56 protein-coding genes (2 of these 56 cut by a window edge) are annotated in these 56,533 nt (G+C 56.7%); 13 read left to right on the forward strand and 43 right to left on the reverse strand.

Annotation, left to right across the window (positions count from 1 at the left end):
* From AC0TN7_RS01600 to dnaB, 6 genes are all read right to left on the reverse strand, one after another.
* Positions 1-188, reverse strand: partial view of an MmcQ/YjbR family DNA-binding protein gene (locus tag AC0TN7_RS01600; RefSeq protein WP_023310053.1) — the 5' portion only. The gene continues 166 nt to the left of window position 1, outside the view; 188 of the gene's 354 nt are visible here — the first part of the coding sequence; its start codon is at positions 186-188; the stop codon falls past the left edge of the window.
* Between the two features lie 2 nt (positions 189-190).
* Positions 191-607 carry a secondary thiamine-phosphate synthase enzyme YjbQ gene (locus tag AC0TN7_RS01605; RefSeq protein WP_157188483.1) on the reverse strand — a complete coding sequence of 139 codons (417 nt, stop codon included), beginning with the start codon at positions 605-607 and terminating at the stop codon, positions 191-193.
* Positions 608-720: 113 nt separating this feature from the next.
* Positions 721-1,434, reverse strand: coding sequence for an acid phosphatase AphA (aphA, locus tag AC0TN7_RS01610; protein ID WP_024906720.1), 714 nt, complete (start codon positions 1,432-1,434; stop codon positions 721-723).
* A 216-nt stretch (positions 1,435-1,650) separates the two neighbouring features.
* Entirely contained in the window at positions 1,651-2,844 is a 1,194-nt protein-coding gene (gene tyrB / locus AC0TN7_RS01615) for an aromatic amino acid transaminase (protein WP_024906719.1), read from the reverse strand.
* Positions 2,845-2,963: 119 nt separating this feature from the next.
* On the reverse strand, positions 2,964-4,043 hold the full coding sequence (alr, locus tag AC0TN7_RS01620) for an alanine racemase (protein ID WP_290094302.1): 1,080 nt from the start codon (positions 4,041-4,043) through the stop codon (positions 2,964-2,966).
* Positions 4,044-4,059: 16 nt separating this feature from the next.
* Positions 4,060-5,472: a replicative DNA helicase gene (gene dnaB / locus AC0TN7_RS01625; RefSeq protein WP_023310046.1), complete on the reverse strand. Its 1,413-nt coding sequence runs from the start codon at positions 5,470-5,472 to the stop codon at positions 4,060-4,062.
* A 66-nt stretch (positions 5,473-5,538) separates the two neighbouring features.
* Here dnaB and AC0TN7_RS01630 point away from each other — a divergent pair, with 66 nt between their 5' ends.
* Positions 5,539-6,522 carry a quinone oxidoreductase gene (locus AC0TN7_RS01630; protein WP_121932734.1) on the forward strand — a complete coding sequence of 328 codons (984 nt, stop codon included), beginning with the start codon at positions 5,539-5,541 and terminating at the stop codon, positions 6,520-6,522.
* A 184-nt stretch (positions 6,523-6,706) separates the two neighbouring features.
* Here AC0TN7_RS01630 and pspG read toward each other — a convergent pair whose 3' ends face one another.
* From pspG to AC0TN7_RS01650, 4 genes are all read right to left on the reverse strand, one after another.
* Positions 6,707-6,949, reverse strand: a complete 243-nt coding sequence (pspG, locus tag AC0TN7_RS01635) for an envelope stress response protein PspG (RefSeq protein WP_024906716.1) — start codon at positions 6,947-6,949, stop codon at positions 6,707-6,709.
* Positions 6,950-7,085: 136 nt separating this feature from the next.
* On the reverse strand, positions 7,086-8,081 hold the full coding sequence (dusA, locus tag AC0TN7_RS01640) for a tRNA dihydrouridine(20/20a) synthase DusA (RefSeq protein WP_024906715.1): 996 nt from the start codon (positions 8,079-8,081) through the stop codon (positions 7,086-7,088).
* Between the two features lie 82 nt (positions 8,082-8,163).
* The gene (locus AC0TN7_RS01645; RefSeq protein WP_024906714.1) at positions 8,164-9,474 is read right to left on the reverse strand and encodes a conjugal transfer protein TraF; all 1,311 of its coding nucleotides are present in this window, start codon (positions 9,472-9,474) and stop codon (positions 8,164-8,166) included.
* A 172-nt stretch (positions 9,475-9,646) separates the two neighbouring features.
* Entirely contained in the window at positions 9,647-10,135 is a 489-nt protein-coding gene (locus AC0TN7_RS01650) for a cupin domain-containing protein (protein WP_024906713.1), read from the reverse strand.
* A gap of 115 nt (positions 10,136-10,250) precedes the next feature.
* On the opposite strand from AC0TN7_RS01650, the gene zur reads away from it, so the two are divergent.
* Positions 10,251-10,763, forward strand: a complete 513-nt coding sequence (zur, locus tag AC0TN7_RS01655; protein WP_008503369.1) for a zinc uptake transcriptional repressor Zur — start codon at positions 10,251-10,253, stop codon at positions 10,761-10,763.
* A 47-nt stretch (positions 10,764-10,810) separates the two neighbouring features.
* On the opposite strand, the gene AC0TN7_RS01660 is transcribed toward zur, so the two are convergent.
* The 4 genes from AC0TN7_RS01660 to AC0TN7_RS01675 form a co-directional block, all read right to left on the reverse strand.
* Positions 10,811-11,020 carry a CsbD family protein gene (locus AC0TN7_RS01660; RefSeq protein WP_024906712.1) on the reverse strand — a complete coding sequence of 70 codons (210 nt, stop codon included), beginning with the start codon at positions 11,018-11,020 and terminating at the stop codon, positions 10,811-10,813.
* Between the two features lie 121 nt (positions 11,021-11,141).
* Positions 11,142-12,479, reverse strand: a complete 1,338-nt coding sequence (gene dinF / locus AC0TN7_RS01665; RefSeq protein WP_024906711.1) for an MATE family efflux transporter DinF — start codon at positions 12,477-12,479, stop codon at positions 11,142-11,144.
* Positions 12,480-12,542: 63 nt separating this feature from the next.
* Complete coding sequence (gene lexA / locus AC0TN7_RS01670) at positions 12,543-13,151, reverse strand: transcriptional repressor LexA (RefSeq protein ID WP_024906710.1); 609 nt, start codon at positions 13,149-13,151, stop codon at positions 12,543-12,545.
* A 108-nt stretch (positions 13,152-13,259) separates the two neighbouring features.
* Complete coding sequence (locus tag AC0TN7_RS01675) at positions 13,260-13,628, reverse strand: diacylglycerol kinase (RefSeq protein WP_032650593.1); 369 nt, start codon at positions 13,626-13,628, stop codon at positions 13,260-13,262.
* Positions 13,629-13,782: 154 nt separating this feature from the next.
* Here AC0TN7_RS01675 and plsB point away from each other — a divergent pair, with 154 nt between their 5' ends.
* Positions 13,783-16,203 (forward strand): glycerol-3-phosphate 1-O-acyltransferase PlsB, encoded by a 2,421-nt coding sequence (gene plsB, locus AC0TN7_RS01680; RefSeq protein WP_024906708.1) that lies wholly within the window; start codon positions 13,783-13,785, stop codon positions 16,201-16,203.
* A gap of 104 nt (positions 16,204-16,307) precedes the next feature.
* On the opposite strand, the gene gntU is transcribed toward plsB, so the two are convergent.
* The 5 genes from gntU to AC0TN7_RS01705 all read right to left on the reverse strand — a co-directional run bounded on the left by gntU (position 16,308) and on the right by AC0TN7_RS01705 (position 21,259).
* The gene (gene gntU / locus AC0TN7_RS01685; RefSeq protein ID WP_010436459.1) at positions 16,308-17,648 is read right to left on the reverse strand and encodes a gluconate transporter; all 1,341 of its coding nucleotides are present in this window, start codon (positions 17,646-17,648) and stop codon (positions 16,308-16,310) included.
* Positions 17,649-17,651: 3 nt separating this feature from the next.
* On the reverse strand, positions 17,652-18,179 hold the full coding sequence (gene gntK, locus AC0TN7_RS01690) for a gluconokinase (protein ID WP_008503362.1): 528 nt from the start codon (positions 18,177-18,179) through the stop codon (positions 17,652-17,654).
* A gap of 126 nt (positions 18,180-18,305) precedes the next feature.
* The gene (gntR, locus tag AC0TN7_RS01695) at positions 18,306-19,301 is read right to left on the reverse strand and encodes a gluconate operon transcriptional repressor GntR (protein WP_024906706.1); all 996 of its coding nucleotides are present in this window, start codon (positions 19,299-19,301) and stop codon (positions 18,306-18,308) included.
* A gap of 101 nt (positions 19,302-19,402) precedes the next feature.
* The gene (locus AC0TN7_RS01700) at positions 19,403-20,098 is read right to left on the reverse strand and encodes a pirin family protein (protein WP_000639796.1); all 696 of its coding nucleotides are present in this window, start codon (positions 20,096-20,098) and stop codon (positions 19,403-19,405) included.
* Between the two features lie 123 nt (positions 20,099-20,221).
* A complete protein-coding gene (locus tag AC0TN7_RS01705) occupies positions 20,222-21,259 on the reverse strand; it encodes an oxidoreductase (RefSeq protein ID WP_463727395.1) in 1,038 nt (345 codons plus the stop codon).
* 256 nt (positions 21,260-21,515) lie between these two features.
* Here AC0TN7_RS01705 and yhhY point away from each other — a divergent pair, with 256 nt between their 5' ends.
* Positions 21,516-22,004, forward strand: a complete 489-nt coding sequence (gene yhhY, locus AC0TN7_RS01710) for an N-acetyltransferase (protein ID WP_417928063.1) — start codon at positions 21,516-21,518, stop codon at positions 22,002-22,004.
* A gap of 93 nt (positions 22,005-22,097) precedes the next feature.
* Here the strand turns inward: yhhY and ggt are convergent, their stop codons facing one another.
* The gene (ggt, locus tag AC0TN7_RS01715; protein WP_473701788.1) at positions 22,098-23,843 is read right to left on the reverse strand and encodes a gamma-glutamyltransferase; all 1,746 of its coding nucleotides are present in this window, start codon (positions 23,841-23,843) and stop codon (positions 22,098-22,100) included.
* A gap of 123 nt (positions 23,844-23,966) precedes the next feature.
* Between ggt and AC0TN7_RS01720 the strand changes: the two genes are divergently transcribed.
* Positions 23,967-24,344 (forward strand): DUF2756 family protein, encoded by a 378-nt coding sequence (locus tag AC0TN7_RS01720; protein ID WP_061716143.1) that lies wholly within the window; start codon positions 23,967-23,969, stop codon positions 24,342-24,344.
* Here AC0TN7_RS01720 and ugpQ read toward each other — a convergent pair.
* The 10 genes from ugpQ to livK all read right to left on the reverse strand — a co-directional run bounded on the left by ugpQ (position 24,328) and on the right by livK (position 34,390).
* A complete protein-coding gene (ugpQ, locus tag AC0TN7_RS01725) occupies positions 24,328-25,074 on the reverse strand; it encodes a glycerophosphodiester phosphodiesterase (RefSeq protein ID WP_045888354.1) in 747 nt (248 codons plus the stop codon). The two genes, AC0TN7_RS01720 and ugpQ, sit on opposite strands and share 17 nt — an antisense overlap.
* Complete coding sequence (locus AC0TN7_RS01730) at positions 25,071-26,141, reverse strand: sn-glycerol-3-phosphate import ATP-binding protein UgpC (protein ID WP_149367215.1); 1,071 nt, start codon at positions 26,139-26,141, stop codon at positions 25,071-25,073. The genes ugpQ and AC0TN7_RS01730 overlap by 4 nt, the downstream gene beginning before the upstream one ends.
* Position 26,142: 1 nt before the next feature.
* Positions 26,143-26,988, reverse strand: coding sequence for a sn-glycerol-3-phosphate ABC transporter permease UgpE (gene ugpE, locus AC0TN7_RS01735; RefSeq protein WP_013099125.1), 846 nt, complete (start codon positions 26,986-26,988; stop codon positions 26,143-26,145).
* Positions 26,985-27,872, reverse strand: coding sequence for a sn-glycerol-3-phosphate ABC transporter permease UgpA (ugpA, locus tag AC0TN7_RS01740; protein WP_267215735.1), 888 nt, complete (start codon positions 27,870-27,872; stop codon positions 26,985-26,987). Before ugpA ends, ugpE begins: the two co-directional genes overlap by 4 nt.
* 118 nt (positions 27,873-27,990) lie before the next feature.
* Positions 27,991-29,307, reverse strand: a complete 1,317-nt coding sequence (gene ugpB, locus AC0TN7_RS01745; RefSeq protein ID WP_473701789.1) for a sn-glycerol-3-phosphate ABC transporter substrate-binding protein UgpB — start codon at positions 29,305-29,307, stop codon at positions 27,991-27,993.
* A gap of 247 nt (positions 29,308-29,554) precedes the next feature.
* Positions 29,555-30,268 (reverse strand): high-affinity branched-chain amino acid ABC transporter ATP-binding protein LivF, encoded by a 714-nt coding sequence (livF, locus tag AC0TN7_RS01750; protein WP_008500102.1) that lies wholly within the window; start codon positions 30,266-30,268, stop codon positions 29,555-29,557.
* A 1-nt stretch (position 30,269) separates the two neighbouring features.
* The gene (gene livG / locus AC0TN7_RS01755) at positions 30,270-31,037 is read right to left on the reverse strand and encodes a high-affinity branched-chain amino acid ABC transporter ATP-binding protein LivG (RefSeq protein WP_024906698.1); all 768 of its coding nucleotides are present in this window, start codon (positions 31,035-31,037) and stop codon (positions 30,270-30,272) included.
* Complete coding sequence (locus AC0TN7_RS01760) at positions 31,034-32,311, reverse strand: high-affinity branched-chain amino acid ABC transporter permease LivM (protein ID WP_024906697.1); 1,278 nt, start codon at positions 32,309-32,311, stop codon at positions 31,034-31,036. Before AC0TN7_RS01760 ends, livG begins: the two co-directional genes overlap by 4 nt.
* Positions 32,308-33,234: a high-affinity branched-chain amino acid ABC transporter permease LivH gene (livH, locus tag AC0TN7_RS01765; protein ID WP_008500099.1), complete on the reverse strand. Its 927-nt coding sequence runs from the start codon at positions 33,232-33,234 to the stop codon at positions 32,308-32,310. Before livH ends, AC0TN7_RS01760 begins: the two co-directional genes overlap by 4 nt.
* Positions 33,235-33,280: 46 nt before the next feature.
* Positions 33,281-34,390, reverse strand: a complete 1,110-nt coding sequence (gene livK, locus AC0TN7_RS01770) for a high-affinity branched-chain amino acid ABC transporter substrate-binding protein LivK (protein ID WP_463727393.1) — start codon at positions 34,388-34,390, stop codon at positions 33,281-33,283.
* A 424-nt stretch (positions 34,391-34,814) separates the two neighbouring features.
* Here livK and panM point away from each other — a divergent pair, with 424 nt between their 5' ends.
* Positions 34,815-35,198, forward strand: a complete 384-nt coding sequence (panM, locus tag AC0TN7_RS01775; RefSeq protein ID WP_023334145.1) for an aspartate 1-decarboxylase autocleavage activator PanM — start codon at positions 34,815-34,817, stop codon at positions 35,196-35,198.
* 177 nt (positions 35,199-35,375) lie between these two features.
* Here panM and livJ read toward each other — a convergent pair whose 3' ends face one another.
* The 6 genes from livJ to ftsY all read right to left on the reverse strand — a co-directional run bounded on the left by livJ (position 35,376) and on the right by ftsY (position 42,361).
* On the reverse strand, positions 35,376-36,476 hold the full coding sequence (gene livJ, locus AC0TN7_RS01780; protein ID WP_024906694.1) for a branched chain amino acid ABC transporter substrate-binding protein LivJ: 1,101 nt from the start codon (positions 36,474-36,476) through the stop codon (positions 35,376-35,378).
* A 197-nt stretch (positions 36,477-36,673) separates the two neighbouring features.
* Positions 36,674-37,939 (reverse strand): 4-aminobutyrate--2-oxoglutarate transaminase, encoded by a 1,266-nt coding sequence (locus AC0TN7_RS01785; protein WP_267217719.1) that lies wholly within the window; start codon positions 37,937-37,939, stop codon positions 36,674-36,676.
* A gap of 136 nt (positions 37,940-38,075) precedes the next feature.
* A complete protein-coding gene (gene rpoH, locus AC0TN7_RS01790) occupies positions 38,076-38,933 on the reverse strand; it encodes an RNA polymerase sigma factor RpoH (RefSeq protein WP_024906692.1) in 858 nt (285 codons plus the stop codon).
* Between the two features lie 251 nt (positions 38,934-39,184).
* Positions 39,185-40,240 (reverse strand): permease-like cell division protein FtsX, encoded by a 1,056-nt coding sequence (gene ftsX, locus AC0TN7_RS01795; protein WP_024906691.1) that lies wholly within the window; start codon positions 40,238-40,240, stop codon positions 39,185-39,187.
* Positions 40,227-40,898: a cell division ATP-binding protein FtsE gene (gene ftsE, locus AC0TN7_RS01800; protein WP_023310016.1), complete on the reverse strand. Its 672-nt coding sequence runs from the start codon at positions 40,896-40,898 to the stop codon at positions 40,227-40,229. Before ftsE ends, ftsX begins: the two co-directional genes overlap by 14 nt.
* A 2-nt stretch (positions 40,899-40,900) precedes the next feature.
* Positions 40,901-42,361: a signal recognition particle-docking protein FtsY gene (gene ftsY, locus AC0TN7_RS01805; protein WP_157188476.1), complete on the reverse strand. Its 1,461-nt coding sequence runs from the start codon at positions 42,359-42,361 to the stop codon at positions 40,901-40,903.
* 127 nt (positions 42,362-42,488) lie between these two features.
* Between ftsY and rsmD the strand changes: the two genes are divergently transcribed.
* Positions 42,489-43,091 carry a 16S rRNA (guanine(966)-N(2))-methyltransferase gene (gene rsmD, locus AC0TN7_RS01810; RefSeq protein ID WP_024906689.1) on the forward strand — a complete coding sequence of 201 codons (603 nt, stop codon included), beginning with the start codon at positions 42,489-42,491 and terminating at the stop codon, positions 43,089-43,091.
* Positions 43,075-43,356, forward strand: a complete 282-nt coding sequence (locus tag AC0TN7_RS01815) for a DUF1145 family protein (protein ID WP_090420791.1) — start codon at positions 43,075-43,077, stop codon at positions 43,354-43,356. Before rsmD ends, AC0TN7_RS01815 begins: the two co-directional genes overlap by 17 nt.
* Before the next feature lie 60 nt (positions 43,357-43,416).
* Here AC0TN7_RS01815 and AC0TN7_RS01820 read toward each other — a convergent pair whose 3' ends face one another.
* Entirely contained in the window at positions 43,417-43,773 is a 357-nt protein-coding gene (locus tag AC0TN7_RS01820; RefSeq protein WP_473701790.1) for a DUF2500 domain-containing protein, read from the reverse strand.
* 129 nt (positions 43,774-43,902) lie between these two features.
* Here AC0TN7_RS01820 and AC0TN7_RS01825 point away from each other — a divergent pair, with 129 nt between their 5' ends.
* Together AC0TN7_RS01825 and zntA are read left to right on the forward strand one after the other, a co-directional pair.
* Positions 43,903-44,529: a lysoplasmalogenase gene (locus AC0TN7_RS01825; RefSeq protein WP_024906687.1), complete on the forward strand. Its 627-nt coding sequence runs from the start codon at positions 43,903-43,905 to the stop codon at positions 44,527-44,529.
* Between the two features lie 76 nt (positions 44,530-44,605).
* The gene (gene zntA, locus AC0TN7_RS01830; protein WP_463727391.1) at positions 44,606-46,777 is read left to right on the forward strand and encodes a Zn(II)/Cd(II)/Pb(II) translocating P-type ATPase ZntA; all 2,172 of its coding nucleotides are present in this window, start codon (positions 44,606-44,608) and stop codon (positions 46,775-46,777) included.
* Positions 46,778-46,866: 89 nt separating this feature from the next.
* On the opposite strand, the gene ubiA is transcribed toward zntA, so the two are convergent.
* The 5 genes from ubiA to malK all read right to left on the reverse strand — a co-directional run bounded on the left by ubiA (position 46,867) and on the right by malK (position 52,017).
* A complete protein-coding gene (gene ubiA, locus AC0TN7_RS01835) occupies positions 46,867-47,736 on the reverse strand; it encodes a 4-hydroxybenzoate octaprenyltransferase (protein ID WP_024906685.1) in 870 nt (289 codons plus the stop codon).
* Positions 47,737-47,748: 12 nt separating this feature from the next.
* A complete protein-coding gene (ubiC, locus tag AC0TN7_RS01840; protein ID WP_024906684.1) occupies positions 47,749-48,246 on the reverse strand; it encodes a chorismate lyase in 498 nt (165 codons plus the stop codon).
* A gap of 180 nt (positions 48,247-48,426) precedes the next feature.
* Positions 48,427-49,380, reverse strand: coding sequence for a maltose operon protein MalM (gene malM, locus AC0TN7_RS01845; protein ID WP_024906683.1), 954 nt, complete (start codon positions 49,378-49,380; stop codon positions 48,427-48,429).
* Between the two features lie 112 nt (positions 49,381-49,492).
* Positions 49,493-50,836, reverse strand: a complete 1,344-nt coding sequence (locus AC0TN7_RS01850) for a maltoporin (RefSeq protein ID WP_208763405.1) — start codon at positions 50,834-50,836, stop codon at positions 49,493-49,495.
* A 71-nt stretch (positions 50,837-50,907) separates the two neighbouring features.
* Positions 50,908-52,017 (reverse strand): maltose/maltodextrin ABC transporter ATP-binding protein MalK, encoded by a 1,110-nt coding sequence (gene malK, locus AC0TN7_RS01855; RefSeq protein WP_023310005.1) that lies wholly within the window; start codon positions 52,015-52,017, stop codon positions 50,908-50,910.
* 370 nt (positions 52,018-52,387) lie between these two features.
* Between malK and malE the strand changes: the two genes are divergently transcribed.
* From malE to malG, 3 genes are all read left to right on the forward strand, one after another.
* Positions 52,388-53,578: a maltose/maltodextrin ABC transporter substrate-binding protein MalE gene (gene malE / locus AC0TN7_RS01860; protein WP_032645104.1), complete on the forward strand. Its 1,191-nt coding sequence runs from the start codon at positions 52,388-52,390 to the stop codon at positions 53,576-53,578.
* Between the two features lie 120 nt (positions 53,579-53,698).
* On the forward strand, positions 53,699-55,243 hold the full coding sequence (gene malF / locus AC0TN7_RS01865) for a maltose ABC transporter permease MalF (RefSeq protein ID WP_463727390.1): 1,545 nt from the start codon (positions 53,699-53,701) through the stop codon (positions 55,241-55,243).
* A 14-nt stretch (positions 55,244-55,257) separates the two neighbouring features.
* Positions 55,258-56,148 carry a maltose ABC transporter permease MalG gene (gene malG, locus AC0TN7_RS01870; RefSeq protein ID WP_008500077.1) on the forward strand — a complete coding sequence of 297 codons (891 nt, stop codon included), beginning with the start codon at positions 55,258-55,260 and terminating at the stop codon, positions 56,146-56,148.
* Between the two features lie 98 nt (positions 56,149-56,246).
* Here malG and psiE read toward each other — a convergent pair whose 3' ends face one another.
* Positions 56,247-56,533 carry the 3' portion of a phosphate-starvation-inducible protein PsiE gene (psiE, locus tag AC0TN7_RS01875; RefSeq protein ID WP_000202963.1) on the reverse strand. Its footprint extends 124 nt past the window's final position, so the window shows 287 of its 411 coding nt (coding positions 125-411); its start codon lies off the right edge, out of view; its stop codon occupies positions 56,247-56,249.

Here is a 56,533-nt window from a genome sequence, read left to right on the forward strand (position 1 = left end):
TGCTGACGCAGCAAATCCGCCAGTTCAGGGCTGGTTTTCAGCGACGCCGCCGGACGGCCTTCTACCTCTTTCACCATCGCAAACAGCACATCACCCACCTTAATCTGCGTGGCTTTCCAGTCGCTGTGGACGCTCTGCTCCGCGCCGGGCTTGCTCATGCAGTACTGAAGTATCTCCGAAATTGTCATCTTTATTCCCCTTGTAGCGTGGCGATAATTTTACGCGAACCACCGTGAATACGATGCTCACCCAGCCAGATCCCCTGCCACGTTCCCAACAGCAACCGCCCGTTGTGGACCGGCAGCATCAGCGATACGCCCAGCAAAGAGGATTTAATATGCGAAGGCATATCGTCCGCCCCCTCATAGTCATGCTCATAAGGCGCGTTGTCCGGGACGCTCTTCAGAAAATGGTGCTCCATGTCGGACCGGACGGTGGGATCGCAATTTTCATTCAGCGTCAGAGAGGCGGACGTGTGCTGAAGCAGCAGATGCAGCAAACCCGTTCTGACGTGCGACAGGTCGCGGAGTTGCCCGATGACTTCATCCGTCACCAGGTGAAATCCGCGTGGCTTCGCGCTTAAGGTCAGGGTCTGTTGGTACCACATAGGCTGCTCCGTGATGAAAGATGAATCTTTCTAAGTGTGCAGCAAGAAGACGAAAGGTAAAACCCGCAGCAGCGAGATTTGATTAAAAAAGAGTCAAACTCGCTGCCAGGGGCTCAATACTCCGAGTTGACGATCACCTCTTCGCCAAACTTTCCGGCCATCGGCAGCGGGCGATAGGTTGAGTTAGAAGCGCGTAACACCCTGATCCCTCTGGCACCCACATCCTGTGCGGCGGTAATGTCGTTATCCGAATCGCCATAAAACACTTTGATGTTTTTCTTTTCCAGCCACTGGGTTTTGGTGTTTTGCCCCTCTTTGTCACCCGCAAAAATGACCGGGTTCATGCTGGTCGCCGGGATCTGGAAATCATCCTGCAGCGTTTTAGAGACGGTTTCCGTTTTGGTCTGACTGCGGCCGGTTACAAAATAAATGCTGTCACCGCGCTTCACGTGCATGGCAATAAGCGCACGGGCAACCTCTTTCGGGATGCTGAATTCGTCCCAGCCGTTGTTCATTTTTTCCCAGAATTCCGGGTTCTTCAGATACGCTTCGCTGTCGGGTGAATACGTTTTCTTACCGCGCCAGAAGCCGGGGCTTGAGAACAGCACGGTATCGTCAATGTCAAAACCCACGGCCATTGGCGCACGGCCCATTAGGCTGTTTTCGATTTGGGCCACGGAAACCCAGTGAATGGGTGCCTGCTCGGCAAGAATGGCGGCGGTGGTGCCGGTATAAAGCGGCGTCGGGGCAGAAGCTCGCGCGACGACGGCGCTATTAAGCGAGAACAATAAGCAGGCGGCGCTGAGCGCCAGTGTGATCTTGCGCATATTTTCCCCTGAATATTCAGTTTGTTATCGTTTTAATTTGAGCGGATGGTCAAAAAACTATCCGACCATAACCCCAGCGGGAGGTGAAGGGAAGGAGTTTTTGCTTATGAAGGGGAATAAAAAGAAGACGATCACAAAAGCCGGGCAACGTTTTTGTGCGGCCTGATGCCCTCACCCCGACCCTCTCCCACGGGGAGAGGGTGAGTTGGTGAGTACTTACATTACAGCAGCAAACGCCTGCGCCACGCGATGAACGTTGCTGGCATTCAGGCCCGCCACGCACATACGGCCGCTGGCAATCAGGTAGACGCCGAACTCTTCGCGCAGACGATCGACCTGGGCCGCACTCAGTCCGGTATAGCTGAACATCCCGCGCTGCTTGAGCAGATAGTCGAAGTTATGTCCCGGCACGGCCTCTTTCAGGACGTTAACCAGCTCCTGACGCATCGTCTGAATGCGCTGGCGCATCGCTTCCACTTCCGCAAGCCAGGACGCTTTTAGCTTTTCGTCACCGAGAACCGTCGCCACCACCTGCGCACCAAAGTTCGGCGGGCTGGAGTAAATGCGACGCACCGTCGCCTTAAGCTGGCCGAGCACGCGACCTGCCGCTTCGGCGTCTTCACACACCACGGACAGACCGCCAACGCGTTCACCGTACAGGGAGAAGATTTTAGAGAAGGAGTTACTCACCAGAACAGGCAGCCCGGCGCTGGCAGCGGCGCGGATGGCATAGGCGTCTTCTTCCATACCCGCGCCAAAGCCCTGATAGGCGATATCGAGGAATGGGATCAGATTACGGGCCTTCAGCACCTCAATCACCGCATCCCACTGGGCATTGGTGAGATCCGCACCGGTCGGGTTATGGCAGCACGGATGCAGCAGCACAATGCTGCGCTCCGGCAGGGTGTTCAGTTTTTCCAGCAGCGCTTCAACGCGCACGCCGTTAGTTTCGCTGTCAAACCACGGATAGGTCGCCACTTTGAAGCCTGCGCCCTCGAAGATCGCAACGTGGTTTTCCCACGTCGGGTCACTGACCCACACGCCTGAATCCGGGAAGTATTTTTTCAGGAAGTCTGCACCCACTTTCAGCGCACCCGAGCCGCCCAGCGTCTGGATGGTCGCCACGCGTTTTTGCGCGAGCACCGCGTGATCGGCACCAAAAAGCAGCGGCGCAATGGTGCTGCGGTAGGTATTTAACCCTTCCATCGGCAGATAGAGCGACGCGCCGTGTGGAACCGCGTTCAGACGCGCTTCGGCTTCGGCAACGGCCTGCAGCTGAGGAATAAAACCCTCGTGGTTGTAATACAAACCGATGCTAAGGTTCACCTTGTCGCTGCGAGGATCTTCTTTGAAACGCTCCATTAAGGAGAGAATTGGGTCGCCGGCATAGGCGTCAACTTTCTGAAACACGCGATGATTCTCCGGAATTCGATGAGGCAGGGATTTCAACAATAAACCGGAAGTGGGAGAAGGTCGAGAGGATGTTAATAAAGTTGGAGCGAGGATAAAAACCTCACTCCATTGGCGGTTCAATCAATGTACTTCATCGCTACCCGCGAGGTCAGACGCGTGATAAGTTCGTAAGCACTTACTTTCGTGATTTCAGCAATGCGTTCAACAGGCAGCCCTTCCCCCCACATCACAACATCATCACCAGGCTTATCCTGGGCTTCAGGCCCCAGATCAACACAAATCATATCCATCGCCACGCGACCGACAATCTTCACTTCGCGACCGTTGACCAGAACCGGCGTACCCGTTGGCGCAGCGCGGGGATAGCCATCACCATAGCCCATCGCCACCACGCCAAGACGGGTATCACGCTCGCTGGTCCAGGTACCGCCGTAGCCCACCGGCTCCCCCGCTTTATGGTCTCGCACGGCAATCAGGTTAGAGACCAGCGACATAACCGGCCGGAAGCCAAAGTCCGGCCCCCAGGGTTTGTTCTCCAGCGGCGACACGCCGTAGAGAATGATGCCCGGTCGCGCCCAGTCGAAATGCGACTGCGGCCACAGCAGAATACCGCCGGATGCCGCAATCGAGCGCATCCCCGGCTTGCCTTCGCAGAAGGTATTAAAGATATCCAGCTGCCGCTCGGTCGCACCGCACTCGGGCTCATCGGCGCGGGCGAAATGGCTGACGATATTCACCGGCTGGCGCACGTTTTTGCACCGGCATAAACGCTGATAGAACGCTTCCGCGCTCTCCGGACGCACGCCCAGACGGTGCATGCCCGTGTCGAGCTTCATCCACACGGTCACCGGCTCGCTCAGCTCGGCGGTTTCAAGTGCGGCCAGCTGTTCTTCGTTGTGCACTGCCGTATGCAGATGCTGGTCAGCAATGGTCGGCAAATCTGTGGCTTCGAAAAAGCCTTCGAGGAGCAGAATCGGTTGGGTAATCCCCCCCGCGCGCAGGCGAAGGGCTTCTTCAAGACGGGCGACGCCAAAGGCGTCGGCATCGGGGAGCGTTCGCGCGGTCTCAAGAAGACCGTGTCCGTAAGCGTTCGCTTTCACGACTGCAACGAGCTTGCTGGCGGGTGCCAGTTCTCGCAGACGTTGCAGGTTGTGTCGCAGAGCGCGGCGGTTAATGACAACAGTTGCCGCTTGCATTTGAATTCCTTAGAAATTACTCATCATCATATTGAGGACCGGCATAGTTGTCGAAACGCGACCACTGTCCGTTAAAGGTCAGACGCACCGTCCCGATAGGGCCGTTACGTTGTTTACCAATAATAATTTCGGCGATCCCTTTCAGGTCGCTGTTCTCGTGATAAACCTCATCACGGTAGATGAACATGATTAAGTCGGCATCCTGCTCGATGGAGCCGGATTCACGCAGGTCGGAGTTGACTGGGCGCTTGTCGGCACGTTGTTCCAGGGAGCGGTTCAGCTGCGACAGCGCTACCACCGGCACGTGCAGCTCTTTGGCTAACGCCTTGAGCGAGCGGGAAATTTCGGCAATTTCCAGCGTACGGTTGTCTGAAAGCGACGGGACGCGCATCAGCTGAAGGTAGTCGATCATGATAAGGCCGATACCGCCGTGTTCACGGGCGATACGGCGCGCGCGGGAGCGAACTTCCGTCGGCGTCAGGCCGGAGGAGTCATCGATATAGATGTTACGCTTTTCCAGCAGAATGCCCATGGTGCCGGAGATGCGCGCCCAGTCCTCATCGTCGAGCTGACCGGTACGGATGCGGGTCTGATCCACGCGCGACAGCGATGCCAGTGAACGCATCATGATCTGCTCGGAGGGCATCTCAAGACTGAAGATCAGTACCGGTTTATCCTGCAACATCGCCGCGTTTTCGACGAGGTTCATCGCAAAAGTGGTTTTACCCATCGACGGACGCGCGGCGACGATAATCAAATCCGACGGCTGCAGGCCGGCGGTTTTCTTGTTCAAATCGTCATAGCCGGTGTTCACGCCGGTGACGCCATCGTGCGGCTGCTGGAACAGCTGTTCGATACGGGCCACGGTGGCGTCGAGGACATCGGCGATGTTTTTTGGGCCTTCGTCTTTATTGGCGCGGCTTTCGGCGATTTTAAAGACGCGGGACTCAGCAAGGTCGAGCAGGTCTTCGCTGGTGCGACCCTGCGGATCAAAACCGGCTTCGGCGATCTCGTTCGCCACCGATATCATCTCGCGGACGACGGCACGTTCACGCACGATATCGGCATAAGCGCTAATGTTCGCTGCACTAGGCGTGTTTTTTGACAGTTCCGCCAGATAGGCAAATCCGCCGCAGCTGTCGAGCTGCCCAAGACGCTCCAGCGATTCCGCGAGCGTAATCAGGTCGATCGGGCTGCCCGACTCCTGCAGACGCGCCATTTCGGTAAAGATGTGGCGGTGCGGACGGGTATAGAAATCTTCCGCCACGACGCGCTCGGCGACGTCGTCCCAGCGTTCGTTATCCAGCATTAAACCGCCCAACACCGACTGTTCCGCTTCAATCGAGTGCGGCGGGACTTTTAACCCTGCGACCTGGAAATCACGCTCGCGAGGTTCAGTCTGTTTGTTGAAGGGTTTGTTTCCTGCCATAGTGAATGGAGTTACCGAGATAAAGAGTGGGTCGAAAGATTACCATATTTTTCTTACGGAGGGAGCATGGCAACGCGCATTGAATTCCAGAAACACGGTGGGCCAGACGTACTGAAAGCGGTGGAGTTCACCCCAGCCGCGCCTGGCGAAAACGAAGTGCAGGTTGAAAACAAAGCCATCGGCATAAACTACATCGACACCTATATTCGCGGCGGTCTCTACCCGCCTCCGTCAATGCCGAGCGGCCTGGGCACCGAGGCAGCCGGTGTCGTCGTCAAAGTGGGCAGCGCGGTCAAGCATATTAAAGAGGGCGACCGCGTGGTGTATGCGCAGTCAGCGCTGGGCGCTTACAGCTCCGTCCACAACGTCCCGGCGGATAAAGCCGCCCTGCTGCCTAACGCCATCTCCTTTGAGCAGGCGGCAGCCTCGTTCCTGAAAGGTTTAACCGTTTACTACCTGCTGCGCAAAACCTATGAAATTAAACCCGACGAGCAGTTCCTGTTTCATGCCGCAGCGGGTGGCGTCGGGCTCATCGCCTGTCAGTGGGCAAAAGCACTGGGCGCGAAGCTGATCGGCACCGTCGGAAATGCACAAAAAGCGCAGCGCGCGCTGCAGGCGGGTGCCTGGCAGGTGATTAATTACCGCGAGGAGAGCATTGTTGAGCGGCTGAAGGAGATCACCAGCGGCAAAAAAGTGCGCGTTGTGTATGACTCGGTAGGGAAAGACACGTGGGAAGCGTCGCTGGACTGCCTGCAGCGTCGCGGTCTGATGGTAAGCTTCGGGAATGCGTCAGGCGCGGTGACCGGCGTTAACCTGGGCATCCTGAACCAGAAAGGGTCTCTGTACGTGACGCGTCCTTCCCTGCAAGGATACATCACCAACCGGGAAGAACTTGAGGAAGCCAGCAACGAGCTGTTCTCGTTAATCGCCAGCGGCGTCATCAAAGTGGACGTGGCAGAGGCGCAGAAATTCGCGCTGACCGATGCGCAGCGCGCGCATGAGGTGCTGGAGAGTCGGGCGACGCAGGGGTCGAGTTTATTGATTCCCTGAGCCCCAAAAAGAAATTGGGCTTCCCGTGGGAAGCCCTTTCTTTTTTTAGTTCGGCTGTATGTAGGGTACAGCTCGATGAATTCTTTAACGGCAGTCATAGTGACAGATTCGATAAGTAAATCCTATTCTGTTCTAAGCCCTGCCGCCGGAAAAGTTACAAGTATGTGACGAACCCCTCAATACCTTAGTAACGAAAGCGGTTATTGCGCTGATAACCGGGCACTTTTGGCGCTTTAATCGCCCGAATCACCCACACGACCGCGATGGCCAGCAGTAGCCACGGCAGCAGTTTGATTGTCAGGGCAAACAATCCACCAATAAACATGACCACAGTCGCCACCACGATAGCCGCCAGAATGCCGAGCAGCGAAACGCCTGTCGCTAACAGCATGACAAAAAATCCAATCACAAAAAGTAGTTCCAGCATGGTGCTCTCCCACGAGTTCCCGAGTAATGCAGTAGGCATTACAAGAATCATGCCAGTATTAACCTGTTGTAATTAAAGAAAAACGCCCCGCGAGCGTTCGCAGGGCGTGGTGAATTTGACGAACTTTTAGCGAAAGTTATCGCTTGTCTGCCACCAGGCGCAGCGCATGTTCCAGCACCTCAATATCGGCACCGGCTTTATGTGCGTTTTCGCTCAGGTAGCGACGCCACTGGCGCGCGCCCGGAATGCCCTGGAACAGGCCAAGCATATGGCGGGTGATATGGCCGAGATACGTACCGTTGCTCAGCTCGCGCTCAATGTAAGGATACATCGCACGCACGACGGCAACCGGATCGGTGTCTGCGCCTTCGATGCCAAAGATTTCGCGATCGACCATCGCCAGAATGCCCGGATTCTGATATGCCTCGCGCCCAACCATCACCCCATCCATATGCTCAAGGTGCGCTTTGGCCTCTTCCAGCGACTTGATGCCGCCGTTAATGGACATGGTCAGGTGCGGGAAGTCACGCTTCAGCTGATACACGCGCGGATAGTCCAGCGGCGGGATCTCACGGTTCTCTTTTGGGCTGAGGCCGGAGAGCCAGGCTTTTCGCGCGTGGATGATGAACGTCTCGCACTCGCCCTTTCCGGAGACCGTATTGATGAAGTCGCACAGGAATTCGTAGCTGTCCTGGTCGTCAATGCCGATACGGGTTTTGACCGTCACCGGAATGGAAACGACGTCACGCATCGCCTTAATACAGTCCGCCACCAGCTGGGCATTCCCCATCAGGCAGGCACCAAACATGCCGTTTTGCACGCGGTCGGACGGACAGCCAACGTTCAGGTTGATCTCGTCGTAGCCGCGCGCTTCCGCCAGCTTCGCGCACTGCGCCAGCGCGGCCGGATCGCTGCCGCCCAGCTGCAGGGCAACCGGATGCTCTTCTTCGCTATAGGCCAGATAATCGCCCTTCCCGTGGATGATTGCGCCCGTAGTCACCATTTCGGTGTACAGCAGCGTATGGCGGGAGAGCTGGCGCAGGAAATAGCGGCAGTGTCTGTCCGTCCAGTCGAGCATCGGCGCAATGGAGAAACGGTGTGCAGGGAAAGCGGTCTGTGATTCTGACGACATGGCGAAGTTTTAAGCATCTGGTGGAAAAGGGGCGCTACTATAGCACAAAGAAAAGCCGGAGGCGCAGCGCCTCCGGTGGACTTTAGAACGTCATGCTCAGCTGGGCCCCTGCGCCCCAGGTTTCGTCTTCACCGTACAGGCCCATCAGGTCAACATGAACGGTACTGAATGGCGCGAAACCGACACCGCCGGTAAAGACATTGCTGTCGTTACCCTTCACGTCCGCGCGATAACCCGCACGCACCGCCAGCCAGCTGAGCGGCGTCACCTCGGCACCCACGCCAACATACTGCGACGTATCTTCGCTCTTAAATCCTTTGGTTTCCGTCAAATCGCCATCGGCGGTCAGCGTCACCAGATCGTTGTGCCAGGCGGCTCCGGCGGTCACCAGCGGACGGATCTGGTAGGTATCTTTATAGCTCACCACTTCTCCCGTCCGCCCGTTGCGGATACGGATATCTTTGGTGTCGATATCGCGCGACATCAGGTTTTGGCCACTCACGCCGACCGTCCAGTTCTCGCCGAAATCAGCCGCAATACCGGCATCGACGTTAAAGCCCGTATCGTCTGTGCGGTAGCGGCTGTCGTTCCACTTGTTACTGTCGTAATCGTAGATTGAGGTGGTGTAGTTATAGACCCAGGTTTTTTGCAGTTTTGGCGTCACGCCTACGGAAACCGGGACGCCGCCGAGGTCAAACTGACGGGCAACGGCAACGCCGTAGTCAGACACAATCGCCGCCCGGCCAGACGCTGTTGAGTTGAGGTTTTTAGTGATCTGATCCGTGCCGTTCAGCGCAGCGTCCAGGGCAACACCGGCAGCCACCACTTTGCTTCTTTGAATACCGCGCAGATAATCAATATCTTGCTGATCGATAGACGAGCTAACCCGGCCATGAGCATAGCCTTTCGCCATAAAGGCCACGGAAAGCACATCGTTAGGGATACTCACCGCAAGCCCTGCTCCTGCCGTCGCGCGTGCGGTTTTGCCTTTGAGATAGTCCAGCTCATCGGCGAGATCTTTGGCCGCGCCCTGGAATTGATTAATGGAACCTAACGGATTAGTGATAATCTCCCTTGGCGTGAGGTCATCAACCACATCCTTGTAGTGATTAATTTTGTCGTTGATGGTATCAATCTCGTCCTGAAGATTGTCTTCATCCGTCACCTGCACCCCAACGGCTGGCAAGATGACCGTCACATCATCGTCTGGTTTTGCCTTTGCCAGCAGCGCCGGGTTAATTAACGCCCCACTGCCATAGCTCCCGGAGGCAACGCCCGTCCCGCCCATGGCGTCACTCCGTGATTCTGTCCAGGTATTGGCTGCTCCCGCCTGATTTGCCATAAACAAGGAGACAGCAATGCTAACCACCGAAAATTTAAAATTTTTTTTCACAGTATGCCCGTTATAGTCTGTTATGAAATAACCCCTGTCTGTTATCACCCAAACAGGAACGAACTATTGCTGTGAATAAGTAGTAAAAGACCCGCTATTTCTGTCCCTAAGTAAAACTCCCTTACGGCCTGTTATATTTTGTGACGGCCCTCAATATTTATAGATGAGGAAATTATTTTTTCCCAGGTTTTCCATCATGCGGTCCAAAAAACTGGGGTGGGTGGTCTACCCAGCGATCCTCACGGGTAGCGGCATACACGGGGTTGAGTGGATAGTAGATGCGATTGTGCTTCTTGTTGGCCTCGCCTACGACCAGCAACCGCACCTCTTCCTCCGTGTTGTTGATAAATGTGTGGCAGATACCGGTTCCGGCAGGAAATCCCACGCTGTCGCCAGGTTCAAGTTTCCATAGATAGCCATTTATCCACGCTTCTGGATAACCTTCGAGCACATAAATGAACTCTTCTTCATCGCTTTCAGCATGCGGATAGGACGTTCTGCGCCCGGGCGGCAAACGCTCATGATGGATACCAATGCGCCTGAGCCCAAGCTTACGAGCCAACGGGGCGCCGATAGAAAAAAGCTCATCGCTATCTGGATAGGTCGAATCATCCGCACCTTCTACGTCGCGCCAGTGCCGAATACAGTCAGGTTTTTTCATTGTTTATTTCCCGGTTTGTAATGGGTCAGGTATAGCACAGACTGGCGGATCTCGGTGTTTTTACCAGAACATGATAAAGTGGGGGTTTTCCGTCCTATAACATCCGGGGTGCTACATGGATAAGTCCACAAAAGAGCTGTTAGCGCAGGCCGAAAAGCTGTGCGCGCAACGCAATGTGCGCCTGACTCCGCAGCGCCTTGAAGTATTACGTCTGATGAGCCTGCAGCAGGGTGCCATCAGCGCCTACGATCTGCTCGATCTTCTCCGCGAAAGCGAGCCGCAGGCAAAGCCGCCAACGGTTTATCGCGCCCTGGATTTCCTGCTTGAACAAGGGTTCGTGCACAAGGTGGAATCCACCAACAGCTATGTGCTGTGCCATCTGTTCGATCAGCCCACCCACACATCGGCGATGTTTATCTGTGACCGCTGCGGCGTGGTGAAAGAAGAGGCTGCGGAAGGCGTGGAAGACATTATGCATACGCTGGCAGCGAAAATGGGGTTTGCCCTGCGTCATAACGTGATTGAGGCGCACGGGCTCTGTTCCGCGTGCGTGGAGGTGGAAGCCTGTCGTCATCAGGACGCGTGCCAGCACGACCACTCAATTCTTGTGAAGAAAAAGCCGCGTTAACGGCAAAAGAAAAGGCGGCTTAGAGCCGCCCTGTGGGTTATTCAACGTTACCAGCGGTAGTCGTTACGGGTTTCCCAGTCTTTGACTTCGTTTTCCGCCTGATCTTTCGCGTAGCCGTAACGTTCCTGAATTTTACCGACAAGCTGATCGCGTTTACCTTCAATGACGGTCATATCGTCATCCGTCAGCTTACCCCACTTTTCTTTCGCTTTACCTTTGAACTGCTTCCAGTTGCCGCCGATTTCGTCTTTATTCATCATCGTGTCCTCTTAAGTTAAGCGTCGGGTCGTAACGTCCGTTACGTTCTTTTCTGCTGGACGTGATAATTATTGTAGTTAAGGATTCGGCAGTTGGTTTCATATTCGGAATCTTTAACCGTCACGATATATCGTGACGTGAAGAGAACCAGGTATTGTTTTGCCAGTGGCGGTGCCAGATAAACGCCAGCGACAACCCTCGCAGCGAGAGGAAAACGGCCAGGGCCAGCCACAAACCGTGATTACCCAGCCAGGGGAGCGTCAGCAGCGTCAGACCAAACCCGGCCGCTGCAACCGCCATACTGTTACGCATTTCCGCTCCGCGCGTCGCACCAATAAACATGCCGTCCAGCAGATAACACCAGACGCCGACCACCGGTAAGACGACTTGCCAGATGAGATAGTGACTCGCCAGCTCGCGCAGCGCAGGGATAGACGTCAGCAATGCAACGATCTGCTCACCAAAGAAGGCGTAAACCATACCGAACGCCAGCGCCACCAGTCCCGACTGGCGGCAGGCTGCCCGCCAGACGTCCCGAAGCTGCCCGCTTTCGCGCGCACCGTACGCCTGCCCGGAATGCGCTTCTACCGCATAGGCAAAACCGTCCAGCGCGTAGGCGGTAAAGGTCAGTAGCGTCATCAATACTGCGTTGACCGCAACGATTTCTGGCCCCAGTCGAGCCCCGAAGACCGTCAGCGCTCCGAAGCAGAGCTGAAGCAGCAGCGAGCGCAGCATGATGTCTCGGTTAAGCGCCAGCAGCTTACGGATATTGCCGCGCCATGCGGTTTTGAGCAGCGCCAGGGAGATGCCGCGCATCGCCAGCACGCGCCAGACCATCCACAGGCCAATAATAAAGGTTCCGTACTCGGCAATCGCCGTCGCCAGCGCCGCGCCCTGCACGTTCATATGCAGACCCATGACCAGCCAGACATCCAAAACGATATTGAGCAGGTTACCCACCACCAGCAAAATCACGGGTGCACGGGCGTACTGCACGCCCAATAGCCACCCCAGCAGAACCAGGTTAGCCAGTGACGCGGGCGCGCTGAGCCAGCGGATTTCAAGGAAACGTCGCGCCTGCTCTAATACCGCCTCGCTGCCGCCAACAACATGAAGCGCAAGGTCGATCAGGGGCGCACGCAATAAAACGATTAACGCCCCCGCGCCAAGCGCGAGGATCAGCGGCTGGACCAGCGCGCGCGCCAGACGCAGCGGATCTTTTGCACCATAAGCCTGTGCCGTGAGCCCGGTGGTGCTCATACGCAAAAAGAGCAGCAGCATAAACAGGAAGCTGGTTGCCGTCGCGCCAATCGCCACGCCGCCAAGATAAACAGGCGAATCAAGATGGCCAATAACGGCCGTATCGACCAGACCCAGCAAGGGAACGGTAATATTGGAGAAGATCATCGGAAGAGCAAGACGCCACAATGCCTTATCGGATGCCGTCAGCAGTGACATGAAAAATACCGGGTGTGGAGAATGAAGCAGGCTACAGCGGCGCCATAGCCTGTCAGGAAGAGGTTACAGCCATTCGCCGTTGCGAATGACCCCAACCGCCAGCCCTTCGATAGAGAAGTTGTGTTCGCGAAGATCGACCACAATCGGGGAGAACTCGTTGTTTTCAGGCAGTAGCTGAACGGTGTTCCCCTGTTTTTTCAGACGTTTGACGGTGACTTCATCATCAATGCGCGCGACGACTACCTGGCCGTTACGTACATCCTGCGTTTTGTGCACCGCAAGCAGATCGCCGTCAAGAATACCGATGTCTTTCATCGACATACCGCTGACGCGCAGCAGGAAATCAGCGCTCGGTTTGAACATGGCTGGATCGACCTGGTAATGGCCTTCAATATGCTGCTGTGCCAGTAAAGGCTCACCGGCAGCAACACGCCCCACCAGCGGAATGCCCGTCTCTTCTTCCACCAGCAGGCGGATACCACGTGACGCGCCCGAAACAATCTCAATCACGCCCTTACGCGCCAGCGCTTTCAGGTGTTCTTCGGCAGCATTTGGAGAACGGAAACCCAGACGCTGCGCGATTTCCGCACGCGTGGGTGGCATACCCGTCTGGCCGATATGATCCCGGATGAGATCAAACACCTCTTGCTGCCTGGTCGTTAACGCTTTCATTCCGCCCCCTGGGTGTATATACAGTTATGCTGTGAGTATATACAGTCAAAGGCGATTTTGGAACCAAAAACTGCACAAAAAACCAGGGACTTAATTATTCCTCGAGGCTCATCGGAAATGTGACCAAAGCAGCGTGACCCAGGTGATAGCGGCAGTGATAATCGCCAGCAACACGGCAGCAGAGCCCATGTCTTTTGCACGGCCAGAAAGTTCATGGAAATCTGAACCAATGCGATCAACCACGGCCTCAATAGCGCTATTAAGAATTTCCACTATCATCACCAGAAGCACGGAACCGATAAGAAGTACGCGGGTAATAGCATCAACATCAAGGTAACAGGCGACGATCACCGCGATGATAGCGGCGACGCCCTCCTGGCGAAAGGCGGCTTCGTTGATCCACGCGGCACGGAAACCTTTCCATGAATAGCCGGCGGCTTTGATGATACGCGTTAACCCAGTGGTATTATTGGCCATTAAAAGAACCTTTTATGAAAAAAAGCGTCAGTAACAGGAACTGTAGCGCGTTTCGCTACAGCCTGAAGTATGACGGGTAACAACAGAAATTTTGCGCGCTTTCTGTTATCCTTGCGCCGCAATTGCATTATTAACCAGAGGCTTTACATCGTTTATGTCCGGCTGGCCACGAATTTACTACAAATTACTTAATTTACCATTAAGCATCCTGGTAAAAAGCAAGTCTATCCCAGCAGAACCCGCGCTGGAATTGGGGCTCGATACGTCACGTCCTATTATGTACGTTTTGCCTTATAACTCGAAGGCAGACTTACTGACGCTTCGCGCCCAGTGTCTGGCGCATGACTTACCTGACCCGCTTGAACCGCTGGAAGTTGACGGGACGCTGCTGCCGCGCTATGTGTTCATTCACGGTGGACCGCGCGTGTTTACCTACTACACGCCAAAAGAAGAGTCCATCAAGCTGTTCCATGACTATCTCGACCTGCACCGCAGCAACCCCGATCTGGATGTGCAGATGGTGCCGGTATCGGTGATGTTTGGTCGTCGTCCGGGCCGTGAAAAAGGTGAAGAGAACCCGCCGCTGCGCATGCTTAACGGCATCCAGAAGTTCTTTGCGGTCTCCTGGCTGGGGCGCGACAGCTTTGTGCGTTTCTCCCCTTCCGTTTCGCTGCGTCGCATGGCGGACGAACACGGCACCGACAAGATCATCGCGCAAAAACTGGCGCGCGTGGCGCGTATGCACTTCGCCCGCCAGCGCCTTGCTGCCGTTGGGCCGCGTCTCCCGGCGCGTCAGGATCTGTTCAACAAGCTGCTGGCCTCCAAAGCGATTGCCCGCGCCGTCGAAGACGAAGCGCGCAGCAAGAAAATATCGCATGAGAAAGCCCAGCAGAACGCCATTGCGCTGATGGAAGAGATTGCAGCGAACTTCTCTTACGAGATGATTCGCCTGTCCGATCGTATTCTCGGCTTTACCTGGAACCGTCTCTACCAGGGCATCAACGTTCATAACGCCGAGCGTGTACGTCAGCTGGCGCATGATGGCCATGAGATTGTCTATGTTCCCTGCCACCGCAGCCACATGGACTACCTGCTTCTTTCCTACGTGCTCTATCATCAGGGGCTGGTACCACCGCACATTGCTGCCGGTATCAACCTGAACTTCTGGCCAGCGGGTCCAATTTTCCGCCGCCTGGGCGCATTCTTTATCCGTCGTACCTTCAAGGGCAACAAGCTCTACTCCACCGTGTTCCGCGAGTATCTGGGCGAGCTGTTCAGCCGCGGCTATTCCGTGGAGTACTTCGTGGAGGGCGGTCGTTCCCGTACCGGACGTCTGCTCGATCCGAAGACCGGCACGCTGTCGATGACCATCCAGGCGATGCTGCGCGGAGGAACCCGCCCCATCACGCTGGTGCCAATCTACATTGGCTATGAGCACGTGATGGAAGTGGGCACGTACGCCAAAGAGCTGCGCGGTGCGACCAAAGAGAAAGAGAGCCTGCCGCAGATGCTGCGCGGCCTGAGCAAGCTACGCAATCTCGGTCAGGGCTACGTGAACTTTGGCGAACCAATGCCGTTGATGACATACCTGAACCATCACGTTCCCGAGTGGCGGGAATCCATCGATCCTATCGAAGCAATTCGTCCGGCCTGGCTGACGCCAACGGTCAACGGCATCGCGTCCGAGCTGATGGTGCGCATTAACAACGCCGGTGCGGCTAACGCCATGAACCTGTGCTGTACGGCGCTTCTGGCTTCGCGTCAGCGCTCGCTGACCCGTGAACAGCTCACGGAGCAGCTGGATTGCTATCTGGACATGATGCGCAACGTGCCGTATTCCGTTGATTCAACCGTGCCTTCTGCGACCGCCAGTGAGCTTATCGATCACGCGCTGCAGATGAACAAGTTTGAAGTCGAAAAGGACACGATCGGCGACATCATCATTCTGCCGCGCGAGCAGGCAGTGCTGATGACCTACTACCGAAACAACATCACCCATATGCTGATGCTGCCGTCGCTCATGGCGGCTATCATCACCCAGCATCGCCGTATCTCGCGTCAGGAACTCTTGCGTCACGTTGAAACGCTCTATCCGATGCTGAAAGCGGAGCTGTTCCTGCGCTGGAGTAAGGATGAGCTGGCGGGCGAGCTGGATAAACTGACGGAAGAGCTGCGTCGCCAGGGGCTGATCACCGTCACGAACGATGAGCTGCACATCAACCCGTCACGCTCCCGCACCCTGCAGCTGCTGGCGGCCGGTGCGCGCGAAACGCTGCAGCGCTACGCCATTACGTTCTGGCTGCTGAGTGCGAACCCGTCAATCAACCGCGGTACGCTGGAGAAAGAGAGCCGGACGCTGGCCCAGCGCCTGTCCGTTCTGCACGGCATTAACGCCCCTGAATTCTTCGACAAAGCGGTCTTCAGTTCCCTGGTCCTGACGCTGCGCGATGAAGGCTTCATCAGCGATACGGGTGATGCCGAGCCGGAAGAGACGCTGAAGGTATACCAGATGCTGGCAGAGCTGATTACCTCGGACGTGCGTTTGACGATTGAGAGCGCCACGCAGGGCGAGTAACGCAATGCCGGGTTATGGCCCGGCCTGACGCCCTGGATAATAAAAAGGCCCGGTAAGCGCTGACGCTACCGGGCCTTATTTTTAGCCTTGTTAAATCACCGCCCTCAGCTGAGCAGCGTAAAGGCAATCATCCCGACAATTGCACCCGTCGTGCCGAGAATGGTCTCCATCAGCGTCCAGGTTTTCAGGGTTTGCGCTTCGGTGGCGCCGGTAAATTTACCGAACAGCCAGAAGCCCGCGTCGTTAACGTGAGAAACCACAATCGAACCGCCCGCGATACAGATAGACAGCGCGGCCATCTGCGCACCGGAGTAGTTCAGCTGTTCAATCACCGGCATCACCAGACCCACGGCGGTTAAACACGCCACGGTTGCGGAACCCTGGATGATACGTACCGCCGCAGCCAATACGAAACAGGTTACCGCAATCGGCAGGCCCATCCCGGTCAGCGCTTCGCCCAGAGCCGGGCCCACGCCGGAATCCACCAGTACCTGCTTGAACACGCCGCCGGCACCGATCACCAGCAGGATAATCCCCGCAGGCTGCAGCGCGGCACCGCAGATCTCCATCACCCGGTCTTTTGGCATCCCCTGACGCATCGCCAGGCCGTAAATCGCCACCAGACAGGCCACCAGGATCGCCGTGAACGGGTGCCCGATGAACTCAAACCATTCATAGGCGCTGGAACCCACCGGCACAAAGCGCGCGGCGATGGTTTTCAGACCCACGAGAACCAGCGGGAGCAGGATCAGCGACAGGCTGAAGCCGAAGGACGGCATTTTGCCCTCGCCCAGGTGCGGCTCGGTAATGTCATCCGGGATATGCAGCTCAACGTAACGGCTGATGAAGTTGCCCCACAGCGGACCGGCAATAATCATTCCCGGGATTGCCGCGCACAGGCCAATCAGGATCATCCAGCCAAAGTCAGCGTGCATCTGGGACGCCAGCAGCATCGGCGCAGGCCCAGGCAGCAGAAACGCCGCGGCCGCCGCCACGCCCGCAAACAGTGGAATAACCAGCTTCACAAGGTTTGTGCCGGTATGGCGCGCCATGGAGAACGCGACGCTTATCAGCAGCACAACGGCCACTTCAAAGAACAGCGGCAGCGCGCAAATCAGGCCCGCCAGGCCAATCGCGTAGTGCGCGCGGCTGTGGCCGAAGGATTTCAGCATTTTGACGGCAATCTGGTCGACCGCGCCCGTCTCGTGCAAAATCTTGCCAAACATCGCGCCCAGCGCGACCACAATCGCCAGGAAGCCCAGCGTACCGCCCATCCCTTTTTCCATCGTCGCGGCGATCTTGTCGAGCGGCATACCGGAAAAGAGACCTGCACCTATAGAAACCACCATCAAAGCAACAAAAGCGTGCATACGCGCCTTCATCACTAAAAACAGCAGCAGCAACACGGAACCCACTGCTGTCAAAACTAGCGTTAATGTACTCAAAACTTACTGCCTTTTATTAATGACCTCGATGGTGCTGGCAACAACACCCTCCAGTGACTGATCGATATCAACCACTAAGACGTCTTTCTCGTCTTCACCCGGCTCCTGCAGCGCTTCGAACTGCGTCACCAGCATCTGGGTTTTGAAGAAGTGACCTTTACGCGCCTTCAGACGGCTTTCAATCACCTCGAAATCCCCTTTCAGGTAGATGAAAGAGAGGTTCGGGTTACCGTCGCGCAGCAGGTCGCGGTAGGTTTTTTTCAGCGCAGAGCAGACGATCAGGGAGACTTTATTGGTACGCTGCATAGCGAACGCGGCGTCATTCAGCGCCTGCAACCACGGTTTGCGGTCGTCGTCGTTCAGCGGCTCGCCGGAGGCCATTTTCATGATGTTGCTGCGCGGATGGAGGAAGTCGCCATCAAGGAACGCAGCCTGGAGTTGATGCGCCACTTCGCTGGCTACGGCTGATTTCCCGCTACCGGAAACGCCCATCAGGACGTAGACGTGGTGATCGTGATTAGTCGTGCTCAAAGGGTGTCCCTCAGTCAATTGTTACGGGTAACAGTTATCGGTAACATTGTCCTGCCGGGGCAAAAGAGAAGCAATATCCAAACGTGCGCGAAGTGAATAAGTGTGAGCTACTTCAAATTTGTCAGTTCAAATAGATCCACCCGGTGACAAGGTGAAACCTAAATCTAACATTTTCGGGGTAACTGCCTCACCACGAATGCGCGCCAGCAGGCGTTCTGCGCCAATACGGCCCATACGTTCACGCGGGGTCAGGACGCTCGCCAGACGCGGCTCCATCACCTGGCCAATGTCGTGGCCGTGGAAACCGGCGATCGCCATATCATCAGGGATCTTTAGCCCCAGACGCTGACACTCAAACGCCGCGCCAACCGCCAGGTCATCGTTGGTACAGAAAATACCGTCCAGTTGCGGATACTCGCGTCGCGCCTGACGCATCAGCTCAATACCCGACGTATAGGAAGAGGACTGCTCCACCATCACGCTGTACGGGGTTAAGTTTGCGTCGAGCATCGCCTGCTCGTATCCCTTCTGTTTGATGATAGTACGTTCATCAAGACGCGCACCCAGATAGGCGATATGACGATGCCCACGGGCGATGATGGCCGCCGTCATCTGGCGCGCCGCTTCAAAGTTATCGAACCCAACGGCAATATCGAGACACGGCGACTGGCTGTCCATCAGCTCCACCACAGGGATACCCGCCACTTCGATCATTTTGAGCGTGCGGGCAGTGTGGGTACGTTCGGTTAAAATCAGGCCGTCAATGTTCCAGGAAAGCATCGACTCAAGACGTTCCTCTTCCAGTTCCGGCTTGTACCCATAGTGGGCGAGCATGGTCTGGTAGCCAAAAGCATCGGTGACGCTTTCGATTCCCCGCAATACTTCGGCGAAAACCTGGTTGGTCAGGGATGGAAGCAGGACGCCCACCGCACGACTGGTCGCATTGGAGAGAATATCGGGTGCGCGGTTGGGGATATAACCCAGTTCATCAAGGGCAGCGGCAATCTTGCCACGTAACGCCACGGAAACCTGTTCCGGGTTACGTAAAAAACGGCTGACCGTCATTTTGGTCACACCGACGCGATCGGCGACATCCTGAAGTACGGGGCGTTTCTTTTTCATCGTCCTGAGAAATCTTGAAGTGAGAGATTTGCTCAGTTTATCACGGACAAAGCCCATCCTTCCCCTGTCAAAGGGAAGGATGGGTATTTATTTATGTTTTATTACACCGGCGGCAGGTCAAACAGCAGAATTTCGCTTTCGCTGTCGGCATGCACGGAGAGCGCCTGCTCATCCCAGATGGCCAGACCATCGGCGGTGGTTGCTTTAGTGCCGTTGATGGACACTTCACCTTTCACCACCTGGATCCAGACGCGGCGGTTAGCGGCAATCTGATGGACAGACTGTTCGTCTTTCGCCAGCGCCCAGCGGTACAGCTCCATATCCTGATGCACTTTCAGGGAGCCTTCACGCGCATCCGGGGAGAGCACCAGCTGTTTACCCTGTTTCGCGTCGAAGCGGCGCTGCTCGTAGCGCGGCGTGATGCCGGTCTCTTCTGGAATGATCCAGATTTGATACAGGTGCAGTTTTTCCGTTTTGCTTGGGTTGTACTCAGAGTGACGCACCCCGGTACCCGCGCTCATAATCTGGAACTCGCCCGCCGGAACCTGCTCTTTGTTGCCCATGCTGTCCTGGTGCTCAACCGCGCCTTCCAGCACATAGGTCAGGATTTCCATGTCTTTGTGCGGGTGGGTACCGAAGCCCTGGCCCGCATCAATCACGTCGTCGTTAATCACGCGCAGTGCGGAGAAGCCCATGAAGTTCGGGTCGTAGTAGTCGGCAAACGAGAATGAATGCCATGAGTCCAGCCAGCCATGATTCGCGTGACCACGTTCGTTTGCTTTGCGTAAGTAGATCATTGTTTTCACCCTCAGTTCGTTTCGATGGAGTAAGTGTGGACGCAAACCGCCTGGGATCATAGAGGGTGAAAATTGACTCCTCTGTTCAAAAATTATGAACAAGCGCAGAGGAGCCGTTTTTGCTTATTTCGCGAGGGTTATCGTGGCAGGAGAAGCCTGTTCGAAGGCCCTTTCAAGGATTTCGAGGTTGGTCAGAACGTCAGATTCCTTGACGTAATTCGGCGCGCCGGATGTAAGGGTTTCATAGAGCGCATCGTAGACGCGGCCATAGTCGCCAGTTTCCGGTTTCAGCTCCTCCCTGACCGTTACGCCCTCATCGTTCACGTACTCCAGGACGCTCACGGAATCATCCGCCGCAAAACCCGGTTCACCCGGCATGATGTTAGCCTTCAGGCTGGTCTCCTGCTGGTCAATACCGTACTTAATGAACGAGCCTCGGGTGCCGTGAACGATAAATTTCGGGTAGTCGATCTTCACCAGATGGCTGGTTTTGACGATGGCTTTCAGGTCGCCGTAGAACAGCTGCGCTTCAAAAGTATCGTCCGGGTTGGCTTTATTACGCAGGCTGCGGATGTCATACGCCACGTGGTCCGGTCGGCCAAACAGGGAGATGATCTGGTCCATGGTGTGCACGCCCAGACCATAGAACGAGCCGTCCTGCGGCAGGCCGGGCTGAGTTTCCGCTACCGGACGGTAGTAATCGAAGTGGCTTTCTATTTCCACGATGTCGCCTAGCTTGCCGCTTTCAATCGCTTTTTTCGCCGTCAGGAAGCAGCTGTCAAAGCGACGGTTCTGATACGGCGTAACGGTCAGACCTTTGCTTTTCGCCAGCGCGAACAGCTCTTTCGCTTCGGCGATAGTCGGGGTGAACGGCTTTTCCACCAGCACGTTTTTACCCGCTTCGAGCGCGCGTTTCGCATACTCAAAATGGCTGTCGGCGTGGGTGCAGACGACAACCAGTTTGACCTGCGGGTCGTTAAGCACATCATCCAGATCGCTGGTGAAATGAATATGGGAATACTGCGGGGATTGCTCTTCCGGCTTCGCGCGGCGGCGGTAGATATGGGCCACATGCCAGCTGTCTTTACGGGTGAGAACATACGGCAGGTGATAGCGGGTCGTACTTTTACCAAATCCAATAAATGCGCAATGTAGTGTCATAGCTCAGTCCTTTTGGAAGGTTACTGAGTCTAACCATAACAAAAAAAAAGCCAGCTAAAAGCTGGCTAAAGTAATACTGGAAGCAATGTGAGCAATGTCGTGCTTTCAGGTTCCCGTAGAGGTCTTCCTGAACGCAAAGCAATAATAATCATTCTCATTCGCACTTGTCCAATACTTTTTGCAAAAATTAGCGGTTGACTCAAATTTTAAAGTCATTGATGTTGGAAGGGACGTTTAACTGACTGAGGAACAAGGAATGAGTGAGATAGTGATACGCCACGCGGAACCGAAAGATGCTGAAGCCTTACGCCAGAACTATATGCATCCGGGGGTGTATCACGACACGCTACAGCTACCTCATCCTTCCCTTGAATACTGGCAAGAACGCCTTATAGCAAAACCCGGTCAAAAACGGCTGGTCGCTTGCATTGATGAGCAAATCGTTGGCGATCTGATGCTTCAGGTGGAAGCCAGCCCGCGACGCAGCCATGTGGCCACATTCGGTATCAGCGTTGCGGCACATGCACAGGGGCGCGGCGTGGGCAGTGCGTTAATGCGCGAGATGATAAACCTTTGCGATAACTGGATGCGTATTGAACGGATTGAATTAACGGTGTTTGCCGATAATCCTGCCGCTCTGGCGCTGTACCGGAAGTTTGGTTTCGAAATCGAAGGCACCGGCAAGAAATTTGCCCTGCGCAACGGCGAGTATGTGGATGCGTATTATATGGCGAGAATGAAGTGACACTTTCTCCTCTCCCCATAGGACGAGGGAGAAAAGACCGCACCGTGCGATCCCCTCTCCCCTATGGGGAGAGGGTTAGGGTGAGGGGAATAATTAATACCCCGCCGTCAAATCATCCACCGAACGCGGATCTGATGCGCCAAACAGCGCCCCGTCCGGTCCCACCATAATGCTCTGCGTACTGCCCATCGCCTCTTTCACCGCCACCTTTTGACCGCGCTGCTCCAGCAGCTTGATGGTATCCGGGCTAAAACCCTTCTCCACGCGCAGCTCGTCCGGCAGCCACTGGTGATGGAAACGCGGGGCGTTGGTCGCTTCGGCGACGTTCATCCCAAAGTCGATGCTGTTCACCACCATTTGCAGCACGGTGGTGATAATCCGGCTGCCGCCAGGGCTGCCGGTCACCAGCCAGGTTTTCCCGTCTTTCACCACGATGGTGGGCGACATGGACGACAGCGGACGTTTCTTCGGCCCTACCGCATTCGCATCGCCGCCAACCAGCCCGTAGACGTTCGGCACGCCCGGTTTGGCAGAGAAGTCATCCATCTCGTTGTTCAGCAGAATGCCGCTGTTGCCCGCCACAATCCCGGTGCCGAAGGTGGTGTTGAGCGTATAGGTCACCGCCACCGCGTTACCGTCTTTATCCACCACCGAGAAGTGAGTGGTCTGGTTGCTTTCATACGGCGCCAGCTTGCCGGGGCGGATCTCGCTCGACGGCTTAGCCTTGTTGATGTCGATCTGATCGGCAATAGATTTGGCATAGGCTTTGTTGGTCAGCGCCTGCCACGGCACCTTCACGAAGTCCGGATCGCCGAGATATTCCGAGCGGTCGGCATAGGCGCGTTTTTCCGCTTCCGCCATCACCTGCATGGCATCCGCACTGCCGAAGCCGAACTTGTGCATATCGAAGTTTTCGAGAATATTGAGGATCTGCACGATGTGAATGCCCCCGGAAGACGGCGGCGGCATGGAGAAGACCTCGTACCCGCGGTAGGTGCCGCTAATCGGCTCGCGCTCCACCGCCTTGTATTCCGCCAGATCCGCTTTGGTGATAAGCCCGCCGTTCTTCTGCATCTCTTGTGCAATCTGGTCGGCAATCGCTCCTTTGTAGAAGGCGTCCGGACCGTGCTCTGCAATCAGCTCCAGGCTTTTGGCGAGGTTCTTCTGCACCAGCTTATCGCCCTTCTTCAGCGGCTCGCCGTCTTTCCAGAAGATCGCTTTGCTGTTTTCATGATTCGGAATGACTTCGCTACCGTAGGTTTTGAGATCGTCCGCCAGCGCATCGTTTACCACAAAGCCGTCCCGCGCCAGCTTGATGGCAGGCTGCACTACCTTGTTCAGCGGCAGGGTGCCGTATTTTTCCAGCGCCAGCGAGAAGCCCGCGACGGTGCCCGGCGTGCCGGTCGCGAGATGCGAGGTCAGGGATTTTTTGCTGTCAGGGTTACCCTGGTCGTCGAGGAACATATCGCGGGAGGCCTGAGCAGGCGCCATCTCGCGGAAGTCGATGGCCGTCGTTTTGCCGTCTTTGGTGCGCAGCATCATAAAGCCGCCGCCACCCAGGTTCCCCGCCTGCGGATGCGTTACCGCCAGCGCATAGCCGACGGCGACCGCGGCATCCACCGCGTTACCGCCCTGCCTGAGAATATCGACGCCCACTTTTGTTGCCAGCGCATCCACGGACGCTACCATGCCATGGGTTGCCCGCACGGGATGAAAAACATCTTCCTCCACGCCGTAAGAGACCGGAGGCGCCGCGGGCGGGTTGGCCGCCACGCTAAATGTACCGCCTGCCATCAGCGCGGCGAGGGCGACCCAGCGCAAAAACGTTGGTTTCATCATTATTGTTCTCCAGGTGAAGGGATCCATATTCCCCGCTTAAGCCTGGTTCACAACTCCTAAAAAATCATCGTCATGGTGAAATCAGGGTAAACTTAAGAGAGACCTCAAAAGGAGGAAATGACAATGAAACGCTTGATGATTCTTACGGCGCTGATCCCGTTTGCCGCGCTCGCACAGCCACTCAACACCATGAACAACCCGAACCAGCAGGGCTATGTTATCCCGAGCCAGCAGCGTATGCAGACCGAGATGATGAGCCAGCAACAGCAGCAGAAAGGGATGCTTAACCAGCAGCTTAAAACGCAGACCCAGATGCAGCAGCAAAGCCTGCAAAATCAGATGAACGCCAACACCCAGCGCGTGCAGCAGGGGCAGGTGCGCGAGCAGCCGCTGCCGAATAAAAACGGCGGGATGTTAGGGGGAATGACGTCGTCAGGCAGCGGACAGCAGCATATGCTGCCGCCGCAGTCGAATGGCAGTATGCTTAATCCGCAGAACTAAAGTCCGGGCCTATCAGGTCGATTGCATCGGTACAGATGCTGTCCACGCCCCAGCGCAGCAGTTCGGCTGCACGCTGGGGTTTGTTAACGGTGTAGACCAGAATATGTAGACCCGCGTCTTTTAGCATCTTCACCCGCGCCTCATCCAGCAGCCTGTGATTAAGATGGATAGAGACACATGCCAGGCGCGTCGTCAGCTCGCGCCAGTCCTCGCGCCACTCGTCAAGCAGCAGCCCGCGAGGCAGCTCCGGTACGGCCGCCTGTGCCGCTTCCAGTGCGTCAATTTCAAATGATGACAGCAGCGGCGCGGTCATCCCTTCCCACAGCTCGCGCGCGGCCAGAGCAATCACTTTGCCCGTCAGCGGCCCGGTACCGGTGGTCGGTTTAATTTCGATATTGGCCATCATGCCGTGCTGGCGACAGCGATCCGCCACTTCCGCCAGCAACGGCAGCGGTTCGCCTTTGAATTCACCGCTGTACCAGCTTCCGGCGTCTACCTTCAGCAGGTCGCGCCACGGCAGCTCGCCCGCCACGCCCCAGCCGTTGCTGGTGCGCTCGAGATTATCGTCATGCAGCAGGAAAATCTCGCCGTCTTTCGACAGCTTGGCGTCGAACTCGATCATCGTGTGACCGTAGCGCGCGCCAACGTCAATCGCCGCCAGCGTGTTTTCCGGCGCCAGCTTACCGCCGCCCCGGTGGGCGACGACGTGGGGATAAGGCCAGTTACTCATACTCGTTGTCCTGTTTCACCGTCAAACAGGTGCAGATGGTTTTCCGGCAGGTGGAGCCACAGCGTGCTGCCGGCTTTAGGGCGTTCCTGATGCGCCAGACGCACCACCATTTTTTGCTCGCCCCAGCGCCCGTGCGCCAGGTTATCTGCACCCAACATCTCCAGCGTGTCCATCACCAGCGGCACGCCGCCTTCCGCCTGAGAGGTTAAACCGATATGTTCCGGGCGGATACCGAGCGTCATCTTACGCCCGGCGTAGCCACGATAGTACCAGTTGATCGGCAATGCCATCCCGCTTTCCAGCTCAAAGTGCGAGCCCGCGCTGCTGATGCGCCCTTCCAGCAGGTTCATCGCCGGGCTGCCGATAAAGCTCGCCACAAAGCGGGTAGCCGGTTTCTCGTACACTTCCACCGGGGTACCAATCTGCTCGGCAACGCCTTTGTTCATCACCATCACGCGCTGGGCGAGCGTCATGGCTTCGACCTGATCGTGGGTCACGTACAGGGAGGTGGTTTTCAGACGACGGTGCAGCTGCTGTAACTCAAGACGCATCTGCACGCGCAGCTTGGCGTCGAGATTAGAGAGCGGCTCGTCGAACAGGAATACCGCCGGATCGCGCACGATGGCGCGACCCATCGCCACGCGCTGGCGCTGTCCGCCGGAGAGCTCTCGCGGGCGGCGCTTAAGCAGGCCGTCGAGTTCCAGAATGCGGGCGGCCTCCTTCACGCGCTCGTCGATATGGCCTTTGCCCATGCCGCGGATTTTCAGCCCCCAGGCCATGTTCTCTTCCACGCTCATGTGCGGATAGAGAGCGTAGTTCTGGAACACCATCGCGATGCCGCGGTCTTTCGGCTCCATCTCGGTGACGCGCTGGCGGTCAATCCAGATATCCCCGGAGGTCACACGCTCCAGCCCCGCCACCATGCGCAGCAGCGTGGATTTGCCGCAGCCGGACGGGCCGACCATCACGATAAACTCCCCGTCCGCCACGTCGAGCGTCAGCGGCTGAATCACCTGGGTTTTGCCGTCCCAGCTTTTGGTTACTGCCTGAAGTTTTAAACCTGCCATCTTATTTCTCGCTATCGACCAGGCCGCGGACAAACGCGCGCTGCATGGCTAAAACAATGACTACGGGTGGGATAAGGGTAAGCAGCATCGCCGCCATCACCTGGTTCCAGAGGGTGGTGCCTTCGCCGGTGGCGATCATGCCTTTGATGCCCGCCACGGCGGTGCCGAGGTTGACGTCCTGAATAATCAGCAGCGGCCACAGGTACTGGTTCCAGCCGTAGATAAAGGTGATCACAAACAGCGCCGCGAGGTTGGTTTTCGACAGCGGCAGAACGATGTCGCGGAAGAAGCGCATCGGCGACGCGCCGTCGATGCGCGCCGCTTCAATCAGCTCGTCCGGCAGGGTCATAAAGAACTGGCGGAACAGGAAGGTGGCGGTCGCCGAGGCCATCAGCGGCAGGGTCAAGCCCGCGTAGCTGTCGAGCATCTTCAGGTTGGCGATCACCTCCACCGTCGGGAAGATACGCACCTCCACTGGCAGCATCAGGGTGATAAAAATCATCCAGAAAAACAGATTACGCAGCGGAAAGCGGAACCAGACGATGGCGAAGGCCGAGAGCATCGACACCGTGATTTTGCCCACCGTAATGCCGAACGCCATGATGAAGCTGTTGAGCATCATCAGCCAGAACGGCGCGCTGTTGGCGCCCACGCCCTGGGTCCAGATGGTCTTCATATTCTCGAAAAGATGCGTGCCTGGGATCAGCGTCATCGGCGTGTCGAACACCGCTTTGGTGTCCAGCGTGGCGGCGACAAAGGCCACGTACAGCGGAAACAGGATGACGATAATCCCTAAAATCAGCATGGTATGGCTGAAAATCGTCAGCCCGCGACGGTTCTCAATCATTGGTAGCGCACCTTACTTTCGACATAGCGGAACTGCACCACCGTGAGGATGATGACGAGGAACATCAGCACCACCGACTGCGCGGCAGAAGCGGAGAGATCCAGCCCGGCGAAGCCTTCGCGGTAGATCTTATAGATAAGCGTGGTCGTCGCCTGCACCGGACCGCCTGCGGTCGCCGCGTCGATCACCGGGAATGTGTCGAAGAAGGCGTACACGAGGTTAACCACCAGCAGGAAGAAACTCACCGGGGCGATCAGCGGCAGCGACAGCCTGAAGAAGCGACGAACCGGCCCTGCGCCGTCAATTGCCGCGGCTTCCACCAGCGAGCGCGGAATGGACTGCAGCGCGGCAAAGAAGAACAGGAAGTTATAGCTGATCTGCTTCCACACCGAGGCGAACACCACCAGGAACATCGCCTGACCGCTGTTCTGGGCATGGTTCCAGTCGTAGCCGAACTCTGCCAGGAAATGGGTAATCAACCCGCGGCCGGGATTAAACAGGAAGATCCACAGTACGGCGGCGACGGCGGGTGCCACGGCGTAAGGCAGCAGCATCAGGGTCTGATACAGGCGGCTGCCGCGCACCACGTAATCCACCAGCGCGGCGAAAAACAGCGAGGCGACAAGGCCGCTGACGGTGACCAGCGCGCTGAACTTCATCGTCGTCCAGAAGGCGTCCAGGTAGTAGCTATCATGGAACAGCGCGGTAAAGTTATCCAGGCCAACAAACTGGCTGGAGAGCCCGAACGGATCGACGCTTTGTACCGAGTACCACAGCGCTTCGCCCGCAGGCCAGATAAAGAAGATAACGGTGATGACCAGCTGAGGCGCGACCAACAGGTACGGCAGCCAGCGGGAACGGAACACCGGACGGGATGATGACATAGGTTTGCTCTGTAGGTATTCACCCCTCACCCCGGCCCCCTCTCCCCAAAGGGGCGAGGGTGTAATCGTCCCCTCTCCCCTTTGGGGAGAGGGTTAGGGTGAGGGGGATTAGTTTGAATTACGATTTCGTCGACTGCTCAAAGCGGCGCAGCAGCTGATTTCCGCGCTCTACCGCAGAGTCCAGCGCCTGCTGTGGCGTTTTCTTCCCGGTCCACACGCTTTCCAGCTCCTCATCCACGATGGTGCGGATCTGCGGCATGTTGCCCAGGCGCAGGCCTTTAGTGAACGGCAACGGCGGCTTGTTCAGCATCTGACGCGTCGCGATGTCCGCCCCTGGGTTCTTGCTGTAGAAGCCCTGCTCGCGGGTCAGGTCATACGCGGCTTTGGTGATCGGCAGGTAGCCGGTCTTCTGGTGCCACTCGGCGGCATTTTCAGGCTTCGCCAGGAAGTCGAGGAACTCGGCTACGCCTTTATAGGTGCCCTTGTCTTTACCCTGCATCACCCACAGGCTCGCCCCGCCGATGATGGCGTTCTGCGGCGCGCCCTTCACGTCAGCGTCATACGGCATCATGCCCACGCCGTAGTTGAATTTGGCGTAGTGACGGATATCCGCCAGAGAGCCGGACGAGGCGGTGGTAATGGCGCAGTCGCCGTTGTAGAACTTCTCGGTGGATTCGTCTTTACGCCCGAAGTAGCTGAAGTCGCCCTTCTTGTTGAGTTCTTCCAGCAGCGCAATGTGCTTCACCTGCTCCGGCTTGTTGAACTCCAGTAGCGCATCGGTGCCGTCGAAGCCGTTGTTTTTGGTCGCCACCGGCAGGCCGTGCCAGGCGCTGAAGTTTTCAATCTGGATCCAGCCCTGCCAGCCGCTGGCGTAGCCGCACTTCATCCCCGCCGCTTTCAGCTTCGCGGTGTATTCGGCCAGGTCCTGCCAGGTTTTTGGCGGCTGCTCCGGGTCTAAACCGGCTTTCCTGAAGGCGTCTTTGTTGTAGTACAGCACCGGCGTGGAGCTGTTAAACGGCTGAGACAGCAGATGTCCGGTTTTTGAATCGGTGTAGTAACCCGCTACGGTCGGCACAAACTGGGATTCATCAAAGTTGATACCCGCCTCTTTGAACACTTCATAGACCGGCTTGATAGCTTTGGAGGCCATCATGGTGGCGGTGCCCACTTCATAAACCTGTAACAGTGCAGGCGCGTTGCCGGTACGGAAGGCGGCGATGCCCGCGCTCAGGCTCTGCTCGTAGTTACCTTTGTACACCGGCACAATTTTGTAATCCGGATGGGTGTCGTTGAAACGCTGCGCCAGGGAGTCAACTTCTTTACCCAACTCCCCTTCCATGGAATGCCAGAACGGAATGGTCGTCACAGCCATTGCGTTCGTCGCAAAAGCCAGACCCAGTGCCAGACCCAAAGCTGTGTGTCGTAACGATGTCATTGTCATCTCTCTTATTGTGCCGGATGCGCGATATCACGCGTTTTATGCTCGCGAGGTAACATGACATGCTCGAATGACAGAAAAATAACTGTTTGTTTACAGATAAGTGACAGTAAAGGGTCAGGGGGATGATGGTTGTGTGAAGGGGTGTAGCGGTTAAAAAAGCCGGGTGGCGGCTACGCCTTACCCGGCCTACTCGATCCCTGTAGGCCCGGTAAGCGCAGCGCCACCGGGCGATACAGACGGCTCAGCCGCCCAGGTAAGCGCTCCGCACCGCTTCGTTCGCCAGCAGCGCATCGCCGGTGTCTTCCAGCACCACGCGGCCGTTCTCCAGCACGTAGCCACGGTCAGCCAGCTTCAGCGCCTGGTTGGCGTTCTGCTCAACGAGGAAGATGGTCATCCCCTCTTTACGCAGCTGCTCGATGGTGTCGAAGATCTGCTGGATGATGATCGGTGCAAGACCGAGCGACGGCTCGTCCAGCAGCAGGAGACGCGGCTGGCTCATCAGCGCGCGGCCAATTGCCAGCATCTGCTGTTCACCGCCGGACATGGTGCCCGCACGCTGAATGCGACGCTCCCACAGGCGCGGGAAGAGTTCGTACACCCACTTGATGCGGGTCTGGTATTCATCGCGGTGAGCAAAGAAGCCGCCCATCGCCAGGTTCTCTTCCACCGTCATACGCGAGAAGACGCGACGCCCTTCCGGGACAATCGCCACCGCCTCACGCATGATTCTGGCCGTCTGCCAGTCGGTAATGTCTTTACCATCGAACACAATCCGCCCGCTGGTGGCGCGCGGGTCGCCGCACAGGGTGCCGAGCAGCGTGGTTTTGCCCGCGCCGTTGGCGCCAATCAGGGTCACGATTTCACCCTGATTGATATGCAGGCTGACGTCGTGCAGCGCCTGGATCTTGCCGTAGTGCGCGTTGACCTTGTCGAACGTTAACATCGCTTTTTCCATCTTATGCCTCACCCAGGTATGCGCGGATCACGTCCGGGTTGTTGCGGATCTCTTCCGGCGTGCCGTTTGCCAGCGGCGTCCCCTGGTTAACCACGTAGATACGGTCGGAAATGCCCATTACCAGCTTCATGTCGTGCTCAATCAGCAGAATGGTGGTGTCGTGGTGATCGCGCAGCTCGGCAATCAGCTCGTCCAGCTCTTTGGTCTCTTTCGGGTTGAGGCCCGCCGCCGGTTCGTCGAGCATCAGGATCTCCGGCTGGGTCACCATGCAGCGCACAATCTCCAGACGACGCTGGTCGCCGTAGGCCAGGTTACTCGCCTGACGGTTGGCGTGCTGCAGCAGGCCAATGCGGTCGAGCCAGGTGGCGGCGCGATCGAGCGCTTCATCCTGGGCGCGGCGGAAGGCCGGGGTTTTCAGCAGGCCGGAGAACAGCCCGGTTTTCAGCTGCTGATGCTGCGCGACCAGCAGGTTCTCAATCACCGTCATCTCGCGGAACAGACGCACGTGCTGGAAGGTACGCACCACGCCCATGCGGGCAATCTGCTGGCCCGGCAGCCCTTCAAGATGCTTGTCGCGCAGCATGATGGTGCCGCCCGTCGGCTTGTAAAAACCGGTCAGGCAGTTAAAGACGGTGGTTTTCCCCGCGCCGTTCGGGCCAATCAGGGAGACAATCTCTTTCTTGTGCAGATCCAGTGACACATTGTTGACCGCCAGCAGGCCGCCAAAACGCATCATCAGACCGTTAACGGATAATAATGGCTGACTCATGCCTGCTCTCCTTTCGCCTGAGTGCGTTTCAGCTTCAGCTGTGGACGAGTCATCGGCAGCAAGCCCTGCGGACGCCAGATCATCATCAGCACCATCAAACCACCCAGCATCAGCATGCTGTATTCGTTAAAGTCGCGCATCAGCTCGCGCGAGACCACCAGCAGGATGGCCGCGAGGATAACGGCGAACTGCGAGCCCATACCGCCCAGCACCACAATCGCCAGCACAAAGGCGGATTCGGCAAAGGTGAACGATTCCGGGCTTACAAAGCCCTGACGGGCGGCAAACAGCGTCCCGGCGAAACCGGCAAACGCGGCGCTGATGGTGAACGCGGTCAGCTTGATGCGGGTCGGGTTCAGGCCCAGGGAACGGCAGGCGATCTCATCTTCGCGCAGCGCTTCCCACGCGCGGCCCAGCGGCATGCGCAGCAGACGGTTAATCACGAACAGGGTAATCACCACCAGCAGCAGCGCCACCAGATAGAGCCAGATTACACGGTCGGACGGGTCATACTTCACGCCGAAGAAGTTACTGAAGGTGTCCCAGCCGCCTTCGCGGGCGGTACGGCTGAACTCCAGGCCAAAGAAGGTCGGTTTCGGGATCTGGCTGATACCGTTCGGGCCGCCGGTCACTTCGGTGTTGTTAAGCAGCAGAATACGGACGATTTCGCCGAAGCCTAAGGTCACAATCGCCAGGTAGTCACCGCGCAGGCGCAATACCGGGAAGCCGAGCAGGAAGCCGGCCGCGGCTGAGACCAGCCCCGCCAGCGGCAGGCAGGTCCAGAAGCCGAGGCCGTAATAGTGATTCAGCAGCGCGAAGGTGTAGGCGCCGATGGCGTAGAAGCCGCCGTAGCCCAGCACCAGCAGGCCGGAGAGCCCCACCACCACGTTCAGACCGAGACCGAGAATCACGTAGATCATGGTCAGAGTGGCGATATCCACGGTGCCGCGAGACACCACAAACGGCCACGCCACGGCGGCCACCAGCAGCGCCACGAGGAACAGCTTCTGCTTAACGGTAGACCCGTCGATGGCCGGCAGAACGAATTTCGGCCCGGAGACGTTTTTCAGCGACTTCTGGAACAGCGGACGCAACAGCTGGAACAGGAACACCACGGCAGTGCCGATAAATACCCACTGCCAGCGGATGTCGGGGGCGGTATCCACCACCAGCTTCGTCCCATCCAGACCTAACTGGACGCCCATAAAGACGCCTGCCAGCACGAAGAACATGGCGGCAGAGAGCAGCGCCATTGCAAAATGCATCGGTTTCATACTTTCTCTACCTCCGGACGGCCCAGAATACCGGTAGGCATCACCAGCAGAACCAGAATCAGCAGGGCAAACGACACCACATCTTTATATTCCGTGCTCAGATACGCCGAGGAGAGCGCTTCCGCCACGCCCAGGATCAGGCCGCCAATCATCGCGCCCGGAATACTGCCGATACCGCCCAGCACCGCCGCGGTAAAGGCTTTCATCCCGGCCATAAAGCCGATGTACGGGTTGATCACGCCGTAGAACTGGCCGAGCAGCACGCCCGCTACCGCCGCCATCGCGGCGCCAATCACGAAGGTCAGGGCAATCACGCGGTCGGTGTTGATGCCGAGCAGGCTCGCCATCTTCAGATCTTCTGCACACGCGCGGCAGGCGCGTCCCATACGCGAGTAGCGGATGAACAGCGTCAGGGCGAGCATCGCAATAAAGGTCACGACCCAGATAACAAGCTGCATGGTGGTGATAGAGGCCGCGAAGTTTTCGCTGGCCCCCACAATCCACTGGCCGTTAAACAGGCTTGGCAGCGCCACGTCGCGCGAGCCTTCGGTCAGGCTGACGTAGTTTTGCAGGAAGATCGACATCCCGATGGCGGAAATCAGCGCAATCAGACGCTTGGAGCTGCGCACCGGCCGATAGGCCACGCGCTCAATGCTCCAGCCGTAGGCGCTGGCAATCACAATCGCGCCGACAAACCCGGCGGCGACCAGCAGCCAGCTGCTGTCGATGCCCATCATCATCAGGGCGGCAATAATCATAAAGGAGACGTAGCTACCGATCATGTAGACCTCGCCGTGGGCGAAGTTGATCATGCCGATAATGCCGTAAACCATCGTATAGCCGATGGCGATCAGCGCGTAGGTGCTTCCCAGCGTAACGCCGTTAAACATCTGCTGCAGGAAATAGAGAAACTGCTCGGACATATGCAAACCTTTTTATACCCGCCCGGCGGTCCGGGCGGTGGGATAATTATTTGGCGGCCGAGGACGAACCGTCGGCGTGCCACTTAAAGACACCAAACTCAAATCCCTTCAGATCGCCTTTCTCATCCCAGTTCAGCGGCCCAATCACGGTGTTCGCCCCGTGTGCTTTTAAATCTTTCACCAGATCCAGCGGTTCTTTGCTGCCGGAGCGATCCAGCGCGGTGGCCAGAGACTGTACGGCTGCGTAGGTGATCCAGACGTACGGACCACTCGGATCTTTCTTCTGCGCCTTGAGCGCATCCACGATAGCCTTGTTGGCCGGATCCTGGTCATAGCGTTTTGGCATCGTCACCAGCATGCCTTCGGCTGAATCCCCCGCGATGTTTGACAGGGAGGCATTGCCCACGCCCTCTGGCCCCATAAACTGGGTTTTCAGACCGGTGGCACGCGCCTGACGCAGCATCTGTCCCATCTCCGGGTAGTAGCCGCCGTAGTAAACAAAGTCGATATTCTCTTTTTGCAGACGGGCGATCAGCGCGGAGAAGTCTTTCTCACCGGCGGTAATGCCGTCGAAGAAGACGATGTTCGCGCCGCCTTTTTTCAGGCCGTCCTGAACGGAGCGCGCCAGGCCTTCGCCGTACTGCTGCTTGTCATGAATAATGGCGATACGCTGCGGCTTAACGGCTTCAAGGATGTATTTGGCGGCGGTGGGCCCCTGAGAGGAGTCCAGACCGGCGGTACGCATAATGTGCTGATAACCGCGCTGGGTCAGCTCAGGGTTAGTTGCGCCAGGGGTGATCATCAGGATGCCTTCGTCTTCGTAGATATCAGACGCAGGCTGGGTGGAGGATGAACACAGGTGGCCGATCACATACTGGATGCCATCGTTGACGATTTTGTTGGCGACCGCGACGGCCTGTTTCGGATCGCAGGCGTCGTCATATTCCACGCCCACCAGCTTGTCGCCTTTGATGCCGCCCTTAGCGTTGATGTCTTTGATGGCCTGGCGCGCACCGTTGAACTCCATGTCACCCCACTGGGCAACAGGGCCGGACATCGCACCCACTACCGCAACTTTAATGTCCTCCGCCATAGCGGCATGCGAGATCGACAGTGCGACCATCCCCGCGATTAACGTCTTCGCGTTCCTTTTCATCTCTGAATCCCCATTCGTGATGTCGTGTTTATATTTTGTTTTATTATGGTTAAAAAGCATTCTGTACTTTTAATGAACAACGCTATTTTTACCAGTGCCTTTAATGGTTTAGCGCAGGTTTTTGTCAAAAACCAGACTAAAATCTCTATTTTTCATGCGATTAAGCAAAGATAATATTCTGAAATCAGGCAGAGATAAACAAATAAAAGTGCAGTTTGCAGCATAAAATAACGGTACAAAGCGCCGAATAAATCACTACACTTCAGGTTAAAATCCTGCTTATTTTTCGATCCATGTGTTTTCAAACTGCCCATCGCGTTGCCAAAAAACTAATCACCTGGTTAATGAGAATAAAAAGAGGAAGCCGCTGAGTGAATAAATTGAGTACACTGCCCCTACTGAATCTGATTTGGACAAGTAGCTAATGAAACTGACTATCGTGCGTCTGGTGACCTTTAGCGACCAGGATCATATCGACCTGGGCAAGATCTGGCCGGAATATTCCCCTTCGTCGCTACGCGTGGATGAGACCCACCGCATTTATGCCGCGCGTTTTAACGAGCGCCTGCTGGCCGCGGTTCGCGTCACCCTGAGCGGTACAGAAGGGGCGCTGGACTCGCTGCGCGTACGTGACGTCACCCGTCGTCGCGGTGTGGGACAGTATTTAATTGAAGAAGTGATCCGCGAAAACCCGAGCGTGACCTCATGGTGGATGGCTGACGTCGGCGTGGAAGACCGCGGCGTGATGGCGGCGTTTATGCAGGCGTTAGGGTTTACGGCGCAGGAGAGCGGCTGGGAGAAGCGCTAAAAGAAAGCCGGGTGGCGGCTGCGCCTTACCCGGCCTACAATTTCTACCGCATTTTCCCAAGCATTTCGTGTTGCAGGAAGGCGGCAAGTTATGAAATCCCCGGGAGCTTACATAAGTAAGTGACCGGGGTTGAATAACGCAGCCAACGCACCTGCGGCACGAAAGGCGACGGGAAAATTATTTGGCGTCAGTAGCAGTCCCGTTAGCATGCCAGTCAAACACGCCGAACTCGAAGCCCTTCAGGTCGCCCTTCGCGTCCCAGGAGAGTGGCCCCATGACGGTCTGGACCGTGTTCGCTTTCAGCCAGGTGGCAATCTCAGCCGGTTCGGCTGACTGGTTCAGGCCCGCCTGCAGAGACTGCAGCGCCGCATAGGTGGTCCAGACGAACGCGCCGCTTGGATCCTGTTTCTTCGCCTTGATGGCATCTACGATAGGTTTGTTCGCTGGCACCTGGTCGTAGTTCTTCGGTTTGGTCACCAGCAGGCCTTCGGCTGATTCACCTGCAATGTTAGACAGGGAAACGTTCGCCACGCCTTCCGGCCCCATAAACTGGGTTTTCAGGCCCGCAGCGCGCGCCTGGCGCAGGATCTGGCCCATTTCCGGGTGGTAGCCACCGTAGTAAACGAAATCAATATTCTCTTTCTTCAGACGCGCCACCAGGGTGGAGAAGTCTTTCTCACCGGCGGTGATCCCGTCGAAGAACACCACGTCGGCATTGGCTTTCTTGAGGTTGTCCTGCACTGAACGCGCCAGACCTTCACCGTACTGCTGCTTGTCATGAACGATGGCAATGCGCTTCGGCTTCACTTTTTCAACGATGTATTTCGCCGCGGTTGGGCCCTGGTCAGAGTCCAGACCGGTGGTGCGCAGGGTCAGCTTGTAGCCACGCGCGGTCAGCTCCGGTGCGGTCGCCGCCGGAGTGATCATCAGGATACCTTCGTCTTCGTAGATATCAGACGCGGGTTGAGTAGAGGAAGAGCACAGGTGACCGATAACGTATTTGATCCCGTCGTTCACCACTTTGTTCGCGACCGCGACCGCTTGTTTCGGGTCACAGGCATCATCATATTTTACGATCTGCAGTTTTTCGCCCTTGATACCGCCCTTAGCATTAATGTCTGCAACCGCCTGCTCAGCGCCGGTAAATTCCTGGTCGCCGTACTGTGCTACCGGACCGGACATCGCGCCAACCACAGCCACTTTGATGTCTGCCTGTGCCATGGTGCTGAATGCCAACGCGATACATCCTGCCAGTAACGCTTTACCCTTCATGTTCATCCTGAGATTCCCCATTATTATGGTTATTACGATTGTTGTGATGTTGTTGTGCAGCGCTTTATGTCAGTTATAGGTGTGCTGTTCGCGCTTTTTCAGCATACTCTGCTAAAACATACCCGATTTTTATGATTTTGGAATAGCTAATTTGAAATGAATATATGATAGGCCCGGCAGGGATTTTCGCCGGGCATGTGGCTTTAACGTGTCAGCGAGGCGGAGATAATGTCCAGCGCTTTACGGAACTGCACTTCAGGGATCGTCAGCGGATAGAGGAAACGAATGACGTTGCCGTACACGCCGCAGCTCAGAAGAAGCAGCCCTTCCTGCAACGCGCGCTCCTGCACCTGGCGGGTAAATTCCGGCGAAGGCTGGCCCGTTTGCGGGTCGTTAAACTCCACCGCCACCATTGAGCCCTGGGCGCGAATGTCCGCGATATACGGGCAGTGTTCCTTCGCTTTGTTCAGCACTTCCACCAGGTGATGGCCAAGATGCGCCGAGCGCGTGCAGAGATCCTCTTCATCAATCACGTCGAGCACGGCATGCGCCGCGGCAATCGCCAGCGGGTTTCCGGCGTAGGTACCGCCCAGCCCGCCCGGCGCAGGGGCGTCCATGATCTCTGCCCGGCCCGACACCGCTGAGAGTGGCATCCCGCCCGCCAGGCTTTTCGCCATGGTGATCAGATCCGGCTTCACGCAGTGATGTTCCATCGAGAACAGCTTGCCGGTACGGGCGAAGCCGCTTTGCACCTCGTCGGCAATCAGCAAAATGCCATGGGTATCGCACAGGGCGCGCAGCGCCTGCATAAAATCGGCTGGCGCGATGTTGAAACCGCCCTCTCCCTGAACCGGTTCGAGAATAATGGCCGCGACCTGGTCGGGTGCGATATCTGCTTTAAAGATGCGTTCCAGGCTTTTCAACGCCTCAGCGGTGCTGACGCCGTGCAGTTCATTCGGATACTGCGCGTGATAAACCGAACCGGGGAACGGGCCAAAGCCGAGCTTGTACGGCGCAACTTTGCCGGTCAGCGCCATAGTCATAAAGGTGCGGCCGTGGAACGCGCCGCCGAAGGTGATAAGGCCGGGACGTTTGGTGTACGCCCGGGCAATTTTGACCGCGTTTTCAACCGCCTCTGCACCCGTTGAGAAGAACGCCGTTTTAGCCGGACCGTCAACGGGCACGCGCTGGTTGATGCGCTCGGCAAGCGCGACATAGCTTTCGTACGGCACAATCTGGTACGCCGTATGGGTAAAGGCGTGGAGTTGTTTTTCGATGGCGGAAATGACTTTGGGATGGCGATGGCCGGTATTCAGCACCGCGATACCGGCGGCGAAGTCGATGTACTCGTTGCCTTCCACGTCCCACACCGTGGCGTTTTCAGCTTTATTGGCATAGAAGTTACACATCACGCCGATGCCGCGCGGCGTCGCCTGTAAACGCCGGTCGTTCAGTTCGTTGTTTTTCACCCTGTCCCCCTGAGAAAGTCGCCTGCTTAGCGCATCAGTAAGTGTTTGCCAGGGGGAGGGAATTCGCCAGAGCGGGCGCTAAAAAAACAAAACCCCCGGATTCTCATCCAGGGGTTCTCGGTGTACTTCGCAGAAATTACGCTTCGATAGCGGCGCGAAGTTTTTTCATGGCGTTCTTTTCAAGCTGACGGACACGTTCCGCAGAAACGCCATAGCGGTCGGCCAGCTCCTGCAGCGTGGACTTGTTGTCTTCGTCCAGCCAGCGGGCGCGGATAATATCCTGACTACGTTCGTCGAGGCCTTCCATCGCATGAGTCAGCTTGTTCGCGGCCTGATCTTCCCAGTTATCCTCTTCGATGCCATCAGCAAAGTTAGAGGTTTTATCCTGCAGATACAGAACCGGTGCCATTGGCTGGCTGTCAGAGGCGTCGTCGTCGGAGGACATATCAAAGGTCATGTCCTGCGCGGCCATACGGGATTCCATCTCACGCACGTCTTTGCTGGTTACGCCCAGCTCGCGCGCCACCATTTCCACTTCATCCTGATTGAACCAGCCCAGACGCTGCTTGGTTTTACGCAGGTTAAAGAACAGTTTGCGCTGCGCTTTTGTCGTGGCGACTTTCACGATACGCCAGTTGCGCAGCACGTATTCGTGAATTTCTGCTTTGATCCAGTGCACGGCGAAGGAGACCAGTCGCACACCCACTTCCGGGTTAAAGCGACGTACAGCCTTCATCAGACCGATGTTACCTTCCTGAATCAAGTCCGCCTGCGGCAGGCCGTAGCCCGCATAATTACGAGCAACGTGAACAACAAAGCGCAGGTGAGACAGGATCAGCGTCTTAGCTGCTTCCAGATCGCCCTGGTAATGCAGCTTTTCAGCAAGCTCCTTTTCTTCCTCGGCCGTTAACATCGGCCAGGTGTTCGCAGCCCGGATATAAGATTCCAGGTTACCAACAGGGGCTAAAGCTAAAGTTTGCATTTCTTTGGTCATTCATTCCTCTCAATGTTTCTTCTGGTCCAGGTCGTCCCCGTCAGGCAACAACCATGCCAAAACGTTTGAGCAACGAGATTAGCATTCACTCTTTTATCAGACAGTGATTTTATCCACAAGTTCCAGGTGTAACGGTGAATAAATTACGCACAAAATGTGACATGGAGATGATAACAGGGGAAGAGACAACAGGGACGCTTTCCCTGCAGAGCGAACATCTCGGTGCAGGGAAAGATTATATCACGCTTTTATTAGTCGGGAGTAAAGTGACGTAAATGTTGAACGGTTGCCAGCCAGGCTGCCACCCACCCAATCATCGAGCACACCAGCAGCAGTAACAGACACTCATCGAAACCTAAGCCGCTGATATTAAACTTCGTTCCGAAAACCTGCGCCACTTCAGTCACGGCAGATGAAAGCCGCATCACCAAAATTTCTGACAATATCAGTGAAAGAAATGCGCCGGAAAAACCGAGCAGTGCGCCACCGTAAAGGAACGGTCGGAGGATGAAGCCATCCGTCGCACCAATCAGTTTCTGCACGTTGATGGTATCGCGACGGGCAAAGATGCTCAGGCGAACGCTGTTACCAATGACGAGGAAGACCGCCGCCACCATCAGCACGCCAATCATCGCCGCGACGCGTCCTACCAGCCCGGTCAGGGCTGAGAGACGCGCAAACCAGCTGTCATCCATGCGCACTTCATCAATGCCCTTAATGCGCGTGATGCGATCGCGCAGGGTGTTAAGCGAATCGGTCCCCTGGAAATCCAGCTTCGGGATCACCACCGCCACGGCGGGCAGCGGGTTCTCTTCGAGCATATCCAGCGCGCCGCCAAAGCCAGACCAGTTACGGAACTCGCCCAGCGCGTCTTCACGTGAGAGATAGTTGACCTTCTCCACGCCCTGCTCGGCCTGGATTTGCCCAACCACCTGCGCAGCGGCGTTATCGTCGAGCGCTTTATCCAGATAGACCGTGATCTGCGGGGACGGATAATACTGTGAAGCCGCCTGGTTGACGTTTTTATAGACCATATAGCAGACGCTTGGCAGCGTCAGGGAGATGGCAATCACCATCACCGTCAGGAACGTCGCCAGCGGTTTGCTTTTCAGGTCCTGCAGCGCGCCGTGGAAAGCGTAGCGTACCTGTTCGTTAAACACGTTGGTTTTACGGGAGGCCGGTTTTGTCGCGGCCTTCTGGCGCTTCGGCGCATTACGATTGCCGTCACCACCGCCCTGCGGCTTACGGAAACGGTCAAACCGGTTCCCGAACTGCCGAATCTGGTTTATTGCATCACGCTTGTTCACCGTGGCCTCCGTGCAAATGCCCGTCGCTCAGGGTCAGCATGCGGTACGAACGACGGGAAATGAGCCCGATATCGTGCGTCGCCATCAATACGGTGACCCCTACGCGGTTGAATTCCTCAAACAGACGCAAAATCCCTTCTGAAAGGGCATCGTCCAGGTTACCGGTCGGTTCATCCGCCAGCAGCACGGCAGGCTTGTTCACCACCGCGCGGGCGATGCCCACGCGCTGCTGTTCACCGCCGGAGAGCTGGATCGGAAAGTTCTTCGCTTTGTCCAGCAGCCCGACCTTATCCAGCGCCGCAGAGACGCGACGGCGGATATCGTCATAGCTGGCGCCGGCAATAATCAGCGGAATGGCCACGTTATCGAAAACGGTGCGATCCATCAGCAGGTGGTGATCCTGGAAAATCATGCCGATCTGACGACGCAGGAACGGCACTTCGCGGTTTTTCAGGCGGCTGATCTCATGCCCGCCGAAAAAGATTTTCCCGGCGCTTGGCCGCTCGATCCCACAGATAAGCTTGAGCAGGGTACTTTTCCCCGCGCCGGAATGGCCGGTCAGGAATGCCATCTCGCCCGGCTGCAGGTGGAATGTCACCCCCTGCAGCGCTTGTCTCCCACCGAGATAGGCCTTGCTGACGTGTTCAAAGCGAATCATTGTTAGTCCTCTCGGGCAAATAATGCCTCAATAAAGTCGTCCGCCTTAAACGGACGCAAATCCTCAATACGCTCGCCCACACCGATGTAACGGATAGGAATGCCGAACTGGTCGGCCACGGAGAAGATCACCCCGCCTTTCGCGGTGCCGTCCAGCTTGGTCAGCGCGATCCCCGTCAGTCCTACCGCTTCAGTGAACAGCTTCGCCTGACTGATGGCGTTCTGTCCGGTGCTGGCGTCAATGGTCAGCATAATTTCATGCGGTGCGTCTTCGTCCAGCTTCTTCATGACGCGAACGATTTTCTTCAACTCTTCCATCAGGTGCGATTTGTTCTGCAAACGCCCTGCGGTATCGGCAATCAGCACGTCCACGTTGCGCGCCTTCGCCGCCTGAATGGCGTCGAAGATCACGGACGCGGAATCCGCGCCGGTATGCTGGGCAATCACCGGAATGTTGTTGCGCTGACCCCAAACCTGCAGCTGCTCAACCGCCGCCGCACGGAAGGTGTCGCCCGCCGCCAGCATCACCGATTTGCCCTGCTGCTCGAACTGACGCGCCAGCTTGCCGATGGTGGTGGTTTTACCTACGCCGTTCACGCCGACCATCAGAATAACAAATGGCGTTTTGCCTTCAATATTAAGCGGTTCGTCAACTTTTGCGAGAATTTCACCCATCTCGTCTTTCAGCAGGCCGTACAGCGCTTCGGCGTCGCGCAGCTGTTTGCGGCTCGCCCCTTCGGTCAGGTTGGAGATGATCTTACGGGTGGTTTCCACGCCGACGTCCGCAATCAGCAGCTGTTCTTCCAGCTCTTCAAAGAGATCGTCGTCGATCTTCTTGCCGCGGAACAGACTGATAAATCCGGAACCTAAGTTTTCTTTGGTTTTGAGCAGGCTGCGCTTCAGGCGGGCGAAGAAACCTTCTTTGGTCGGTTTTTCCTGCTCCTGAACGATCTCTTCTTCCGGTTCTTCTTCCACCGGCACCACGATGACCGCTTCTTCAGCGGCTTCCGCCGCCAGCGCCTGGGCTTCAAGCTCTTCGTCGGTCAGTTCTGGCTCGAGCGCCGCTTCTTCTTCCACCGCCTCAACGATTTCAACGGTTTCCGCTTCGGCCTGCCACTCTTCGGCAGACACCTCTTCGGCTTTCACCTCTTCCGGCAGCGGCAGCTCTTCATGCTCGATAACGGCCTGCGGCGCTTCGGTAATGTCATCAACGACAACCGGTTCTGGCTTCTCGCTCTCCTGAACCTGTTCCGTGACCTCAACCACCTCTTCTGCAAAGGATTCAACCTCTTCTTTGCTGTGCGCCGTTTCTTCCGCGTCGACTACCGCGGCGGTTTCTACAGGCGTTTCAGGCGGTGACTGCTCTTCAACGGCTTGTTGCTCTTCGGTTTTCTGTTCTGTTTCTTGCTCTTTTTCACCGAAGCCCAGCCAGGAAAAGAAGCCACGTTTTTTTTGTTTTGCCATCTGCGACTACACTCCTCGCGGCGCTATATACATGGAAGCTAAAAAAATGATGAAATAGTCTAACACTTTACTTAATTGACATCACCGCCCGCAATCGCAGGCCAATTGTTAACAGAGCTTTCCTGAGATGAAGAAACCCAACCGCGCCCCGGCCGGTCAAATTCGTATTATCGGCGGTCAGTGGCGAGGCCGGAAATTACCGGTACCGGACAGCCCCGGTTTACGCCCAACTACCGACCGCGTGCGCGAGACGCTGTTTAACTGGCTGGCCCCGTCAATGGTAGACGCCCACTGCCTGGACTGCTTCGCAGGAAGCGGCGCGCTCGGTCTGGAAGCGCTGTCGCGCTATGCCGCCAGCGCCACGCTGCTGGAGATGGAGCGCGGCGTGGCGCAGACGCTGCAGCAAAATCTGGCGACGCTGAAGGCGGGCAACGCCAAAGTCGTGAACACCAACACGCTGAGTTTTCTTGCGCAGAAAGGCACGCCGCATAACGTGGTGTTTGTCGACCCGCCGTTCCGTAAGGGGCTGCTGGAGGAGACGCTATCCCTGCTGGAACAAAACGGCTGGCTTGCGGATGACGCGCTAATTTACGTTGAAAGCGAAGTGGAAAACGGTTTACCGCCGGTGCCCGCGCACTGGGATCTGCACCGCGAAAAGGTCGCCGGTCAGGTTGCTTATCGTCTGTATCACCGTCAGGCACAAGGAGGATCCGATGCCGGTACTGATTAATCTGGGACGTTTGCTGATGCTGGGCGTCTGGGCGTTTTTGATTCTGAATCTGGTGCACCCGTTCCCGCGCCCGATGAACATTTTCGTTAACGTCGCGCTGATTTTCACGTCGTTTATGCACGCCCTGCAGATGGTGATGCTGAAAAACGGCCTGCCGAAAGATGGACCGCAGATGACGGGCTGGCAGCAGCTGCGCGTGTTTATCTTCGGCGTATTTGAGCTGCTGGTGTGGATGAAGAAATTTAAGGCGCAGGCGAAGAAATAAGGTGCGGGCTGATGCCCTCACCCTACCCCTCTCCCACAGGGAGAGGGAACCGTTCGTGCATTATTCCGTACTGAACCCTTCAAATCGCGACCCTTTGTAGCTCAGCGTTCCTTTCTCTCCCACTGTCAGCTGATGGTACTGCTGCGCCTCCAGGCGGAAGGTCATCTCCAGGTCGCCCGTTTCCGGCTTAAAGCTCGCTTCATAGCGCATTGTTGTGCCCGCAGGCGTCACCTGCTGCTGGCGTGAGCGGCGGTCATTGAGCGGTTTCTCGCGTTTGTTGGTCACCACCACGCGCTTTTGCATCAGGGGTGCGGCATCGTTATCCGCCTTCTCGCGGCGCTGCTGTACGAAGCGGAACGAGGCGGCAATGACGATAATCGCCACCACGATAATGAAAAACAGCGGCATCTTGCTCATTCTACAATCCCATCAGATTATGCGGAATTCAGGATACCCTGCCTTCCCCGCCATTGCCAAACGCCCGCCCGCGTCACTACACTGGATCAGAAACTGATTATTCAGACTTAACAGATACAGGGAGTTAATATGCTTTGGTCATTTATCGCTGTCTGTTTTTCCGCATGGCTTTATGTCGATGCGTCGTACCGCGGTCCCACCTGGCAGCGCTGGTTGTTTAAACCGGTCACGCTGTTGCTCCTGCTGCTGCTGGCCTGGCAAGCGCCGATGTTCAACGCCGTCAGCTATCTGGTGCTCGCCGGGCTGTGTGCGTCCCTGATAGGCGATGCGCTGACTCTGCTCCCCCGTCAGCGCCTGCTCTATGCCGTCGGCGCGTTCTTCCTGTCGCATCTGCTTTACACCATCTACTTTGCCAGCCAGATGACGCTCTCCTTCTTCTGGCCGCTGCCGCTGGTGCTGCTGGTGATTGGCGCGCTGCTGATCGCGGTGATCTGGTCACGTCTGGAAGAGATGCGTTTGCCGGTCTGCACGTTTATCGCCATGACCCTGGTAATGGTGTGGCTGGCGGGCGAGCTGTGGTTCTTCCGTCCGACCGCTCCGGCGATGTCCGCGTTCTTCGGTGCCGCGCTGCTGCTGATCGGGAATGTCGTCTGGCTGGGCAGCCACTATCGTCGCCGCTTCCGTGCGGATAACGCGATTGCCGCCGCCTGCTACTTTGCCGGGCACTTCCTGATCGTGCGTTCGCTGTATATTTAAATAAGTCTTGACTCTGGAGTCGACTCCAGAGTGTATGCTGCGGTTAATGAGAAAATTATCATTACCGGAGACTGCCATGTCGACTCCAGAAACATCTAAAAAAGTTCCACAATTCTCGGCACTTAAGCTCAGCCCGGTTCCGCCGAAAGACGACTGCTGCTGCGAAGGCGTGTGCGAAACGCAAACTGAAATGCTGCCTGAAAGCGGCAACCACTACAGCTGGGTCGTTAACGGCATGGACTGCGCCGCCTGTGCGCGCAAAGTGGAAAACGCCGTCAAACAAGTGCCGGGCGTGAGTCACGTTCAGGTGCTGTTCGCCACGGAAAAGCTGCTGGTTAGCGCCGATAACGACGTCAGCAAACAGGTGGAAGCCGCCGTCAGCAAGGCGGGCTATACCCTTCGTAGCGAAACGGCGCCCGCTGAAAAAGCCTCTTCCCTGCAAGAAAACCTGCCGCTCATTACCCTCATCATCATGATGGCCCTGAGCTGGGGGCTGGAACAGTTCAACCACCCGTTCGGCAACCTGGCGTTTATCGCCACCACGCTGGTCGGGCTGTTCCCGATTGCCCGTCAGGCGCTGCGCCTGATGAAAAGCGGCAGCTGGTTTGCCATCGAAACGCTGATGAGCGTGGCGGCTATCGGGGCGCTGTTTATTGGCGCAACGGCAGAAGCGGCGATGGTGCTGCTGCTGTTCTTAATTGGCGAACGTCTTGAGGGCTGGGCAGCGAGCCGGGCGCGTAAAGGGGTCAGCGCGCTGATGGCGCTGAAGCCGGAAACCGCCACGCGCGTGGTAAACGGCACGCGTGAAACGGTCGCCATCACGACCCTTCGTCCGGGCGACGTGATTGAAGTCGCGGCAGGCGGACGCTTGCCTGCAGACGGTGCGCTGCTTACCGCCACCGCGAGCTTCGATGAAAGCGCCCTGACCGGCGAGTCCATTCCGGTTGAACGTGAGGCGGGTGAAAAAGTGCCTGCGGGTGCCACCAGCGTCGACCGTCTGGTACAGCTCACCGTGCTTTCCGAGCCGGGCGACAGCGCCATCGACCGTATCCTGAAGCTGATTGAAGAGGCCGAAGAGCGCCGCGCGCCGGTCGAACGCTTTATTGACCGCTTCAGCCGGATCTACACGCCCGCCATTATGCTGGTGGCTCTGCTGGTTACCGTCGTCCCACCGCTGTTCTTTGGCGCGCCGTGGGAAGGCTGGATTTATAAAGGGCTGACGCTATTGCTGATCGGCTGTCCGTGCGCGCTGGTGATTTCCACCCCGGCGGCCATTACCTCCGGGCTGGCGGCGGCGGCACGTCGCGGGGCGCTGATTAAGGGCGGCGCGGCGCTGGAGCAGCTGAGCCAGGTTCAGCAAATCGCGTTCGATAAAACCGGTACGCTGACCGTCGGCAAACCGCAGGTGACCGGCGTATATCCGCAGAACATCAGTGAAGATGAACTGCTGACCCTGGCCGCCGCCGTTGAACAGGGTTCCACTCACCCGCTGGCGCAGGCGATTGTGCGTGAAGCGCAGTCGCGCGGGCTGAACATCCCTCCGGCAACCGCCCAGCGGGCGCTGGTCGGGTCAGGGATTGAGGCCACCGTTGACGGTAAAAAGGTACTGATTGTCGCGGCTGGCAAGTCTTCTACTCCAGAGGTGGAGGCGTTAGAACAAACCGGACAAACTGTTGTGAGCGTGATGCAGGACGGCGTCGCAAAAGGGATGCTGGCGCTGCGCGACACCCTCCGCGATGACGCAAAAGAAGCCGTGGCGGCGCTACATCAGCTGGGCGTGAAGGGCGTGATTCTCACCGGCGATAACCCTCGCGCGGCGGCAGCAATTGCGGGTGAGCTGGGGCTGGCGTTTAAAGCCGGATTGCTGCCTGCGGATAAGGTCAGCGCGGTAACGGAGCTGAACGCTCAGACGCCGCTGGCGATGGTCGGTGACGGGATTAACGATGCTCCGGCGATGAAAGCGTCCACCATTGGTATTGCGATGGGCAGCGGGACCGACGTGGCGCTGGAAACGGCTGACGCGGCATTGACCCACAACCGCCTGACCGGGCTGGCGCAGATGATCGATCTTGCGCGCGCGACGCGGGCCAATATCCGTCAGAACATCGGTATCGCGCTGGGGTTGAAGGGGATTTTCCTGGTGACCACGCTGCTTGGCATGACCGGGCTGTGGCTGGCGGTACTGGCGGATACCGGGGCAACGGTGCTGGTGACGGCGAACGCGCTCAGGTTGTTGCGTCGCCGGTAAAAAAACGCCCGGTGGCGCTGACGCTTACCGGGCCTACATATCCTGCTAAATCGTAGGCCGGGTAAGGCGAAGCCGCCACCCGGCTTTTTTTATATGAAGTAGCTCATCGCCAGGCCTAAAAACAGCACCAGACCGACGTAGTTATTGTTCATAAACGCTTTGAAGCATGCGTCGCGTTCGCGCTTCGCAATCAGCTTTTGCTGGTACGCAAACAGCAGTCCCGCCACCAGCACGGACCAGTAGAACTCCCAGTTCAGCCCGTTCAGACGACCAATCGCCACCATCAGCGCCAGTACCGCAACCTGCAGGATACCGATAATCAGCTTGTCCTGACGGCCAAAGAGGATGGCGGTTGATTTGATGCCAATTTTCAGGTCATCGTCGCGGTCAACCATCGCGTACTGGGTGTCATACGCCACGGCCCAGAGAATATTCGCCAGGAACATCAGCCAGCAGCTGAGCGGTAAGGACTCACTAACCGCCGCAAACGCCATCGGAATCGACCAGCCAAACGCCGCCCCCAGCACCACCTGCGGCAGATGGGTGTAGCGCTTCATAAACGGATACACCCAGGCCAGGGCCAGCGCCGCAACGGAAAGCAGGATGGTCATGGTGTTGAGGGTTAACACCAGCAGGAAAGAGAGCAGCACCAGAACAATAAACAGCACGCGGGCTTCTTTCCCGGTCACCTGCCCGCTGGGTAACGGACGACCGGCAGTACGCTTAACATGACCATCGAATTTACGATCGGCATAGTCATTCACCACGCAGCCCGCCGCACGCATCAGCCAGACGCCGGCAACGAATACGCCAAGGATCCACAGCGGCGGCACGCCCGGCGTGGCGAGCCACAGCGCCCAGAGGGTCGGCCACAGCAACAGTAACGCGCCAATGGGTTTATCGGTACGCATTAAGCGGTGATACGCCAGCAGCTTATTCTGCGTCAGGCTCCACTCCATTTTTTCTTCCTCTTAGTACAACGGTGATGCCGGTAAAAAAAGCTCCGTCAGAATTAACGGTTTACCGCTCAGGCGAAGGCGGGAACGACGCCCCCAGAGTTCGGCATCACGACCAATCTCAATAAAATCCCGGGTAAGCTCAGACGAGGTGAAAAGGTAACGCCCCAGCGGCGTTTTCCCCAGACGTTGCAGCGCCAGTTCTGGCCCGGAAAGGGTGGACTCGGGCACCACCGTCCGCCCGGCAAGCCACGGCTCGCCATCGGCACAAAGTAAAATTTCACGCAGCCAGTAACGTGGCTCTTGCGGCAGCAGCGGCAGCTCGCTGGCAATCTCATCGCCAGAGACAAACCCTTCCTGAATCAGGGTCACCGTAACCGTTTTACCCTGCTGCTCAAAACGTTTCGTCATGGAATCTTCCAGCAGCAACCAGTCCAGTTGCTGCGGTTCAAGCGCAGGTATTTGGTCGAAATAGCGCAGCGCACGCAGTTGCGTTAGCGCAGGGTGTGACATGCCAGACTCTCCGATACATAACGTAATGGCATTGTATCGCAGAAACACGGATTGAGGGGGGCCAAACGTTATTTAACGATCACGATCGCAACAAGAGTGCAACAGCCCGGCGGAGACGAAAAAAAGTGCGCCCACTCAGGCGCACCAAACAACTAACAAATCAGCACTGCGGGGAAACGGTTACCCCTTGCCTTTTACACTGCTGATAAAGGTGGAACGGGCAGTGGTTGAACCTAAACGTTCGGCTTCATCAAGCAGTTTCAGCGCTTTATCGACATCGCCGCGCTTCACCGCCTGCTTAATGGCGTTGTTGAAGTATTCTTCGGTGTCGTTCAGTACCGGCTCCGCTTTCTTCGTCGGGGCCGGTGCTGCGGTCGCTACCGGTGCGGCTGCCGTGGCAGCTGGCGCGGTATAGGCAGGCGCAGCGGTGTTGCCTACGGTGACAGGCCCGGTACCGGAGGAGCCAAACAGCGGGCCGACCAGGACGCTGGACGCACTATTGGTAGACACTTTCAGCTTCACAAGACCGTCAGTGGTGTGGCGGGCGATTGGGTCCGGGATATCCGGCACGGCGTTACCTACGCCTTTGGCATAGGCCTTAGCGGGATCAAGCAGCGTAGTGGTTTGCTGCAAATCTTTTTCCGTGGTGAAGACGAGTACATAAATTTTCTGCTGACCCAGCGCAGGCGTCAGTCGCATTACCCCTTCAAGGCGGTCTGCGCTCATGACACCAGGCTCCTGATAGGTAAAGTATTCGCTTGGGAAGAACGCAGAAGGCGTCATGTTCTGGTCAAGAATGAGCACGTTCGGTGCAAAAACGCTAGTCTGCTTGTTAACTTCACTTGTGAGCGTCAACGTCAGTTCGCCAATGTTTGCAGGCACGCTGTATGCAACCACCGGACCACTGATGCCCGGAACATTAAGTGGTTGCCCCCCCGTCGAGAGCTGGGTCGTTTGGGCTTTAGATTGATCGACAGGCGTCCAGACCAGCTGTTGCAACGCAGCGGCCGGAATGGCCGGCGCGGATGTTGTGTTTTGCGGAACGAAATTCACATTAGCGAGCGTTACTGCTGGCGCGCTTGCCAGCAGCCCTGCGGATAAACAAAGGGCAAGGAGAGTTTTGTTCATTTTCATTGTTATCACCTCAAAATGCACAGGTCAGCGGTAGCCAGGCAATAGCGCGCCGTCCCAAGGATTGAGGGGCTTGCGCCCCTCAGTTTGGTCATTACGTCAGATTAAGACGGGATTACCACCAGATTTCCATCTGGGCGCCGAAGGACCACTCGTCGTTGTCACCGCGACCGAAGGAACCACCGTTAAAGCCATCTTTGACTGCTTTACCAAAGTTCGCGTTGTTGGAAGGGTTACCGGTGTAGTCGTAGCCCCATTTTTCATCCCACTTGGCATAAGTTGCGAAGACGCGGATTGCTGGACGTGACCAGATGCTGTCACCTGCCTGCCACTGTTGCGCCAGGGTGATTTTGTACTGGTTGTTGGTTTCGCCAGTTTCCTGGGATTTGACGTTGTCGTAACCCACTTCCAGCAAGGTACTCATGATTGGCGTCCATTTGAACATTGGACGAACGCCCACGGTCCACCATTTGGTGCCGTTATTATTATCCCAGTCGATATCCTGATACATACCAACGTACATCAGGTCCCAACGATCGCCCAAAGAGATTGCACCATGATCCAGGATACGCAGCAGGCTACCGTTATTGTTGATGTCATAGGCGAAATGTGAGTTAGGATCGATACCTACCCCAGAACCTTGAGACAGGCCTTTACCCTGAGAAGTCATTGAATCGGTCGCATACTGAACCACAAATTTGTTATAGCCCTTCAGCATGCTCTGAGTATGTTCAGCAGTGAACATCCAACCATCTTTAGACGCGCCGTCAACCAAACGATAATCATCACGTGGGTTAGCACGACCGTAGTCAACGCCCAGTTCCAGCGTACCCCCTGGGTTGATTTCCATCTGAGCTAAACGAACATCGAAAACATCGTTCGCCGTTTTTTGGTTGTAATCATAAATGCTGTCGCTACCAAAGGTAGCAGAGCCGCCTGTTTCAGTGGAGCGTGTCGCCGCTAAAGACAGTTTACCGAAGCCAAGATCGATGTTTTCAAGACCTGCACCAGGCCCTGAAATATCCCAGTAGTAGAAGTCGATCATGTGGACGTCATGACGCTGATAGAAGCGCTTACCGGCCCAGATGGTAGAACCTGGCAACCATTCAATCAGGTTTTTACCCTGCACGTTAGCTTCACGGAAAGCTGGGCTGGTGGCTTCCCAGTCGTTTTCCTGGTTAACTGAATAAGCTACGTTAGTGTCAAAATAGAAGCTTTTATCGCCTTCTTTCCACACTTCCTGACCCAGTTTCAGTTCCGCATAGGTTTCACATTCGTTACCCAGACGGTATTTACTTTGAGCACCGGTTGCCTGGAAGCACTGCTGTTGACCACCACTCCCCGTCCAGCCAATACCGGAACGAGCATAACCATGGAAATCCACGGCCATTGCCTGAGCAGACATTACGCCCGCTGCGACGGCAACTGCCAGAGGAAGTTTGCGCAGAGTAATCATCATTCTATCTCCTGAGATCATTGCTTTTCTTTGAACACTTCACCTGTCGGTTTCGTGTCTTCTTTTGGGATTGCTTAAACGCCTGGCTCTTTGTGCAACCGACGACATGCAGTGCCATCCTCACGGAACAGATGGCAACGCTCTGGCGGCAAGCCGATAGCGAATGTGGCACCCTCTTCTACCAACACCACGTCGTTCTGGCGGTAGACCAGGTTCTGACGGATGGCGGGGATCTGGATATGAATCTGTGTTTCGTGACCAAGCTGTTCGACAACCTGAACGTCACCTTCCAGGGTCACATCGGCGATGTGGCTCGGCAACAGGTGCTCAGGACGAATACCGAGGGACATGTTTGCCCCGACCTGTACGTTGGCGCTGTCGACCGGCAGCCAGACCTGCTGGCGGTTTGGCAGCTCCACCTGTACCTGTTCAATCGCGGTCGCGGTCACTTTGACGGGCAGGAAGTTCATCTTTGGCGAGCCAATGAAGCCCGCAACAAAGCGGTCTGCCGGGTAGTGGTACAGCTCCAGCGGTTTGCCCACCTGCGCCACGCGGCCGGCATCCAGCACCACGATTTTGTCGGCGAGGGTCATCGCTTCCACCTGATCATGGGTGACGTAAATCATCGTGCGGCCAAGACGCTTGTGCAGACGGGAGATTTCGATACGCATCTGGACGCGCAGGGCGGCATCCAGGTTAGAGAGAGGTTCATCAAGCAGGAACACGCGCGGTTCGGCCACCAGCGTACGGCCAATCGCCACACGCTGACGCTGGCCACCGGAGAGCGCTTTCGGCTTACGCTCCAGCAGGTGCGCCAGCTGTAACACTTCCGCCACCTGCGTCACGCGCTGGTTAATAACCTCTTTCTTCGCGCCGGCCAGCTTCAGGCCAAAGGACATGTTCTCGGCAACGGAAAGGTGGGGATAGAGTGCATAAGACTGAAACACCATACCGACGCCACGTTCGGCAGGTGGGATGTCGTTCATTCGGGTATCACCGATCAGCAGGTCACCGCTGGTGATGGTTTCAAGACCGGCAATCATACGCAGCAGAGTAGATTTACCACAGCCTGATGGGCCAACAAACACCACGAACTCGCCTTCGTTGATGTCCAGATTGATGTCTTTCGACACCACAACGTCACCCCAGGCTTTCGTTACATTACGCAGCTGTACGCTCGCCATGCCCTTCTCCCTTCGTTACAACCTGTCACCGACAGAAACATTCAAGATAAGTTCACTATGGGGTATCCATTACTTTCCCGAATCCTCCACCCCCCGCCTTTTTTATGGGGGAGGAGGCGGGAGGATGAGGGAGCAGGCTCTGCGACCGCTGCGGGAGGGCTGAGGCAAAATTCGTGAAGCCGCCTGCAAAATTCGGTGGGTTTTTATGTGCGCCAGCACTCATAACTTAAATTTATGCAACGGAGATCACACAAACCGGGGGTGGGGCGTAGGGGTTGGGAGGATGGAAAGAGGATGTCAAATAAGGAGACTGAGACACGTTGAACCACTGAAGTCATACCACGAGACATCACCAAAAAGGATGGCAGCTATGAATATCAAGACTGGCGCACGCGTTTTCGCATTGTCCGCCCTCGCAGCAATGATGATTTCCGCACCGGCGCTCGCCAAAATTGAAGAAGGCAAACTGGTTATCTGGATTAACGGCGACAAGGGCTATAACGGCCTGGCCGAAGTGGGCAAAAAATTCGAGAAAGATACCGGCATCAAAGTGACCGTAGAGCACCCGGACAAACTGGAAGAGAAATTCCCGCAGGTTGCGGCAACCGGCGATGGCCCGGACATCATCTTCTGGGCGCATGACCGTTTCGGGGGTTACGCGCAGTCTGGCCTGCTGGCTGAAGTGACGCCAGACAAAGCCTTCCAGGACAAACTGTTCCCGTTCACCTGGGACGCCGTTCGCTATAACGGCAAGCTGATCGCTTACCCAATCGCGGTTGAAGCCCTGTCTCTGATTTACAACAAAGACCTGGTCCCTAACCCGCCGAAGACCTGGGAAGAGATCCCGAAACTGGATAAAGAGCTGAAGGCGAAAGGTAAATCCGCCCTGATGTTCAACCTGCAAGAGCCGTACTTCACCTGGCCGCTGATTGCTGCCGACGGCGGTTACGCGTTCAAGTTTGAAAACGGCAAGTATGACGTGAAAGACGTGGGCGTGGACAACGCGGGCGCGAAAGCGGGTCTGACCTTCCTGGTTGACCTGATCAAGAACAAACACATGAACGCGGATACCGATTACTCCATCGCGGAAGCGGCGTTCAACAAAGGCGAAACCGCGATGACCATCAACGGTCCGTGGGCCTGGACCAACATCGATAAGAGCAAAATCAACTACGGCGTGACGCTGCTGCCAACCTTCAAAGGCAAGCCGTCTAAACCGTTCGTTGGCGTGCTGAGCGCGGGCATCAACGCCGCCAGCCCGAACAAAGAGTTGGCGAAAGAGTTCCTGGAAAACTACCTGCTGACCGATCAGGGTCTGGATGAAGTGAACAAGGACAAACCGCTGGGTGCCGTCGCGCTGAAATCCTTCCAGGATCATCTGGCGAAAGACCCACGTATCGCGGCCACCATGGATAACGCCCAGAAAGGCGAAATCATGCCGAACATCCCACAGATGGCCGCGTTCTGGTACGCCACACGTACCGCGGTTATCAACGCTGCAAGCGGTCGTCAGACTGTCGATGCCGCGCTGAAAGATGCTCAGGGTCGTATTACTAAGTAAGCAGAAAAACGGCGGGTGGCGCGTGCGCTTACCCGCCCTACGACTACGGCACGATCCGTAGGTCAGGTAAGCGCAGCGCCACCTGACGATAAGATTCCACCGTTGTAGAGGAAGAACCCCATGGATGTCATTAAAAAGAAACGCTGGTGGCAAAGCGACGCGCTGAAGTGGTCAGCGATCGGTCTGCTGTGCCTGCTGGTGGGTTACCTTGTTGTTTTAATGTACGTACAAGGGGAATATCTGTTCGCCATCATGACGCTGATTTTAAGCTCTGCTGGCCTGTATATTTTCGCTAATCGTAAAGCCTATGCCTGGCGCTATGTCTACCCGGGCGTGGCCGGGATGGGGCTGTTTGTCCTGTTCCCGCTGATTTGCACCATCGCCATTGCATTTACCAACTACAGTAGCACCAACCAGCTTGCGCAGGAACGCGCGCAGCAGGTCCTGCTGGATCGCTCATATCAGGCAGGCAAGACCTTTAACTTCGGCCTGTATCCTGCCGGTAACGAGTGGAAGTTAGCGCTTACTGACGAAGCAAGCAGCAAATACTATGTCTCCGACGCGTTCAAATTTGGCGGCGAGCAGAAGCTGGCCTTAAAGGAGGCACAGGCCCTGCCGGAAGGTGAACGTGCCAACTTACGCATCATTACCCAGAACCGTCAGGCGCTGACTCAGCTCACCGCCGTACTGCCAGACGAAAGCAAAGTGACCATGAGCTCGCTGCGCCAGTTCTCCGGCACGCAGCCGCTCTATACTCTGGCGGATGACGGCACGCTGACCAATAACCAGAGCGGCGTAAAATATCGTCCAAACAACGACATTGGTTTCTATCAGTCCATTACTGCCGACGGCAAATGGGGTGATGACAAACTCAGCCCGGGCTACACCGTCACCATCGGCTGGGACAACTTTACCCGCGTGTTTACCGACGAAGGCATTCAGAAACCGTTCTTCGCCATCTTCGTCTGGACGGTGGTCTTCTCCGTACTGACCGTGATCCTGACCGTTGCCGTGGGTATGGTGCTGGCCTGCCTCGTCCAGTGGGAATCCCTGAAGGGCAAAGCGATTTACCGCGTACTGCTGATTCTGCCGTATGCCGTGCCGTCGTTTATCTCGATTCTGATTTTCAAAGGGCTGTTTAACCAGAGCTTCGGTGAAATCAACATGATGCTGAGCGCGCTGTTTGGCATCAAACCGGCCTGGTTCAGCGACCCAACCACCGCCCGCTCGATGATCATCATCGTCAATACCTGGCTGGGCTATCCGTACATGATGATCCTGTGCATGGGCCTGCTGAAGGCCATCCCGGACGATCTGTACGAAGCCTCGGCGATGGACGGCGCGGGCCCGTTCCAGAACTTCTTTAAGATTACGCTGCCGCTGCTCATCAAGCCGCTCACCCCGCTGATGATTGCCAGCTTCGCCTTTAACTTTAACAACTTCGTGCTGATTCAGCTGTTGACCAACGGTGGTCCGGATCGCCTTGGCACCACGACGCCGGCAGGTTATACCGACCTGCTCGTGAGCTACACCTACCGTATCGCCTTCGAAGGCGGCGGCGGTCAGGACTTCGGTCTGGCGGCGGCGATTGCCACCCTGATCTTCCTGCTGGTAGGCGCACTGGCGATTGTGAACCTGAAAGCCACACGTATGAAATTTGACTAAGGAGGGCATCGATCATGGCAATGGTACAACCCAAATCTCAGAAGCTGCGCCTCCTGGCGACGCACTTAGGCCTGCTGATTTTCATCGCGGCGATCATGTTCCCGCTGCTGATGGTTATCGCCATCTCCCTGCGTTCGGGTAACTTCGCCACCGGGAGCCTGATCCCGGACGAAATCTCCTGGGAGCACTGGAAGCTCGCGCTGGGCTTCAGCGTGGAGCACGCGGATGGCCGCGTCACGCCGCCGCCGTTCCCGGTGCTGCTGTGGCTGTGGAACTCGGTGAAAATCGCAGGTATTACCGCTATTGGTATCGTGGCGCTGTCCACCACCTGCGCTTACGCCTTTGCCCGTATGCGTTTCCCGGGCAAAGCGACGCTGCTGAAAGGGATGCTGATTTTCCAGATGTTCCCAGCCGTGCTGTCGCTGGTGGCGTTGTATGCCCTGTTTGACCGTCTGGGCCAGTACATTCCATTTATCGGTCTGAACACCCACGGCGGCGTTATCTTCGCCTATCTTGGCGGTATCGCACTGCATGTATGGACCATTAAAGGCTATTTCGAAACCATCGACGGCTCGCTGGAAGAAGCGGCCGCGCTGGATGGGGCTACCCCGTGGCAGGCGTTCCGCCTGGTGCTGCTGCCGCTGTCGGTGCCGATTCTGGCGGTGGTGTTTATCCTGTCGTTTATCGCTGCGATCACCGAAGTACCGGTTGCCTCACTGTTACTGCGTGATGTGAACAGCTACACCCTGGCCGTGGGTATGCAGCAATACCTCAATCCGCAAAACTACCTGTGGGGTGACTTTGCCGCGGCGGCCGTACTTTCCGCCATCCCGATTACCGTGGTGTTCCTGCTGGCGCAGCGCTGGCTGGTCAACGGCCTGACGGCGGGCGGTGTGAAAGGTTAAGTTTCATTTTGTTATGCCACTGCAACCCTCAACTTTAGACGTATTGTATTGACCCAACTTGTGACTGTTGTTAGGCGGCCTCCGGGCCGCCATTTTTTTTATTCTCGCTTCAGCCGCTTCGAGTTACACAGCCAGAGGGTGATCACCAGCAGCAGGATCGCCGCCGAGTAGATCAGCACGTCGAGCGGGGATTTATGATCGACGATGATCAGCCGCACAATCGCGGTGATCCCAATGTAGACAAAATAACGCAGCGGGAAGTGAAAGCCGGACTGAAAGTACTTCACAATCAGGGCGATAAATTCAAAGTAGAGAAAGTAGACCACCAGGCCTTCCACCAGCGCATATTTGCTGGTTTGTTCAGGGGCAAACAGTACATCCGCCA

The organism is Enterobacter sp. PL_is511 (assembly GCF_055816065.1).

Excerpts from the sequence above, each read along its gene's own strand:
- AC0TN7_RS01605 (WP_157188483.1), bottom strand. The coding sequence starts at position 607 with ATGTGGTACCAACAGACCCTGACCTTAAGCGCGAAGCCACGCGGATTT.
- aphA (WP_024906720.1), bottom strand. The coding sequence starts at position 1,434 with ATGCGCAAGATCACACTGGCGCTCAGCGCCGCCTGCTTATTGTTCTCG.
- alr (WP_290094302.1), bottom strand. The coding sequence starts at position 4,043 with ATGCAAGCGGCAACTGTTGTCATTAACCGCCGCGCTCTGCGACACAAC.
- dnaB (WP_023310046.1), bottom strand. The coding sequence starts at position 5,472 with ATGGCAGGAAACAAACCCTTCAACAAACAGACTGAACCTCGCGAGCGT.
- AC0TN7_RS01630 (WP_121932734.1), top strand. The coding sequence starts at position 5,539 with ATGGCAACGCGCATTGAATTCCAGAAACACGGTGGGCCAGACGTACTG.
- pspG (WP_024906716.1), bottom strand. The coding sequence starts at position 6,949 with ATGCTGGAACTACTTTTTGTGATTGGATTTTTTGTCATGCTGTTAGCG.
- dusA (WP_024906715.1), bottom strand. The coding sequence starts at position 8,081 with ATGTCGTCAGAATCACAGACCGCTTTCCCTGCACACCGTTTCTCCATT.
- AC0TN7_RS01650 (WP_024906713.1), bottom strand. The coding sequence starts at position 10,135 with ATGAAAAAACCTGACTGTATTCGGCACTGGCGCGACGTAGAAGGTGCG.
- zur (WP_008503369.1), top strand. The coding sequence starts at position 10,251 with ATGGATAAGTCCACAAAAGAGCTGTTAGCGCAGGCCGAAAAGCTGTGC.
- AC0TN7_RS01660 (WP_024906712.1), bottom strand. The coding sequence starts at position 11,020 with ATGAATAAAGACGAAATCGGCGGCAACTGGAAGCAGTTCAAAGGTAAA.
- dinF (WP_024906711.1), bottom strand. The coding sequence starts at position 12,479 with ATGTCACTGCTGACGGCATCCGATAAGGCATTGTGGCGTCTTGCTCTT.
- lexA (WP_024906710.1), bottom strand. The coding sequence starts at position 13,151 with ATGAAAGCGTTAACGACCAGGCAGCAAGAGGTGTTTGATCTCATCCGG.
- AC0TN7_RS01675 (WP_032650593.1), bottom strand. The coding sequence starts at position 13,628 with ATGGCCAATAATACCACTGGGTTAACGCGTATCATCAAAGCCGCCGGC.
- plsB (WP_024906708.1), top strand. The coding sequence starts at position 13,783 with ATGTCCGGCTGGCCACGAATTTACTACAAATTACTTAATTTACCATTA.
- gntR (WP_024906706.1), bottom strand. The coding sequence starts at position 19,301 with ATGAAAAAGAAACGCCCCGTACTTCAGGATGTCGCCGATCGCGTCGGT.
- AC0TN7_RS01700 (WP_000639796.1), bottom strand. The coding sequence starts at position 20,098 with ATGATCTACTTACGCAAAGCAAACGAACGTGGTCACGCGAATCATGGC.
- AC0TN7_RS01705 (WP_463727395.1), bottom strand. The coding sequence starts at position 21,259 with ATGACACTACATTGCGCATTTATTGGATTTGGTAAAAGTACGACCCGC.
- yhhY (WP_417928063.1), top strand. The coding sequence starts at position 21,516 with ATGAGTGAGATAGTGATACGCCACGCGGAACCGAAAGATGCTGAAGCC.
- ggt (WP_473701788.1), bottom strand. The coding sequence starts at position 23,843 with ATGATGAAACCAACGTTTTTGCGCTGGGTCGCCCTCGCCGCGCTGATG.
- AC0TN7_RS01720 (WP_061716143.1), top strand. The coding sequence starts at position 23,967 with ATGAAACGCTTGATGATTCTTACGGCGCTGATCCCGTTTGCCGCGCTC.
- ugpQ (WP_045888354.1), bottom strand. The coding sequence starts at position 25,074 with ATGAGTAACTGGCCTTATCCCCACGTCGTCGCCCACCGGGGCGGCGGT.
- AC0TN7_RS01730 (WP_149367215.1), bottom strand. The coding sequence starts at position 26,141 with ATGGCAGGTTTAAAACTTCAGGCAGTAACCAAAAGCTGGGACGGCAAA.
- ugpE (WP_013099125.1), bottom strand. The coding sequence starts at position 26,988 with ATGATTGAGAACCGTCGCGGGCTGACGATTTTCAGCCATACCATGCTG.
- ugpA (WP_267215735.1), bottom strand. The coding sequence starts at position 27,872 with ATGTCATCATCCCGTCCGGTGTTCCGTTCCCGCTGGCTGCCGTACCTG.
- ugpB (WP_473701789.1), bottom strand. The coding sequence starts at position 29,307 with ATGACATCGTTACGACACACAGCTTTGGGTCTGGCACTGGGTCTGGCT.
- livF (WP_008500102.1), bottom strand. The coding sequence starts at position 30,268 with ATGGAAAAAGCGATGTTAACGTTCGACAAGGTCAACGCGCACTACGGC.
- livG (WP_024906698.1), bottom strand. The coding sequence starts at position 31,037 with ATGAGTCAGCCATTATTATCCGTTAACGGTCTGATGATGCGTTTTGGC.
- AC0TN7_RS01760 (WP_024906697.1), bottom strand. The coding sequence starts at position 32,311 with ATGAAACCGATGCATTTTGCAATGGCGCTGCTCTCTGCCGCCATGTTC.
- livH (WP_008500099.1), bottom strand. The coding sequence starts at position 33,234 with ATGTCCGAGCAGTTTCTCTATTTCCTGCAGCAGATGTTTAACGGCGTT.
- livK (WP_463727393.1), bottom strand. The coding sequence starts at position 34,390 with ATGAAAAGGAACGCGAAGACGTTAATCGCGGGGATGGTCGCACTGTCG.
- panM (WP_023334145.1), top strand. The coding sequence starts at position 34,815 with ATGAAACTGACTATCGTGCGTCTGGTGACCTTTAGCGACCAGGATCAT.
- livJ (WP_024906694.1), bottom strand. The coding sequence starts at position 36,476 with ATGAACATGAAGGGTAAAGCGTTACTGGCAGGATGTATCGCGTTGGCA.
- rpoH (WP_024906692.1), bottom strand. The coding sequence starts at position 38,933 with ATGACCAAAGAAATGCAAACTTTAGCTTTAGCCCCTGTTGGTAACCTG.
- ftsE (WP_023310016.1), bottom strand. The coding sequence starts at position 40,898 with ATGATTCGCTTTGAACACGTCAGCAAGGCCTATCTCGGTGGGAGACAA.
- ftsY (WP_157188476.1), bottom strand. The coding sequence starts at position 42,361 with ATGGCAAAACAAAAAAAACGTGGCTTCTTTTCCTGGCTGGGCTTCGGT.
- rsmD (WP_024906689.1), top strand. The coding sequence starts at position 42,489 with ATGAAGAAACCCAACCGCGCCCCGGCCGGTCAAATTCGTATTATCGGC.
- AC0TN7_RS01815 (WP_090420791.1), top strand. The coding sequence starts at position 43,075 with ATGCCGGTACTGATTAATCTGGGACGTTTGCTGATGCTGGGCGTCTGG.
- AC0TN7_RS01820 (WP_473701790.1), bottom strand. The coding sequence starts at position 43,773 with ATGAGCAAGATGCCGCTGTTTTTCATTATCGTGGTGGCGATTATCGTC.
- AC0TN7_RS01825 (WP_024906687.1), top strand. The coding sequence starts at position 43,903 with ATGCTTTGGTCATTTATCGCTGTCTGTTTTTCCGCATGGCTTTATGTC.
- zntA (WP_463727391.1), top strand. The coding sequence starts at position 44,606 with ATGTCGACTCCAGAAACATCTAAAAAAGTTCCACAATTCTCGGCACTT.
- ubiA (WP_024906685.1), bottom strand. The coding sequence starts at position 47,736 with ATGGAGTGGAGCCTGACGCAGAATAAGCTGCTGGCGTATCACCGCTTA.
- ubiC (WP_024906684.1), bottom strand. The coding sequence starts at position 48,246 with ATGTCACACCCTGCGCTAACGCAACTGCGTGCGCTGCGCTATTTCGAC.
- malM (WP_024906683.1), bottom strand. The coding sequence starts at position 49,380 with ATGAAAATGAACAAAACTCTCCTTGCCCTTTGTTTATCCGCAGGGCTG.
- AC0TN7_RS01850 (WP_208763405.1), bottom strand. The coding sequence starts at position 50,836 with ATGATGATTACTCTGCGCAAACTTCCTCTGGCAGTTGCCGTCGCAGCG.
- malK (WP_023310005.1), bottom strand. The coding sequence starts at position 52,017 with ATGGCGAGCGTACAGCTGCGTAATGTAACGAAAGCCTGGGGTGACGTT.
- malE (WP_032645104.1), top strand. The coding sequence starts at position 52,388 with ATGAATATCAAGACTGGCGCACGCGTTTTCGCATTGTCCGCCCTCGCA.
- malF (WP_463727390.1), top strand. The coding sequence starts at position 53,699 with ATGGATGTCATTAAAAAGAAACGCTGGTGGCAAAGCGACGCGCTGAAG.
- malG (WP_008500077.1), top strand. The coding sequence starts at position 55,258 with ATGGCAATGGTACAACCCAAATCTCAGAAGCTGCGCCTCCTGGCGACG.